This is a genomic window from Mesorhizobium sp. WSM4306 (assembly GCF_007003975.1).
Lineage (GTDB): Bacteria > Pseudomonadota > Alphaproteobacteria > Rhizobiales > Rhizobiaceae > Mesorhizobium.
The window spans coordinates 1-45,306 of sequence record NZ_VFTC01000040.1 but is presented as its reverse complement, the minus strand read 5'-3'; the positions used below and the strand labels follow the sequence as shown (position 1 = coordinate 45,306).

At 59.5% G+C, this 45,306-nt stretch carries 37 protein-coding genes and 2 pseudogenes; 22 read left to right on the top strand and 17 right to left on the bottom strand.

Features of this window, described 5'->3' with window-relative positions; genetic code table 11:
- Positions 1–73 precede the first annotated feature (73 nt).
- On the top strand, positions 74–217 hold the full coding sequence (locus FJV77_RS33425; RefSeq protein WP_348643846.1) for a DUF982 domain-containing protein: 144 nt from the start codon (positions 74–76) through the stop codon (positions 215–217).
- Positions 218–245: 28 nt separating this feature from the next.
- Positions 246–585 (top strand): annotated as a pseudogene (locus tag FJV77_RS29755) (SUMF1/EgtB/PvdO family nonheme iron enzyme); the annotation flags it as partial.
- On the opposite strand, the gene FJV77_RS29750 reads toward FJV77_RS29755, so the two are convergent.
- Positions 582–1,475: a LysR family transcriptional regulator gene (locus FJV77_RS29750; protein WP_142869941.1), complete on the bottom strand. Its 894-nt coding sequence runs from the start codon at positions 1,473–1,475 to the stop codon at positions 582–584. The pseudogene FJV77_RS29755 and the gene FJV77_RS29750 sit on opposite strands and share 4 nt — an antisense overlap.
- 143 nt (positions 1,476–1,618) lie before the next feature.
- On the opposite strand from FJV77_RS29750, the gene FJV77_RS29745 reads away from it, so the two are divergent.
- The 6 genes from FJV77_RS29745 to FJV77_RS29720 are packed head-to-tail and all read left to right on the top strand — an operon-like array spanning position 1,619 to position 5,629.
- Positions 1,619–2,809: an MFS transporter gene (locus FJV77_RS29745; protein ID WP_142869940.1), complete on the top strand. Its 1,191-nt coding sequence runs from the start codon at positions 1,619–1,621 to the stop codon at positions 2,807–2,809.
- Entirely contained in the window at positions 2,806–3,276 is a 471-nt protein-coding gene (locus FJV77_RS29740) for a cyclophilin-like fold protein (protein ID WP_142869939.1), read from the top strand. The genes FJV77_RS29745 and FJV77_RS29740 overlap by 4 nt, the downstream gene beginning before the upstream one ends.
- Positions 3,277–3,288: 12 nt before the next feature.
- The gene (locus FJV77_RS29735) at positions 3,289–3,684 is read left to right on the top strand and encodes a cupin domain-containing protein (protein WP_142869938.1); all 396 of its coding nucleotides are present in this window, start codon (positions 3,289–3,291) and stop codon (positions 3,682–3,684) included.
- A gap of 26 nt (positions 3,685–3,710) precedes the next feature.
- Positions 3,711–4,727, top strand: a complete 1,017-nt coding sequence (locus tag FJV77_RS29730; RefSeq protein WP_142869937.1) for a zinc-dependent alcohol dehydrogenase family protein — start codon at positions 3,711–3,713, stop codon at positions 4,725–4,727.
- Positions 4,728–4,786: 59 nt separating this feature from the next.
- Positions 4,787–5,221, top strand: a complete 435-nt coding sequence (locus FJV77_RS29725) for a lipocalin-like domain-containing protein (protein WP_246691421.1) — start codon at positions 4,787–4,789, stop codon at positions 5,219–5,221.
- A gap of 39 nt (positions 5,222–5,260) precedes the next feature.
- A complete protein-coding gene (locus FJV77_RS29720; RefSeq protein WP_142869936.1) occupies positions 5,261–5,629 on the top strand; it encodes a hypothetical protein in 369 nt (122 codons plus the stop codon).
- Between the two features lie 72 nt (positions 5,630–5,701).
- Here the strand turns inward: FJV77_RS29720 and FJV77_RS29715 are convergent, their stop codons facing one another.
- The 3 genes from FJV77_RS29715 to FJV77_RS32570 form a co-directional block, all read right to left on the bottom strand.
- Positions 5,702–7,048, bottom strand: coding sequence for an HlyD family type I secretion periplasmic adaptor subunit (locus FJV77_RS29715; protein WP_142869935.1), 1,347 nt, complete (start codon positions 7,046–7,048; stop codon positions 5,702–5,704).
- A complete protein-coding gene (locus FJV77_RS29710; RefSeq protein ID WP_185970472.1) occupies positions 7,045–8,805 on the bottom strand; it encodes a type I secretion system permease/ATPase in 1,761 nt (586 codons plus the stop codon). Before FJV77_RS29710 ends, FJV77_RS29715 begins: the two co-directional genes overlap by 4 nt.
- Positions 8,806–9,327: 522 nt before the next feature.
- On the bottom strand, positions 9,328–9,762 hold the full coding sequence (locus FJV77_RS32570) for a hypothetical protein (protein WP_185970471.1): 435 nt from the start codon (positions 9,760–9,762) through the stop codon (positions 9,328–9,330).
- A 342-nt stretch (positions 9,763–10,104) separates the two neighbouring features.
- Between FJV77_RS32570 and FJV77_RS29700 the strand changes: the two genes are divergently transcribed.
- Positions 10,105–11,571, top strand: a complete 1,467-nt coding sequence (locus FJV77_RS29700) for a hypothetical protein (protein WP_142869932.1) — start codon at positions 10,105–10,107, stop codon at positions 11,569–11,571.
- A 309-nt stretch (positions 11,572–11,880) separates the two neighbouring features.
- On the opposite strand, the gene FJV77_RS29695 is transcribed toward FJV77_RS29700, so the two are convergent.
- The 3 genes from FJV77_RS29695 to FJV77_RS29685 form a co-directional block, all read right to left on the bottom strand.
- Positions 11,881–12,156 carry a hypothetical protein gene (locus FJV77_RS29695; protein ID WP_142869931.1) on the bottom strand — a complete coding sequence of 92 codons (276 nt, stop codon included), beginning with the start codon at positions 12,154–12,156 and terminating at the stop codon, positions 11,881–11,883.
- Positions 12,157–12,236: 80 nt separating this feature from the next.
- Positions 12,237–13,172 carry a Crp/Fnr family transcriptional regulator gene (locus FJV77_RS29690; RefSeq protein WP_142869930.1) on the bottom strand — a complete coding sequence of 312 codons (936 nt, stop codon included), beginning with the start codon at positions 13,170–13,172 and terminating at the stop codon, positions 12,237–12,239.
- 206 nt (positions 13,173–13,378) lie between these two features.
- Positions 13,379–13,957, bottom strand: coding sequence for a hypothetical protein (locus FJV77_RS29685; protein WP_142869929.1), 579 nt, complete (start codon positions 13,955–13,957; stop codon positions 13,379–13,381).
- Positions 13,958–14,310: 353 nt separating this feature from the next.
- On the opposite strand from FJV77_RS29685, the gene FJV77_RS29680 reads away from it, so the two are divergent.
- The 10 genes and pseudogenes from FJV77_RS29680 to FJV77_RS29635 all read left to right on the top strand — a co-directional run.
- Positions 14,311–16,470 (top strand): polysaccharide biosynthesis tyrosine autokinase, encoded by a 2,160-nt coding sequence (locus tag FJV77_RS29680; RefSeq protein ID WP_246691420.1) that lies wholly within the window; start codon positions 14,311–14,313, stop codon positions 16,468–16,470.
- 15 nt (positions 16,471–16,485) lie between these two features.
- Positions 16,486–17,049: a transcription termination/antitermination NusG family protein gene (locus FJV77_RS29675; RefSeq protein ID WP_142869928.1), complete on the top strand. Its 564-nt coding sequence runs from the start codon at positions 16,486–16,488 to the stop codon at positions 17,047–17,049.
- Positions 17,050–17,428: 379 nt separating this feature from the next.
- Entirely contained in the window at positions 17,429–19,063 is a 1,635-nt protein-coding gene (locus FJV77_RS29670) for a hypothetical protein (protein WP_142869927.1), read from the top strand.
- 251 nt (positions 19,064–19,314) lie between these two features.
- Entirely contained in the window at positions 19,315–19,758 is a 444-nt protein-coding gene (locus FJV77_RS29665) for a GFA family protein (RefSeq protein ID WP_142869926.1), read from the top strand.
- Positions 19,759–19,828: 70 nt separating this feature from the next.
- Positions 19,829–21,049 (top strand): glycosyltransferase, encoded by a 1,221-nt coding sequence (locus tag FJV77_RS29660; RefSeq protein WP_142869925.1) that lies wholly within the window; start codon positions 19,829–19,831, stop codon positions 21,047–21,049.
- Positions 21,050–21,181: 132 nt separating this feature from the next.
- The gene (locus FJV77_RS29655) at positions 21,182–22,555 is read left to right on the top strand and encodes a polysaccharide biosynthesis/export family protein (protein ID WP_246691419.1); all 1,374 of its coding nucleotides are present in this window, start codon (positions 21,182–21,184) and stop codon (positions 22,553–22,555) included.
- Between the two features lie 377 nt (positions 22,556–22,932).
- Complete coding sequence (locus FJV77_RS29650; RefSeq protein WP_142869924.1) at positions 22,933–23,811, top strand: sulfotransferase; 879 nt, start codon at positions 22,933–22,935, stop codon at positions 23,809–23,811.
- Positions 23,812–23,970: 159 nt separating this feature from the next.
- Positions 23,971–25,476: a lipopolysaccharide biosynthesis protein gene (locus FJV77_RS29645; RefSeq protein WP_246691418.1), complete on the top strand. Its 1,506-nt coding sequence runs from the start codon at positions 23,971–23,973 to the stop codon at positions 25,474–25,476.
- Positions 25,477–25,614: 138 nt separating this feature from the next.
- Entirely contained in the window at positions 25,615–28,143 is a 2,529-nt protein-coding gene (locus FJV77_RS29640) for an RTX toxin (protein ID WP_246691417.1), read from the top strand.
- Positions 28,144–28,323: 180 nt separating this feature from the next.
- Positions 28,324–28,646: pseudogene (locus tag FJV77_RS29635) on the top strand (IS1 family transposase); the annotation flags it as partial.
- 967 nt (positions 28,647–29,613) lie between these two features.
- On the opposite strand, the gene FJV77_RS29625 reads toward FJV77_RS29635, so the two are convergent.
- The 5 genes from FJV77_RS29625 to FJV77_RS29605 all read right to left on the bottom strand — a co-directional run bounded on the left by FJV77_RS29625 (position 29,614) and on the right by FJV77_RS29605 (position 35,033).
- Complete coding sequence (locus tag FJV77_RS29625; RefSeq protein WP_142869922.1) at positions 29,614–30,609, bottom strand: nucleotidyltransferase family protein; 996 nt, start codon at positions 30,607–30,609, stop codon at positions 29,614–29,616.
- Complete coding sequence (locus FJV77_RS29620; protein ID WP_142869921.1) at positions 30,606–31,766, bottom strand: PqqD family peptide modification chaperone; 1,161 nt, start codon at positions 31,764–31,766, stop codon at positions 30,606–30,608. Before FJV77_RS29620 ends, FJV77_RS29625 begins: the two co-directional genes overlap by 4 nt.
- A 96-nt stretch (positions 31,767–31,862) precedes the next feature.
- Positions 31,863–32,879: a hypothetical protein gene (locus FJV77_RS29615; RefSeq protein WP_246691416.1), complete on the bottom strand. Its 1,017-nt coding sequence runs from the start codon at positions 32,877–32,879 to the stop codon at positions 31,863–31,865.
- A complete protein-coding gene (locus tag FJV77_RS29610; protein ID WP_142869920.1) occupies positions 32,876–33,544 on the bottom strand; it encodes a hypothetical protein in 669 nt (222 codons plus the stop codon). Before FJV77_RS29610 ends, FJV77_RS29615 begins: the two co-directional genes overlap by 4 nt.
- 208 nt (positions 33,545–33,752) lie before the next feature.
- Positions 33,753–35,033: an O-antigen ligase family protein gene (locus tag FJV77_RS29605; protein ID WP_185970470.1), complete on the bottom strand. Its 1,281-nt coding sequence runs from the start codon at positions 35,031–35,033 to the stop codon at positions 33,753–33,755.
- A gap of 411 nt (positions 35,034–35,444) precedes the next feature.
- On the opposite strand from FJV77_RS29605, the gene FJV77_RS29600 reads away from it, so the two are divergent.
- Positions 35,445–35,687 carry a hypothetical protein gene (locus tag FJV77_RS29600; RefSeq protein ID WP_142869918.1) on the top strand — a complete coding sequence of 81 codons (243 nt, stop codon included), beginning with the start codon at positions 35,445–35,447 and terminating at the stop codon, positions 35,685–35,687.
- Positions 35,688–35,807: 120 nt separating this feature from the next.
- Here the strand turns inward: FJV77_RS29600 and FJV77_RS29595 are convergent, their stop codons facing one another.
- Positions 35,808–36,398 carry a sugar transferase gene (locus FJV77_RS29595; RefSeq protein ID WP_142869942.1) on the bottom strand — a complete coding sequence of 197 codons (591 nt, stop codon included), beginning with the start codon at positions 36,396–36,398 and terminating at the stop codon, positions 35,808–35,810.
- Positions 36,399–36,951: 553 nt separating this feature from the next.
- Between FJV77_RS29595 and FJV77_RS29590 the strand changes: the two genes are divergently transcribed.
- A complete protein-coding gene (locus FJV77_RS29590; protein WP_142869917.1) occupies positions 36,952–38,034 on the top strand; it encodes a hypothetical protein in 1,083 nt (360 codons plus the stop codon).
- A gap of 152 nt (positions 38,035–38,186) precedes the next feature.
- Here FJV77_RS29590 and FJV77_RS29585 read toward each other — a convergent pair whose 3' ends face one another.
- Positions 38,187–38,816, bottom strand: a complete 630-nt coding sequence (locus FJV77_RS29585; RefSeq protein WP_348643845.1) for a response regulator transcription factor — start codon at positions 38,814–38,816, stop codon at positions 38,187–38,189.
- 1,463 nt (positions 38,817–40,279) lie between these two features.
- Here FJV77_RS29585 and cysN point away from each other — a divergent pair.
- Positions 40,280–42,205 (top strand): sulfate adenylyltransferase subunit CysN, encoded by a 1,926-nt coding sequence (cysN, locus tag FJV77_RS29580; protein WP_142869915.1) that lies wholly within the window; start codon positions 40,280–40,282, stop codon positions 42,203–42,205.
- A 156-nt stretch (positions 42,206–42,361) separates the two neighbouring features.
- On the opposite strand, the gene FJV77_RS29575 is transcribed toward cysN, so the two are convergent.
- From FJV77_RS29575 to FJV77_RS32710, 3 genes are all read right to left on the bottom strand, one after another.
- Positions 42,362–42,787 (bottom strand): hypothetical protein, encoded by a 426-nt coding sequence (locus FJV77_RS29575; RefSeq protein ID WP_142869914.1) that lies wholly within the window; start codon positions 42,785–42,787, stop codon positions 42,362–42,364.
- 415 nt (positions 42,788–43,202) lie between these two features.
- Entirely contained in the window at positions 43,203–44,552 is a 1,350-nt protein-coding gene (locus FJV77_RS29570) for a calcium-binding protein (protein WP_142869913.1), read from the bottom strand.
- A 574-nt stretch (positions 44,553–45,126) separates the two neighbouring features.
- On the bottom strand, positions 45,127–45,306 hold a 180-nt coding region (locus FJV77_RS32710), incomplete at its 5' end, for a hypothetical protein (protein ID WP_142869912.1).

Below are 45,306 nucleotides of genomic sequence, written 5' to 3'. Positions count from 1 at the left end.
GACTGCGCGTGAGACCCTCAAGGGAGCGGGTGGTTGCCAGCAGTTGGGAAGCACTTGAGTGCCTTCATGACCAATGGCCAGAATGGCGAGAGGACCAAGCTATCGAGCTGCCTGCCGCACTTGCCGCGACTCCCTGGACGGATGGCGGACTCCACAACAAGCAGGAAGGGCATTCTTGAAAGCGGCCCGTCGTGCAGGTTTGGTCCAGGCCTCATAGTATAGCCAAGTCATCGCGGAGGCGGGTCCCAGCAAACGGCTATGGGCTCTACGATATGGCCGGCAATGTCTGGCAGTGGACGACTGACTGGTACCACGAGCAGCGTCGGATCGAGAGCCCTTGTTGCACGATGGCCAACCCGCGCGGCGACAAACGCGAGGCGAGCTACGATCTAATGACGCCCAACTTCAGGATCCCGCGCAAGATCACCACGGGCGGGTCCTTCCTGTTTGCTCCCAAGCCATTGTCAGCGTTACCGACCGGCTGCACGCATGGCGCAGCCGGTGGACACCAAGCGATCTTCAATCCTTGTGGGTCTGCCCATCGCAAACGACGATTGGTCGAGTAACGACGAAGCCCTATGCTAGCCCCTATAGCGAAGTGCCTCGGCGATCACTGCCATCGCCGGAGAGACCTGCCTCCTGCTCGGGTAGTACAGGTGGTAGCCTGCAAAAGGTGGGCTCCAGTCGTCAAGCACTAGAGCCAGCCGCCCCTCCGACAGATGATGGCTTACGAGATTCTCCGGTACGTAGGCGATCCCGTAGCCGCTGATCGCTGCGTCGATCATGGCAATGGATGTATTGAAAGTTAGCTGACCTTCCACCCGGACCCGTAGGTCACGGCCATCCTTCGCGAATTCCCAGGCGTAAAGCCCACCGAACGTGGTCTGGCGCATGTTGATGCAGTCATGCCCGACCAGATCCTGGGGTGTGACCGGAACCGGGTGGCGGGAGAAATAGTCCGGCGAAGCCACGGCAACGAGCCGCCAGTCCGGGCCGATCCGCACCGCGATCATGTCTCTGTCGATGCTCTCCCCCAGACGCACGCCTGCGTCGAAGCGCTCTTCGACGATGTTCCTCATGCCGTTGTCGCTATAGAGCTCGACGCGCACGTCGGGATAGTCGCTGAGCACGGGCTGCAGCTTCGGCCAGACGGTCGTCTGCAGCGCATGGTCGGAGAGCGTGAGGCGGACCGTTCCGGAGGGCTTATCACGAAAGGCCACCAGGCTTGCAAGATCGGATTCGATCTCCTCGAAGCGAGGCACGAGAGACTGGAACAGCCGCTCGCCGGCCTCGGTCGGCGCGACGCTCCGCGTCGTGCGGGTCAGCAGCCGAACGCCCAGACGGGCTTCCAGCTCCTTGATCGTCGAGCTTAGGGTCGACTGCGAGGTTCCAAGCTTCGCCGCCGCCTTGGTGAAGCTGCGCTCCCGGGCGACAGCCAGGAACCACAGTAGATCCTTCATGTGGTCGCGCTGCATAGGCAATCTCCTGAACGATCATTTATATCACAAATCGATAAGTTCATGCGGATTATTCGATCTAATCGAAGGCGCTGCCTTGCCATATCTTGTCGGCATGGCTTGGCGGTCGCGGCCAGCCTGCTGCCTCAAGGATACCCGCTATGGATACAACCTACGACACTAGGCTTGTCGAAGACCGCGCCGCATGGAGCGCAGTGCTGTCGATGGCGCTATGCGTTTCCGTCCTCATCGCGTCGGAATTCATGCCAGTTAGCCTGCTGTCGCCGATCGCGGCCGATCTCGGCATCACCGAGGGCCGCACGGGACAGGCGATCTCGATTTCGGGCGCTTTCGCCGTCGTGACCAGCCTGCTGGTCGCCGGCCTCACGCGCCGGATCGACCGCAGGCTGGTCGTGGCCGGCTTTACCGTGCTCCTAATCGTTTCCGGGCTTGCTGTCACCTTCGCGCCGAACTACGCGTTCCTCATGGTTGGCCGGGCGCTGCTCGGCATCGCGATCGGCGGCTTCTGGTCGATGTCGACCGCGATCGTCATGCGCCTCGTGCCGGAAGACATGGTTCCGAGGGGCCTCGCCGTGCTGAACGCGGGCAATGCCATTGCGGCCACCATCGCAGCGCCGCTGGGCAGTTTTCTCGGCGCCTATGTCGGCTGGCGTGGCGCTTTCTTCCTCGTCGTGCCGCTCGGGCTCCTGGCTCTGGTCTGGCAGTGGACCAGCCTGCCGGCGCTGCCCCCGCGCCGGAGGAAGCGTCCGGGCAATCCGCTGGCGCTGCTCGGCCGTCTTCCTGTCGCCATCGCCATGGCGTCGATCATGATGCTGTTCATGGGCCAGTTCGCGCTCTTCACCTATCTGCGCCCCTTCCTCGAGAGCGTGACCCGGCTCGATATCGCCGCGCTTTCGGCAATCCTGCTGGCGATGGGGCTGGCGGGCGTGGCCGGCACATGGTGCATCGGCCGGCTTTTGCGCACGCGCCTGTTCAGCATCCTCATCGTCATCCCGCTGGTCATGGCCGCGCTGGCCGTTGCGCTCATCGCCTTCGGCGCGTTGCCGGTTCCGACAGCGCTACTGCTCGTTGCCTGGGGCTTCTTCGGCACGGCCGCGCCCGTCGGCTGGGGCACGTGGCTCAGCCGCGCGCTGCCGGACGACGCGGAGACCGGCGGCGGGCTGCAGGTGGCCGTCATCCAGCTCGCCATCACCGGTGGCGCCGCGATCGGCGGCATGCTTTTCGATACATTCGGCTGGTGGGGAGCGTTCACTTTCGGCGCGGTGCTGCTCTGCGGATCGGCGCTCGCCGCCTTTGCCGCATCGCATATGGCCCGGAGGTCCCTGCCATGACCATCGTGCGTGCGATGCTCAGCCGCCGGACATTGCTCGGCGCCGCGCTCGCGGTGGCGGCCCTGCCGCGCGCGGCCGCCAGCCAAGAGAGCAGGGACCCAGCCAGCCAGGAACCCACCGACATGAAGATCAGGATGATTTTCAACGGCCGCACCATGACCGCCACGCTCTACGACAATTCGTCGGCGCGCGACTTCTTCTCCATGCTGCCGCTCGACCTCAAGATCGAGGACTACGCGCACAACGAGAAGATCGCCTACCTGCCGCGCAAGCTGACCGAGGAGGGCAGCGGTCCGTTCGCCAACGAGAAGCCCTACGACCTCTGCTATTTCATGCCCTGGGGCAATCTGGCCATGTTCTACGCAGACTATCACCATCCCGGGCTGATCAGGCTGGGCCGATTCGACGAAGGCTCCGAGGCCCTTCATGTTCGCGGCGAGTTCCCGCTTCGCATCGAACCCATCTGACAGGAGATCATCATGGACATTCTTCGCGCAGGCACGAGGCCTTCCGGCAAGGGTCCCGCTGACTGGTTCACCGGCACGGTGCGGATCGATCCGCTCTTCAATCCCTTCGACGCCGCGCGGGTGCAGGGCGCGCAGGTGACCTTCGAGCCGGGCGCCCGCACCGCTTGGCACACGCATCCGCTCGGCCAGACGCTGATTGTCATCTCCGGAAGCGGCCGCGTCCAGCGCGAAGGCAGCCCGGTCGAGGAAATCCGGCCGGGCGACGTCGTCTGGTTCGCGCCCGGCGAAAAGCACTGGCACGGCGCGTCGCCTCAGACCGCCATGACCCATATCGCTCTCCAGGAGGTCAAGGAAGGCAAGGTCGTGGACTGGCTGGAACATGTCACCGACGCCGATTATGGCGCCTGACATCGATTGAACGAAAGGAAAGCAAAATGCTCGCAACCGTTCTTCACAAGCCCGGCGACATCCGCTGCGAGGAAATAGCCGACCCGAAAATCCTGCGGCCGACGGACGCCATCATCAAACTCTCGGCAAGCTGCATCTGCGGCTCAGATCTGTGGCCCTATCGCGGGCTGCAGCCGGTCGACGGCCCGATGAATATGGGCCACGAATATTGCGGCATCGTCGTCGAGGTCGGCGCTGAGGTGCGCACGGTCCGCCCCGGCCAGTTCGTCGTCGGCTCGTTCTGCCTCTCCGACAACACCTGCCCGCATTGCCGCTTCGGCTTCCAATCCTCCTGCGAGCAGCGCGAGTTCATGTCGGGCGCGCAGGCGCCTTATGCCCGCGTGGCGCTGGCCGACGGCACGCTGGTCGCAAGCGCCGAGGTGCCGCCGGCCGAACTCATCCCTGACCTGCTGGCCGTGTCCGATGTGCTCGGCACCGGCTGGTACGCCGCCGATGCGGCCGAGGTACGCGAAGGATCGACGGTGGTGGTGGTCGGCGACGGCGCGGTCGGCCTGATGGGCGTGCTCGCGGCCAAGGAGATGGGCGCGGAGCGCATCATCGCCATGAGCCGCCACGCGAGCCGCCAAAAGCTCGCCCGCGAGTTCGGCGCCACCGACATCGTGGCCGAGCGCGGCGAGGAAGGCATCGCGCGCATCAAGGACCTCACCAGGGGTGTCGGCGCGGACTCGGTGCTGGAATGCGTCGGCACGGGAGAATCCTTCGACCAGGCGCTGGCCTGCTCCCGGCCCGGCGGCACGATCGGCTATGTCGGCGTGCCGCACGGCGTGAGCTTCGACGGCCAAAGACTGTTCTTCGGCCAGAAGCGCATGCTGGGCGGCCCCGCGCCGGTGCGCCGCTTCCTGCCGGACCTGATGGACCGGGTGCTGCAAGGGCGGATCAAGCCCGGCAAGGTCTTCGACCTCAAGCTGCCGCTGGCCGAGGTCGCCGAAGGCTACCGCGCCATGGACGAACGCCGCGCCATCAAGGTCATGCTTTCGGTGTGAGGAAAGATTGGAGGCGGACAGTTCGTCCGCTCTGACAAAGCAGAAGAGGAACAAGACATATGACGATGACATTGAAGATCGCCGCCCTTGCGCTTGCGCTTTCGGCCGCCACGCCGGCCTTTTCCCATGAGTCCCCGATCGTCGGTGCGTGGCGCATGACGTCGCTCGAGGTCGGCGCCGACGGAAACCTCAACCCCGTGCCGTATTCCGGCCAGGTCATTTTCACCGAGGCCGGCACACTCTCGGTGCAGGCGCAGAACCCCGACGCCAAGGCGCCGGATACACCTTACACCACGAATGGTTATGAAGCCTACTACGGGCCTGTCGCCATCAACGACCAGGACAAGACCTTCGTCATTACCGTCGAGTCTTCCCTGGTACGCAACCTTGTCGGGCAGAGCATGAAGCGCAAATTCGAGGTCTCGGACAACAAACTGGTCCTCAGGCCGGACAATCCGGCCGAAGGCTGGCGCGTAACCTACGAGCGCTACTGATCTGAGCGGCCCAGCTGCGAAGGTTTTGCGGTGGCCACAATGCTGGCGCTGGACGACGCCAGCAAGCGCAAGAACACTCGGCTAATTCATTGGTGCAGGCTTGCCGGCGACGGCGATGCCATCATCGGAAGCATGTCGCAGCTTGAGTTTCACGCCGCCTCTTCCGCCGACCTCATCTTCGGGACAGACGCTGCCGGAACATTGCGGTTGGACGATTCATTCGATTTCAGTGGAAGCATCGCCGGCATCACCAATGATGACAAGGTAGACCTCGAGATATTTGGTTCAGCACCGGACATCGGCGCTTACGATGCGGACAGCTTCACAGTTGCCGACGACGGCACTGGCCGGAATCCAGCGGATGACTTCCACTTCACTGACGGAGAAGGCAACAGAGCTCCAACGTGAAGCGTGCGCCGGATTGATCCGGCGTCCGCTTCACATCTGAAACTTGCGATATCCAGGAGAAAGCAGCCCGGCCTACCTCTCCCGGAAGGCGCGCTGGAACGAATCCACCAGCGGCTTAGTCAGATAAGCCAGAAACGTTCGCTCGCCGGTTGAGATGAATGTTTCAACCGGCATGCCTGGATAGATCTGCTCGGGCTTGATCTGCGGCGGCAACTTGTCGGCCATTTTAAGCCGTACGGAGAAGTAAGGCAGTCCCGTGCTGGGTGTGATCAGCCGGTCGGCCGAAATGTAGAACACCTTTCCGGGCACTTTCGGCGTCGTACGCGCGTTGAGCGCCGTGAACATCATATTTGCGTCCTGCCCCACCCGGATTGAGTCGATATCTTCAGGCTTTACCCTGGCCTCGACAATGAACTCGTTCGTGGTCGGCAGAAGCTCCATTACCACCTCCCCAGCACGGATGACGCTGCCTTGGGAATTGTAGAGCGATCTAACGATGATGCCGTCCACCGGCGCCCGGATGGTCATCCGGTCCAGAACCGATCGACCAGCGTTGATTTGTTCCTCAAGATCCGCGACCTGCGCCCGTGCTTTGTTCAATTCCGTAACGGCATCCTCGACCCGGCCGGTTGTAAGTCGTTCAATCTGCTGGCGCGCTTCCACAGTCTGCGTCGCCGAGCTGGAAATCTGAGCTTCCAGAGACCCTGCCTGGCCTACCAACTCGGCGGTGCTGCGCAGAAGATCGGTGTATTCTGAACGATTTGTGAGTCCTTTTTTCAGCAGGTCTTTTTTTCGCTCCGTCTCCCCGCTGACGATCGCAAGTTGATTTTCCGCTGCCTTCTTTTGAGCCCTTAGCCCGACAATCGCGTCCTGGAGGGCCGTTACCCTTTGCTTCAGAATCCCCTGTTCTGCGGCATAGCGCGCCAACCGAGCCTGAAATTCCTTATTTTGCTCTCCAAAGACATCACTGTATTCGGAAGCGCCGGAATAGGCTCCGAGGTCACTGGACAAGACGATTTTCGCGAGGCCGTCTCGCTCTGCCTCAAGCCGCGAAATTTCAGCTTTTTGTGCAACCCACTGCTTGAGAACGCGGTTGAGTTGGGACTGCGCCACGGTCGGATCGAGCACGATAAGGGCCTGGCCCCTTGAGACCCTGTCTCCCTCTCGGACCTTGATGCTGCTGACCACGCCCCCTTCGAGGTGCTGGATCATGACATTTTGTCCTGCTGCTGCTACCACCCCTGGCGCGATCGTTGCTCCTGCAATTGGTGCAGTGGCTGCCCAGAATCCGAAGCCGAGCAAAAAAACGGCCACGCTTCCATACCCCGCCAGCGTGATCCGATCGGTGCGTGTATCGACGTCACGTTGCCAGCGATACGTATTGGCGCCCGTCTGGATGGTTTGGCTACGAATCGTCATTGGCGACCTTTATCTACACGCGTGTAGGTGACGGGGAATGGCACCACTCCTTCGTTGTCACGTGACTGGGAAGCTGCGGGCGATGTGGCTTGCCCCTGTCGGTCGGCAAGTTTGTCGAGCACGGCCTTGGTCGAACCATAGATCTCGACCTGGCCATTGCGCAGCAAAAGTATGCGATCGCATCTGGCTGCGAGGGAGGGCCGGTGGGTGATGACAAGGACGGTGGTTTTTCGAGAGCGCGCCTGGATGATCGCGCGCACGAGCGCAGCTTCGCCATAAGAATCAAGATTTGCATTGGGCTCGTCGAGCATCAGGATCTTGGGATCGCCGTAAAAGGCGCGCGCAAGGCCAATACGTTGACGCTCACCGCCTGAGAGGCGAACGCCAGCGGGGCCGATCACAGTTGAATATCCGTTCCTCTGCCCCAGGATGAGCTCATGCACCTGCGCCTGTTGGGCCGCCCGGACTAACTTTTCGTCAGCTGCATCGGGCTCAAAGCGCGAAATGTTCTGGGCGATTGTTCCTGGGAAGAGCTCGACATCCTGCGGAAGGTAGCCAATGTGATGGCCGAGTTTCTCCGGATCCCAATTTCGAATGTCGCCCCCATCGATGCGGATCGCGCCAGAAAGGGGTTGAATGGCACCGACGATAAGCCGCGCCAGCGTCGATTTTCCGGCCTGGCTTGGGCCGACGATAGCGACGGTTTCTCCAGCGGGGACCTCGAAAGTCACTCGCTTTATGAGCGGCAGCGCGCCGTCGGCCGATCCAGGAAGCTGATAGACTATCTGATCCGCGCTCAACGCTCCTTCAGGGGCGGGCAATGCTATGTTTTCCTGCTTGTCCGGTCCGGATCGGGAAGCCGCAAGCCTCTTCCATGCAAGATTGGCGTCGGTGATCTGCCGCCAGCTTCCAACGATTTGATCGAGAGGTTGCAAAGCGCGCGCGGAAATCATCGAGGACGCAAATATCATCCCGGCGGTCATCTCGTTGTGCAGAACCAGATAGGCGCCGACGCCTAGTATCGCGATTTGCAGTACCGATCGCGTGGTGCGAGACACACCGCCATAAAATGCGTTGATGCGAGCGAGCCCATCCGAGGCCTGCAGCGAGCCGGAAAAACGGGCACCCCAGAACTCTATTGCGTTGGACACCATGCCGAGTGCACGGACCGTTTCGAAGTTTCGCGCGAAGGCCTGCGCCGAATTCATTGAGGCGCTGAGATTCTCCGCCGCCTCCTTGCCGGGCCGCGAACTGGCGACCTGGTTCAGCACGGCGATGGAAACCATGAGAGCCGCGCCGATGACCGTTACCAGGAAGAGCAGCGGATGGATGAAATAAAGCAGGCCCACGAAGATCGGTCCAAAAGGGAGGTCGAAGAGAAAGAAGATAGTTCGCGAAGCGATAAACCCACGCAGGGTGGCCAAGTCGCGTAAGGCCTGGACGTCGCCGAGCCCAGCGCGTGGGCCGCTCATTGCTGAGAGAAAAGACGATGCACCAAGCGCAACATCGAGCCGCGCGGCGAGCCGGCTCGCATATATCCCCCGAACGACTTCGAGCACCCCGAAGAGCAAGAGTGACGAGAGCGCGAGTAAGGTCAGGTAGGTGAGAGTGTCCAGATTGGCTGCAGGCAAAACCCGATCATATACCTGCAGCATGTAGAGGGGCAGGATTAACACCAGGGTGTTCATCACCGCGGAGAAGAGGCCCATTTCGACCACGCTTCTCGATAGCACCGTTCTGTTCGAATAACTGGGCATCCCGAACTTGCCCCTCGGACAAGCGATCATATTAGACAAGTTTTATATATCATGCGGAGTTGTCATGCTATCGTTTGCGCATCTTTGATAGCCATGGTGAAGACAGCCAGCGCAGCTGAGGCCTCACATCATGGTGAAGCCCTTGCGACTCAGCTGAAGATCACAAAGCATGAGCATCACGTCGCGATAGCACCCGTAGAGGAGCTGCGATCACGTCGGTGCCACGGAGACAATGACGCCAGGGTCTTGAGGGTCCCAACCCTCCTCCCTGGCGCTGCTCCCGCACTCGCCCGCGACACCTTTGCCTCCCTTGCCGGGCGCTACTTCTGGGGCCTATTGCTCCAAGCGGGCGTTCGGATATTCGAATTTCAGCCCACCATGTACCATCCCAAGCTCCTATCGTGGACAATGTCTGGGCGAGCTTTGGTTCAACCACAGGCGCGCCACCTACCGGGCAGCGACATGCGCCTTCACGCTGGATGCGCAAGTCGGCTTAAGAGCCATGCGCACTCGCTGTACAGCTTACTGCCCGCGCCCAACCAGCCAAACAGATGCTAGCCGGGTGAGTGGGCCAGCGATCACGCCAGCCCAGGTGGTGGCGCGCTGTCGGCGGTCTTTGCATTCTTGGCGGATCATATTTTGGACTTTAGAGTAACCAAGCGGCGTCAGGATCCAGCTGTTAAGCTGGGACGATCTCCTCCACATTGGGCTGTTGTCGCCCGAGTAGCCAATCGGGATATTGAGGTGGTCCGCCTTCCGGACTAGTCGCCGCGTTTTAATCTCCGCAATCTGTTCATAGTATAGCAGCGTTTCCCAATAATGTCGGTATTCAGCCTTTTCCCGCTCTACCAGCGTGCAAGCATTTGCCATGTCGACGTCATAGGCGTGGTCGATTGCCCTGATGGTTCGCCGGTATACCGCAACTTCCAACAGCTCTTTGATTTGTAACGGTATCATACGGCTCCCCAGCTTGCGCAAAAAGGAACGCTAGGACCTCATATGGGGCACAGTCCATTCCACCACTTGGATGAGCTCACAACGCAAAAGAACTAGGATGAAGTAAGATTTTTTTGCATTTGAGCGGTGGCCTCCACACCTGTTGATTAACTCATGGACTTGCGTCGGCTTGATACATGTTCCGATGTGCGAAATGCCTAAGCCCCACTGCCGGAGATTCGGTCCAGATTACGAGGATAAAGATCCTGCCAACGGGGGCTTCCCCTGCGCAATCCGCGGATGTAAGGGTATATTAGCAATTCGTTAAGTTCCTGTTGGAGTTTGCGTAAGGGGAGTTCGGTCATGAACTTCAGAGGCCTGATTAAGCGTGCTGAAGACGTAGACAAAGCAATTCAGGACCTGCAGACCGATTTGGCGGACGCGCTGGATGCAAGTCTCGACGCCGAAGAGCTGGTGCCGCCCGAGAGCGACGATGTCCCGGAATCCGCGGCGAGATCTGGTGACGGGCCACCCCAAGCCGATGCGGCAAATGGCGATAGTGCGAAGAACGCGGACAGTGCGGGCGATGCAAACAGTTCCGAAACGGCGCCACGCCTGACCGCCCATACCCAGACCCGACTGGCGGCATTGAGTGCCTTTGAAGGGCTCTTCGATGACGCCAGGAACTATCTGGAGGAGATCAACGACAAGCTGTCGGAGATCGGCACCTCACACCATTTGACGCGCGAATTTCTCAACATCCTCCACAACGACATTCTTCGCGCCAACGAGCTGGAGGTTGCAAATGCCGGTCTGGCCGCCGAACAAAGGACGCTGTCAGAAAAGCTGCACGACGCGGTGAGAAAGCTGCGCGAGCGTGAAGGCGCATTCGAAGCGCTGCAACAGCGCGAGACAAGCCTGGTTCAGGACCGGGAGGCGCTTCGTGCAGCACTTGCCGCGACAAGGCTGGAACTTGTGGAGACAGCCAATGCGAGCGCAAAACGCGAGGCGGAGTTCGGCGACATCGCCAAGCGGCTGACCGCCAGGACGGTCGAGGCCAACAGGCGCCTGCGCGAGAGCAAGATGCTGCGGGAAAAGCATGTCAGCCTGTCGATCGAGCTCGACAAGGCGCTGAAGCGGGAATCCCAGGCGCGCCACAGGCTCGATGAGCTCTCGACGATCCATGCCAGCGAAGCGGCGCGGCTTTCGGAGCTGCTGGCCGCCCTCGGGAAGAGCGAGAAAGAAGAGATGCGGCTCCAGAAGGCGTTTGAGGCCGCACAGGCGAAGCTGACGGAAACAACCGAAGCGGCCCGCATGATGGAAGGCGACAAGGAAGCCGAGCTGGCTCGCAGTCAGGCGGAAATGCGCGGGTTGGGATCGGAGATCCAGAATCTGCAATCGCGATTGGAGCAAACGTCGAACGACAACAGCGAGGCCGCCAACGAGATCGCCAGGCTCAAGAGCGAATTGAACGACACCCTGGCCGAAAAGAAAATCGCCGATGAAAGATTGTCCGCGCTCACCCAGGACAACGAAAACGACAAGATGAGTCTTTCGAAGGTGAACGCCAATCTTTCACAGCTTTCGCTGCAACAGGCATCCGAACAGATACAGTTCGACGTCCAGAGGCAGGAGTGCGAGGACCTCAAAGCCGAAATCGTGTCACTCAATGCCCGGATCAAGGAACTGCTACCCTACGAGCGGCTCCATAAGGCCACCAGCGGTAGACCGCGCGAGGAAGGGGTGGTCGAGATAGCCGGCGTGATGGCGAAGAAAGCACGGACAACGGGCAGGCGGCGCATCCGCAGGAATGTCAGCGCCGCTTCGTAGCTCGCTTTCTCGTTCCAGCGTGTCCGTGACGTCGCTTCGCACGCGCTCCAGAGGTCGCAAGGACGACAGCGCCACGATGGGAGGCCGGCACCTCACCCGGAGAGTAAACCAATGGGGCGCCGGCCAGGCGAATCGACAGGTCCGCCGCGCAGCCAAGGTAGCGTGCGTCAGCACCGCAGGGCATTGGTGCGATCACGGAAGGTGCAAGCGACAATCCCCTGGTCTTCTCATTCGAACCCTTGCGGGAACCTTCAGCCGACAGGCTGCAGACGCGTCCAGGACGCAATCGCGGGCCGGCCCGGATCCTTCTCAGTCGAACGGTTCGTGCTGGTAAAGCTCGTCTATGCTGAGCGATACCAGGGCGCCGAAAGGTGCCTGCTTTTTCATCCGGCCGCCGCTCAGGATCACCACGTCGTCACAAAACGAGATCCTGGCGATCGCCTCATTCACAGCGTCGAAATCGGCAGTGAACAGGGATAGGATTCGACGAGCCGTAAGGCTCCAGTAGCGTGACGGCATCAGCAGCGGAATGTGACCGATGATCCGCGCCCAGCCATGACAGTCGCCGAACGATGGACCTGCCATGATACTGCGATCTCGACGCATGCTCGCGGAGCGGCGAACTTTCACAGTAGCGACGGGCGAGTTCCCCACGGCGCTTGGCGTCAGCTGGAGATGTACGACCGATCAAATCCGGCCGTTTTGATAAGTCCCGCATGGTCATGCAGCTCGACCACGCCGCCGCGGAATGAAGCCAGGCCGCTTTCCCGCAATTCCTTCAACACACGACTTACATGCACAGCCGAAAGCCCCAGCGCGTCGGCCATCTCGGCCTGGGTCAGCGGGCATTCAAAGCGGTCCGGATAACTGGTTGCCGATCGATGTGAGCGGCAGGCCAGTTCGAGAAGAAAATGAGCCGTGCGCTCTACAGGTCCCCTTCTGCTGACTCCTGCCAGATGTTCCGTAACCCTGGAGTACCGCCTTGCCTGAGCCAGCAGGATAGTCTCGCAAATGGCCTGCGGATAGCGCGATAAACAAGTACGGACAGTACCGATTAGCTCGATCGCAGTCACATCGGAAAGAGCCGTTACCGTCTCGCCCCCTTCTCCGTTGAACTCAATCAAGGCAATTTCGCGAGGAAGCGCAAAATCGACGATAAGACGCGAGCCGTTCGGCAATGCCTTGACGAATGCGGCCCATCCCGCAGTCACCACCAGGATAAGGGATCTGGCCTGATGCGCGCGTGCAATCGTCGTGTTCGCTGGATAACGTCGGCGCACAGCTCCCGGCAGTACAGAGAATCCCTCTTCCCAACTCGCGTCAGCAAGCCCAGGTCCCCTCGCCAATCCAAAAACCTGCTTTGATAAGTTCATTTTGTCCCAATAGCCCCACCCATGATCGTCCCTTCGATCAATATGGAGCTGCAAACCATCAACTGGACAAAAAGTTCCCTCTACCCTTTCAGCCGAATGGCGTCGCAGCCTACCACTGTCGGGTACAGCCTTACCACTTTTGGGCAGATCCGTCGTGGCGCCCTGGCACAAAACGACTTCCAGGGGATCGCGCACTTTCGTCCCGCTCGCAGCGAGCATGTGAACCATTGGATGAAAGTCGACCGGCGCTGGTCATCTCGATCGAAGCCGGCTCCTATGATCTGGCTACCGGAAGGGCCTCAGCTACTTGCCCTGGACTTCCCGTGGCCACGGATCGCCCGCTTTCGAACATCTTTTCTAGGGCTGCGCCCAGCGAACGTCACCGCTACTTGCGGTCGCTTCAGCCGGTTAACGCGCTCGCGAAAAAGACCCGCTCAACTTGATATCAGCCCTGCTTGACGCTTTTCTGGAAGTCCGTCGGGTACCGCAGGTTGAGCTGAAGCCGGAATAGCCAATCCCACTCGCGGATCGGGAGCCTGCAATTCTCGCCAAGGCGGGCCGGCGATCACCTGGGTATCTCTTTCGAGACTCTGGGATGCGCCAGTCGAAACGATTTGCGCCATTGGCTTGGCTGCCGACTTCCGGCGTCGCAGGGCACGTTTGGCGTTGTAGGTCTGCCATCTTTCTTCGGCCACCTCCAGGTCGTCGAGTGCCGATATGACCGATTCAAGGCGGCTTTCGATCCGGGCAAGTCGCTTCCGGGTGGAAAGCAAGGCAACTGAAACCAGCAAACTGTAGGCCAAAACGACAACGGCTGCTCCTGCGGGACTTTCGATGCCAAATACAATCAAGGCCCCGGCTCCAATAAAAATGGCAAGGGCCCCGTAGACCAGCAACCGGCCCTTATCCAGAAGAAGCATCAACGGCCAGGTTGCAGACAGCATCAGAATGGACAACGGCCGGATGACCGCCCAATCTACAAGCCTCGGAACAACGTCACTGTAATTATCCATATCAACCTCAGGCTGGACGAGGCCGGCCGCTTGCTCGGCGCCTGGGAGCGTAGGTTCTCCTGCGCGCCTGATGGCCGGTGGTGGTGTTCTAGACCTCCCGGAAGAGCGACAGATTTCCCGGCGCATGTCCTAAGGTCTGAAAGGCTTGTCGGGTAGACCAGATCGACCTTTAGCCGATTTACTACTCAATAATGGTAATGGCTACGATGTCCGCGAAGCTGTTATGTTTCGGACTGGCTGGCGATGCTGCCGGTCGTCGGGCGGGAGCGATTTGGACATACCGAATGGCGGGGAGCTACCCTGTTGGGTGTTTTCATTGCGCTTAAACAGGCGGTTGCCCGAAATATTTTGATGTGAAGCAAATTCAGCCGACGCTGGAGGGGCGGATTTGTGCTGCTGATCGCAAGGATTCGGAGATGGCAAGTCCAACTGATAATCCGATCATAACCCGAGAGTTGCTACCGCTGGACGTCAGGGAAATTCTTGATTTCTTCCTCCGCCGGTGGAAACTCGTGTGCAGTATTGCAGCGGTCACCTTTTGCCTATTTGTGGTTGCCGCCTATGTGCTTCCGCCATCGTATACAGGGGCTGCACAAATCTTACTCGATTCCCCGATCGACTATATGACTCCGCAGGATTATTCCAATTCTGATTTTGCCGACAATTCGACATTCATCGAAAGCCAGATTGCGGTTCTGAGATCCGCATCGCTCCTTCAGAAGGTCGTCGACAGCGAAAAGCTGACGGAGGATCCCAAGATCGGGTTGGGGGCATTAGGATGGCTGCAAGGCGCGCTCGGAGTCTCGCGTGTCGGGATGGCGGATGTAATTGAGATTTCAGTGACCGCTTACGACCCGGGAAAAGCAGCCTCCCTGGCGAACGCAATATCCCAAGCCTATCTCGCTGATCGCGTAAGGTCTCGCTACGAAGGGGCCAGGAAAGCGTCCACATGGCTCAGTGAGCGGGCCGCATCTCTGCGAGCGGAACTGAGCGTTTCGGAACAAGCCGTCCAGAAGTTTCGGATCGATCACAATTTGTTGGCGACGCCAGCAGGCAGTTTGACTGACCAGCAGCTGTCCGAATTGAATATCGCGTTGATTAACGCGCGCGCCGAACTGTCGGAGAAACGGGCACAATTTCAACAAGTTGACAAATTGCAGACTAGCGGAGGTGACATCCAGTCGATACCGGACGTACTGCAATCCGTGGTGATCAGCGCACTTCGGGCTCAGCTCTCTGGAGTGACACGACGGGAAGCCGACCTCAAATTGAAATATGGCGATCGGCATCCGGAGGTCATGACGGCTCAGGCGGAGCGCCGCGACATCGAGGGACAGATCACCGCCGAAGTACAGCGTCTCATTGGCAATCTGAAGAATGAAGTCGATGCCGCAGAGGCCCGGGAAGCTTCTCTGGCTCGAGCCTTGGATTCAGTATCCAACCGGTCCGAAATCGAAGGTCAGGTCGGCGTCCAGCTGCGCGATCTGGAGAGGATTGCTGCCGCGAACAAGGAACTCTTTGAGACATTCCTGTCACGCGCCAAGCTCACCGAGGAGAAGTCCACCCTCCTCAACAGCGGCGTGCGTGTGATCACTGATGCGGGTGTTCCGGATTCGCCGAGCTTCCCGAACAGGCCTCTTTTTGCGGCCCTGGGACTTGTCCTCGGCCTCTTCGTCGGGGGCGCCGGCGCCGTTCTTCGTGAACTTTTCGCTTCCGGCTTCATGGCAAAGAAGCAGATAGAGGACGAGTTGGCAGTTCCGGTTCTTGCGTCCATGCCAAGGATGTCGGGCTGGTCGAGAGACGGCCAGTCGCAAGCCCAGCCTGTGGCCTATCTCGAACGCAGACCACTATCCAGGTATAGCGAAGCCGTCCGGCGGCTTCGTCTGGGCATCGAGGCGACACCGGAACTGATCCGTTCGCCGCGCCTCATGCTGGTGACATCGGCGATGCCCGGCGAAGGAAAGACAACCCTGGTACTGAGCCTGGCTTGCTCGGCCGCGGCCGACGGCGAACGGGTTCTGGTCGTCGATGCGGACTTGCGGCTTTCTGCTGCCACGGCTTTCTTCGGCATGGCGGATAAGGTCGGGTTGGTCGATGTTCTGACTTTGCCGATGAGGGCTGCAAACGCAATTCATCGGGACGAACGCTCGGGGATTTCCCTGCTCCCTGCCGGTACAAGGACCCGGAACCCGCCTGCCCTTCTTGCTTCCGCGCGAATGCGCCAGGTCCTCAACGAGCTTCGCGGGAGGTTCGACACGGTGATCATTGACGCACCACCTGTTGGACCTGCGGCCGATGCCTCGATCCTAGCGAGGTATGTGGACAAAGTCCTCTTTGTCGTGAAGTGGCGTGAAACCTCGCGCGAGGCCGTTGCCGAAGGAATTCGCCATCTTGGCGGCCGGTCCAAGATTGCCGGCATCGCCCTGACTATGGTGGAGGAACCAAAGCTGCCGAAATATGGCCGTTACACGTCTTTGGAAAGCAGCGTTTCTGACAGTTACTATCTCAACTAGAGAAAATATTTCGCCATGCTGCACGCTGACTTATCTCATAGCCGCTCTCTTGAGCCGGTCGGAAAAATTCACGACGGGGACGCCGCGCGCTGGTTCGTGGTCCAGACGCACCAACATTCGGAGAGCTTGGCGGAGCGGCACCTCTTGGCGCAACACTTCCAAACCTATCTGCCCAAGCGAAGACGAACCGTTCGCCATGCTCGCATTGTCAGAACCATCTCCTGTGCCTATTTCGACTGCTATCTGTTCGTCTCGCTGGCTGTTCGTCAGCAGAGTTGGTACCCGATCAACTCGACCGTCGGCGTCCGAAAACTCGTGATGAGCAAAGGAATGCCGATACCGGCGCCATATGGTGTGATTGAGTCTTTGATCTCAGCAACCGATGACGACGGTATTTTGCACCCGGACATTCTATTGAGGCCAGGTCAAAGAGTTAGAATAATAGACGGACCGTTTTCGGACCAGCTTGGTGTTCTTGATCATGTCGGAAGTGCTGGAGCAGTCAGAATTCTCCTAAATATTATGAGCCGGTCGATTCCAATTACGATCGATCGGGATAAACTTTCAGCAATTTCTTGAATTCTATGCGTTAATTTTCATCTACCAAATTTTTGCGCGGAAGACGCCGAGACCATCGGGCAAGGAGGGACGAATTGGCACCCAATTCACCCTCGATGCGGCAGCTTGCAAAAGCCGACATTCCAGCCTCCAGGCCGGCATTGAGAACATTGGATGCTACGTCCCACCAGTCAGCCGCCGACGGATGGATATGGCGCCAATTCGACTACTTGCCGGCGACGATGAGCGATTGAATCTCGAGACGATCAACTGAGGAAACCCCTTGCAACTTTCACGGAAATCCAAACCCGGAAGCCACCGTCCCGCGGACCCTGGAGCGCCTGGGAATGGCCTGCAGCCGCAACAGTATCGTCGCTGGGCTCCAGAGGCCAAGGCAAGCATGCGGGCCGAAGCGTTGACGCCGGGGGCGAGTGTTTCAGCGCCAGCCAGGGTGGTTGGCGCAAGCCCGTCGGGCAGCAGAGCAGATGAAGGTCTTACACAAACCAACGGAAGCGCCCCCTTCCTGCCACTCAAGACGGTGCCGTCCCTGCCGATCGCCACAGAATTGTTTCGAGCACTCAATGAGGGCGGTCTGAAGTATGGAATAATTCAGGATCTCGCATCCCTGCAATATGGACTTGCGGGGCGGGACGATCTGGATGTCCTTCTAGACAAACACGACTACCCAGCCTTCTGCTCGATCGTGAGCAAGCTGCACGGCTGTCGCAGCGTGAGCCTGTCCTGCTACGACAATGTCTGCGCCGGCCGAGAGGACTGGTTCCTGCCCGACTTTTCGCATGGCCGCTATCTCCATCTCGATATGCATATCGGGGTCCGGGTCGGCTGGGAATTTCGCAAGCGCTATCCCGTATTCGACTATGCGGCGATTACGCGATGGGAGTCGATTTGTGTCGACGGCGTAGCGATCCCGGTCGTCTCTCCCGAAGACGAGATTCGGATAGCAATTGCTCGCTTCGCCTTTCGGGCCTGGGCACTGCCTTGGAGACAATGGATCACCATCGGGAATGGTTGGAAGGACCAATTTGCACGCCTGCCATGTCCGTCAGGCGACCAAGGCTTGCATGTCGTGGAATACACGCTTGGCGGCGGGAGAATCGCGAGCTGCAGGTTTCTGCAAAACGCCAGCGGCGGCCTCGTCGCCCACCGCGGAGATCTTGCCCGACTGCGGCGTTCAATCCGGGAAATGTGCGGCTTCACGGGACGCTTCGGAGTAGCCGACGCCGGCGTTCATCTGGCCCGCAAGACCTCGTATGTCGCATTGAGATCCCTTCAGCGATTGATGCCCGGCAGATTTCCACCAAAGCGACGGCCTGCGGCTGGTGGCTTTGTAGTGGCGCTCATAGGGCCTGACGGCATGGGAAAAAGCACCCAGGTTGATCGGCTGACACAGATATTTCGATGGAAATTCGGGTGTGCGCAAGCATATGTCGGGACCGGAGATGGCAATGGGTGGTGGCTTCGCAAGGCGTTGCAGACTCTGGTTTTTCCCCATAGACGCCGCCTTAAGTCCTTGGCCCAGCAAGGTGGCAACGATTCCACTGGCCGAAATTGGTCGAAGGGAAGAGTTGCTGCCGCCGCGTTGGCATTGTGGGCAGTTTTGATCGCGTTTGAGCGATACGCTGTCGTGAAACGTGCACATCGATGGGCGACGCGCGGCCTGATCGTCATTTGCGACAGGTGGCCGCAAGCGCTCGGCAGGGGATATCTGGACGGACCAACCATCCCACCGCACCTGTTCTCCGTCCCTGGCTTGTCAGCTCTCGCCCGGCTCGAGCAGGGGCTCTATCAGAAGATGGCGGAATGCCGGCCACACCTCACTTTGCACCTCGTTTCCGATTTTGCCGTCTCCGAGCAGCGAAAGCCGGGAGAAATCAGGAAGGAAGCCTTCGATGCGCGGCTGTCGCTGATGGCGGAGCTGCGAGCCAAGGACAAGACCATCCGAACCATTGACGCAAGCGCTGGCATTGAGGCGGTCGGCCGCGAACTGTTCAGGCATATCTGGCTGTCTTTGTGAGGCGGGCGGGCGGCTCGTCGGCCAGCCCCCAACAACCCCTGACGCATGGCCTTACGCCATCGCGAATCGACAGGTGTTCGCTGCCAGGCGGGGAAAGACCCCGAACGCTCGCGCTCGATGGCGGCGTTGCTAGAGCCTGTTTCATCCCGGGATCAGCACGGGGCTCCGACTCGAACTAGCCGATATGGCTCTGTTTCGGACGAGCACTTGTCCCACCCGGCCCGCAGATCCACGCAATGACGGAGGTTGCCATGTTCGACACCATACGCAGGACCGGCAGTTGCCTGTGCGGCGGCGTGCAGTTCTCGGTCCGCGGTCCGCCGCTCCGCATCGGTCTTTGCCATTGCAAGGATTGCCGCAAGGCCGGCGGCTCGGCCTATTCGGCTTTTGCCATCTGGCCGCGGGAGGCCTTCGAGGCGACGGGCCTCGTCAGTTCCTATGGCATGCGCAGCTTTTGCCCGACCTGCGGCAGCCGCGTCGCCTTCGTCGACGACAACGAGGCCGCGGTGGCGATCGGCAGCCTCGACGTCGCGCCGACCGATCTCGTACCCGAATATGAATTGTGGACCTCAAGACGCGAAACCTGGCTGCACGCCTTGCCCCGCACCGAACAGTTCGAGCGCGACCGGCCAGCGGCGAACAGCGCAGAAGTGCCGGGGCCGAGGTCGCTGTCGGACGTCGATGCGGCCGCATGAAATTTGATTTTGCGTTCGCCCTTTCACCGGATGCGCGCCCCGGATTTCATATCCCCTGAGGTATAAGCAAATGAAGATCGTTCATGTGCTCACCAGACTGCTTCGGGCAGGTTCCGAAGAGAACACATTGGCCTGCTGTCTAGCTCAGGCGCGGCACGGCCACGACGTGCTTTTGGTTCACGGCGAGGAGTATGATCCGAGGTTGCGGGCATCCGTTGCCGGAGCCGTCAGAGTGGTGACCCTGGAAAAACTCATCAATTCGATTTCACCATCCCGTGACATTTCTGCATTCGGGCAACTCACTCGTCTTATGCGCGATTGGCGGCCTGACATCGTGCACACACATCAAAGCAAAGCCGGAATCGTCGGCCGGCTTGCTGCCAGGGAAGCCAATATCCCTTGCATCATCCATGGCGTGCACATTTTGCCTTTCGTCCATGTGGGCTGCGCGCGGAGGCTGATATTTCTGGGTGCCGAACGCCTGGCCGCGAAGTTCACGCGCGCTTTCATCGATGTCAGCCAGGCTATGCGCGACATTTGCATCGCCAATCATCTGGGCAGCGCCGATCAGCACCATGTCGTTCACTCCGGCTTCGATCTGGCGCGCTTCGCGAACGCGCAATGGCCGCAAGACCCCCATCTGCTCCTGGGGACGGCTGTCGGAGAGCCAAAGCCACCGGTGATCCTGATGCTGGCCGCACTGGAGCCGCGAAAACGCCATGTCGAGTTCATTGAATCGTTCGGGCAAGTCGTCGACCGAATTCCGAACGTGCGACTCATCCTGGCCGGTGAAGGACCGGCGCGGGCCACTATTGAATCGGCGATTGAACGATCCCCATTCGCAAACAACATTCGCATGATCGGATACCATAGCGAGCCTGAGCGGCTGATCAGTCTAGCAGACGTGTGTGTGCTGACGTCGATGCGAGAAGGACTACCTCGCGTCATGATGCAGTATCTGGCGGGCGGTCGAGCCAGCGTGGTCTCGCATCTGCCGGGAGTGGAGGAGGTTGTGAAGCACGGCGTGAATGGAATTGTGACGCCCGGAGAAGACGTTGGCGCCGCAGCAGCTGCGATCGCCGACCTTCTCCAAAATGAGCACTGGCGCGCTCGACTGGCTGATGGCGCGAAACTCACCGACCTTTCATCCTGGGGGCTGGACGCCATGTGCGATAGGGTCGAGTTGATTTATCAATCCGTTCTTGAAACAGCCCTTTCATCCGCAAGGCCAACCGAGACGCGAATTCGCGATGGCCTCGCCAAGCAACCCTTAGGACTGCACGGATTTTGATCCCTTTGCTCCTTCGAAGGAGCACGGATTTCCAAGGCTTGCTGCTCGAACTTTAACAAACACCTGCTGTCACGCTCCGGTCGACGAATATCGATTGGTCCTGACGGCAGGCAACACAACCGGAGTACGACGATGCGTTTGCGTGCTGACCAGCATTTTCCTTCCAAGCCTTTGCGAATGAAGGATTGGGGCCGACGGCTTTTTCCCGGATTTGAACCTGTCGCCGGCCGCATGCTGGCAATGATTTGTGGTCTCGCCATTGCCTTTGTTCTGCTCACCGCAGATGCATCCCGTGCGGATGGATATACATTCGACACCGGCGACGTCCTGCGCGTATCCGTGATTGGCGAGGAATCCTATCCGCTGGACGTCGTGGTTGATGATCGGGGCTCGATATCACTTCCCATGTTGGGTGATGTTCAGGCGCGCGGCCTCACCAGCGTTGCCCTTTCGCAGGCCATTCAGCGTGCATTTCAGCAGCAGAAGCTCATTCTCGAGCCGTTCGTGAAAGTGGAGATCGGTCAGTACCGGCCATTCTTTATTTCCGGAACGGTGGCTCATCCCGGATCGTACCCGTTTCAACCCGGAATTACCGTTCGCCATGCGCTCACCATAGCCGGCGGCTTTCGGGCCACCGTCGCGGGAAACACGGAGCCGGCCCTGCAAATAGCTGATCTGCGCAGCGCACGCGCAGGTCTGGCGATCGAAGAATATCGTCTGAAGGTTCGGCTCGCCCGGCTTCAGGCGGAAAGCCGGGCGGACAAATCCTTCGTTGCTCCGGCGGATCCGCCGGTTGAGTTTGGCGGACACTTGATTGCCGACATCATTGCGTCCGAACAAGCGCAACTGGACGCCCGCCTTACCGCATATCGGGACGACATTTCTTATCTGGATGTCTCGTTGGATCGGGCCCGGAAGGAAGTAGCTATGGTCGCTGCCGCGCGAAAAGAAAGGGAAAAGACCGCAAACATTCAACTTGAAGAACTGCAGTCTGCCCGGTCGCTGCGGGAAAAAGGTCTGATAACCAACTCGAATGTCATGACGGCGGAAAGAGCCCATACGAGCTATCGCGCCGAACTTGCGCAGACCGAACTGCAGCAGGAGCAGGCGCAGCAGGCGATGCTGAACTCGGAGAGTGAGCTGAGAAAAAAGAAGCAGAGTTATGAAATGGACCTGATCTCGCAAACGCAGGATACGCAGGTCGAGCTGGGAAAAATTCAAAGTCAGATAAGGTATGTTGCCGATAAGCTTCTCTTCATCTTCACATATGGCGAACAGAGGACCTTCGACGACCTGCAAGACTCTGTGAAGATTTCGATTTTCAGGCGCGACCAGAAAGTCGCCCACGACATCGTCGCCGATGAAAATACGGAAGTCAGAGCCGGCGACGTCATCGAGGTTTCGGTTGTGGCCAACAAGGGGTTCTACGCACCGGACACGTCTGGAACAACGGCGGCACCCAATGCCGAAGGACCGGCACTTCAGCCAAGCATTGTCGGCCAATAGCACCAACGGGTGTCCGCTCCATCGAACACGGGCTTGCTGCAGGCCTACCGTCGTCGCTCCGCAACATTGTTGCTTCGTGCCTTGATCGGCCGACCTGATCCGGCCCCGGCTTATCCGGGGTAAGAATCTCATCTCCAGAACCTTGACATGATCTTTGAGACAGCACTGGCAGTCGTCGGAACCGCCTCCGGCGGCCGAATTCCCATGTCGAAACGGAGCAGAGCGGACACCTCCTCAGTGCGGCGGCGCTCCGCAAGACGTTACGTCGCGCCCGGCGCCGCCTTCCTATCGTCCGGTCGTGCATCGCGGGTGCAATCCGCAGCTTGTCGTGCGGATCGGCGTAATCCTGGCTCACCCTTTAGCGACGGAGACTTGTGATGACAGAAAAAGAGCTGAAACCTCCGATTTTTCTGATCGGCAACTATCGGTCGGGGACGACAATTGCACAAAAATTGATCGGGCTGCACCCCGACATCGTTACCTGGTACGAGCCAAAGACATTGTGGCTATACGCCGATCCGGCGCGGCGTCATGACGAATTCGTCGAAACCGATGCCACCGATAGGGTCGCTCGTTACATTCGCGGCCGGTTCCTCGACTATCAGTCACGGCACGGTGACCGGCAAATCATGGAAAACACGCCTGCCAACGTCTTGCGCGTGCCGTTTGTGCACCGGATTTTTCCGGAGGCTATATTCCTCTATATTACGAGGAACCCATTTTCGTACATAAGCTCGATGGAGCTTAAGTGGCAGCGAGCAAAGTCTATCAAGGGACTAATACGCCTCTTGAAAATCACCCCTGTCACACAAATCCATTATTACGCAAAAGATGTTGTAAAACAGATGGTCACGAAAAGACTGCTTGGGAGGAAATACACATCGATCTATGGGCCACGTTACAATGGAATAGATCGGGATCTGAAGGAGCATGAAAAGTTGACGGTGATCGCGCGCCAGTGGGCGCGTGGCAATCGAAGGGCTCGAGAAGATCTCGCCAGGCTGGGCAACGGCCGCGTGCTGTCCTTTCGCTATGAGGATTTGATACAGGATCCGGAGTTGGTCTTGCGCCGCATCTATGAACATTGCGGGCTGAATTGCACCGACGATATCGCTCGCAAGGCCAAGGAGATGATCGACCCTGGCCGCCAGCAGAAGTGGCTCCGCCTCGAAAAGAAAGACCTGACGGCGATCATACCCGAGGTCCGGGATGAGATGGAATTCTATCGCTACGAAATTCCGTCGCTTCTTCAATAGGTGAGGCGCGTAAGGCGCGGGCGGTCGGCACGGCGGCCGAGCCCCCATCATGACTAATGCGATCGGGACATTGCGGGCATGTCGCCGAGCATCAGCCGTCGCTCGGCGGATCCAGGGTCGACGCAACCTGTTTCGGTCGGCCGAGGAGTGGAGACAGACGTGAGCAACAACAGGCGCGGGCTGGCAAAACAAAGTGTCGTGGGCATGTTCTGGACGTCCTTGTCCATGGGTGCCCTCGCACTCGCGGAGCTTGTCGCTCTTCTCATCCTGGCCCGGCTGCTATCGCCCAATGAGTTCGGTCTTTACTCGGCAGCGCTGATCGTCATCAAGTTTTCGGCGATCTTCCAGGGACTTGGCATTACCCCCGCGATCGTCCAACGACCTGTACTGGAAGAGCGGCATATTCGGGTCGGATTCACTTTGTCGTGCCTCCTCGGCCTATCTGTGTCCGCGTTGGTCTGGGCGATGGCACCGGCAATTGCCGGCCTCCTTCGGCTCGCCGATCTGGCTCCCGTCGTTCGCGTCATCTGCTTGGTGTTCCTTTTCCAAGGGGCTTCCATGGTCGCATTGGCCGCGGCCCAGCGCGCGCTGCGATTTCGCTGGCTGGCGCTCGTCGATGCCTGCGCCTTCGCGATGGGCTACGTCATTGCCGGTCCGCTCCTGGCTTGGCTCGGCTTCGGCATCTGGGCCCTTGTCGGCGCGCTCCTGATCCAGCAATTCATCCGCATGGTCGTGCTGCTCGCGGGTCAGCCGCATCCGATGCGGCCTTTGCTTGAGCGGGGCACCATCATCGAACTGCTCTATTTCGGAAGCGGTTTCACCATTGCCCGGGTATGCAATTACCTGGCCACCCAAGCGGACAGGCTTGTCGTGGGCCGCTGGCTCGGCGCCGATGCACTTGGACTGTACGGCCTGTCGTCACAACTGATGACGACGCCCGCGGTCATCGTCGGTCAGGTTCTCGATCGGGTGCTGTTCCCGACCATGGCGCTGGTCCAGGAGCAGCCCGCGCGGCTTGCTCGTGCCTATCGCAGCGCAGTCGCGGGTTGCGCTCTGCTTGTCCTGCCGGCCAGTGTGGTCGTGGCGATCGTCGCCCCGGAACTGGTTGCGGTCATTCTCGGGCGAGGATGGGTAGGGGTAGTCGCCCCGCTCCAGATTCTAGCGTTCAGCATGCTGTTCCGCACGAGCTACAAGCTTAGCGATTCCGTCTCGCGCGCAACAGGAACGGTCTACGCTCGCGCCTGGCGCCAGGCGGCTTTTACCATCGGCGTCTTCGCCGGCTCCCTCATAGGGCAATTCTGGGGCATAGAGGGCGTGGCGTTCGGCGTCGGCGCGGCCTTCGGGATCAACTTCTTGCTCATGGCACAGTTGAGCCTCCGCGTGACCGGGATGACATGGGGGGACTTCCTTGTGGCACACCTGCCCGGGCTCGCGCTCGCGGGCGTTGTCGGAACCGGCGTCTGGGCACTGGTGGAACGGCTGCGCGAGTTCCATCTATCTCCTCTTCCCCTGCTCATCGATACGGCATTGCTGGCATCTGCCGGGGGCTTGCTGCTGTGCTGGATCCTGCCCTCGCTGTTTCTTGGGCGAGACGGGCAATCACTGCTGCGCTTGCTCGCTGCGGTAGCGCCCGCCTGGCCCAGGATGAAGAAGGCAATTGACTAGTCAACGACAGAACATTTGGGCCGCGGCTTTCGTGCGCTGCGTTACCGCCATGCTCGATCTGGGTATCGGAACTGACGCTCTGTCGGGCACGTCGCAATTCCGGATTTAATCGAGAGAAATGCGAAAAGGAAATCCAACATGGCTAAACTGCCTGAGCTTCCCTGGGGTGACGCGAAACTCTTGATGACGGAGTTCGGCATCGACGCCTGGATCAAAGGCGACGGGCTGAACATAGACAATTGGGCCCAGCCCAGCGGATCAGCGAGCGGCAGCGAGACTCCGCGCGTACTCTCCGAGCTTGGCGATGGGCTCGCTGCCGAAACCGGCAAGGGCAATCAAACCACCAGCTTTGATCCCGCCACAAACCCGCTCGATCTCGTCTCCGAGCATCAGATCACGCCGGCATGGGGGAACGAGGGCGGATTGAAACCGACTGGCCTCACCGAGGCGGCAGCCAGACTTGGCATTCATCTGGACAGCACGCTTCTCGACAGGCTTGCGGCGAAGGCCTCTGGGTTGTGGCACAATGTGGAAAAGGGTCACGCCGACAGCTTTCTGACCTCTACCACCACTATCCCTGAGGCAGTTGCTGACGTCGGCACGGTCTCGACGCGCGCCGCGGTCACCACCAGCAGCCTCCTTGCTGCCAGCTCTAGTGCGATCGACCCGATCTTCGAGACTAGGGTGGCGACCGCCGGCGACGATGTCGAGGAGAAGGGCTCGGGCTCGATCTCGACCAACATCAACGACCTTGAGCTGGGCTATGACAGCAGCACCCGCCAGACGGTAGGCATCCGCTTCACCGGGATCGACATACCGCAAGGTGCCATCATCACCAGCGCCTATATCCAGTTCCAGGCCAATGAGGTGAAGACCGGCGCGACCTCGCTGCTGATCAAGGGCGAAGACACCGACGACGCGAGCGCCTTCACCAGCGTCAGCTTCAACGTGTCCTCGCGCGCGGCGACGGACGCGTCCGCCGCCTGGACGCCGGACCCGTGGACCACCGTGGGCGCCCACGGCTTGGCCGAGCGCTCGCCGGACCTGTCGGCGATCGTGCAGGAGATTGTCAACCGCTCGGGTTGGGCGGCGCTCAACGACATGGCATTTATGGTCACCGGCACCGGCACGCGCACGGCCGATTCATACGAATACAATCCGGCCAGCGCACCGCTGCTGCACATAGAATATCTGCTGCCTGGATCCGGCAATCCGGTGGCCTTCAACACCCCGGCCGACGCCAACGCCGCCGCCAACCAGATCGCCGAGCTTGCCGCGGCAGGTGCCCCCACCGGGATCACCGCCTCGGCAACGGATCCCGATGCCGGATCGACCGTCACCTACAGCATCAATGACTCGCGCTTTGCAATCAATTCCAGCAGCGGCGTCATCACGCGCTCAGCCACCGGCACGCTCGACTTCGAGACCCAGCCGTCGATCAATCTGACAGTGACGGCAACCTCCTCCGACGGAAGCACCGCCAACCAGGCCTTCAGCCTTGCCGTCCTCAACAGCCCTGAGCCGGTCGCTTTCAACTCCTCGCCGGATGCCAACCCCGCCGCCAACCAGATTGGCCAGAACGCCGCCGCCGGCACGGCGATCGGCATCACCGCCTCGGCAAAGGATCCCGATGCCGGATCGACGGTCACCTACACGATCGATGACACCCGCTTCGCCATCAATGCCAGCACCGGTGTCATCACGCGCTCGAGTACCGGCACGCTCAACGCGGCGTCGGAGCCGTCGATCGCCCTCACCGTCACGGCCACCTCGTCCGATGGCAGCACCGATACCCACGCCTTCAACGTCAACGTCATGGCCAACCAGCTGCCGACGTCGTTGACCCTGGCACATACTATCCCGACTTCGCTGTGGTCGCCGCCGAGCCCCGACCCCACTGATATCGTCTATATCTCTCACTTGGGCACGCTGCTTGTTGCCGACAGTGAAGTGGACGAGATGTCCATTTTTACCGGCAAGAATCTCTACCAAACGACTCTGAGCGGCAATCTTGTGGGAACACTCACGACCGTCAGTTTCTCCGACGAGCCCGCCGGGATCGCTTATAATCCTGCTAACCACCATCTCTTCTTCGCGGACGATACCGGCACCAAGAGCGTGTACGAACTGAACCCCGGCAAGGACGGACTTTACAATACGTCCGACGACATCGTGACCTCGTTCAGGACGTCGGCATTTGGCAGCACGGACCCGGAAAGCATTGCCTATGATACCAAACGTGGCGTCCTGTATGTCGCGGATGGCTCAACACAGACGATCTACACCGTCGCACCAGGTCAGAATGGCAAATTCGACGGCGTCGCGAGTACGGGCGGCGATGACATCGTAACGAGTTTTTCTGCGCGCGCGCTGGGAACCCCCTCTGACGAAAGCATCGCGTATGACCCGGTCAACGACCTCCTTTACATCATTCAGTCGCGCAACTCAGTGGCAATGGTTACAACGACAGGGGAGCTTTTGGGCACGCTCGATATCTCCTCAGCCAACTTGAAAAAACCGGCCGGATTGGCGCTGGCGCCCAGCAGCGACGATCCGAGCCATCATATGAGCCTCTATATCGTCGATCGGGGCGTGGACAATGACTCGAATCCAACCGAGAACGACGGCAATATCTACGAATTCCATTTCAATGATTGGCTCGTCTGAACCGGCACGACGCGATGGCTCAATCCCTTGGCGCGCACGTCACGCCGGCCGAAAGCCGGGTAGTGGGTCAGTTTGAAATCTGACCGCCAACGAATATGCCCGTTAGCATCTCGCTCGCCTAGAAAAAGGCGAATGGGCATGCCATGTTTAAGCCATGACCAAGACCCCGCTGAATGCACTGGTGCCCGCAAAGAGACCATCGAAGGCAATCCCGATCCCAAGCACGTCAGCACGTCATTTGCAGAGCGCCAGAACCTAACCATGCGGATGCACATGCGCCGCTTCACTCGCCTGACCAACGGCTTCTCAAAGAAGGTGGAAGCTCACGCCAATGCGGTCGCGCTTCACTTCATGTATTACAATTTCGTGCGCATCCACCAGCAATGGCCGCCGGCGTCACTGACAAGCTTTGGGAGATTGCGGACATCGTTGCGCTGATCGAGGCGAAGGAAGCTGAAAAGCCGATGGTTCGCGGTCCTTACAAAAAGCAAGCCGCTGTGTAAGGCCTGCGGCGCTCGGAATGGGGTAAAAAATGGGGCGCGTTCCCAATTGCGCCCCGTAAGCGGAGTTCTGCGCTCTTACTTGTTGCCCGGCCCACTAGTCGTGGTTGTCGTCGAGCAATTGTTACAGTCGGTCTTGCCATTATCCACCTGACCGCTTGGTCCGGTCGTTGTGGTGGTCGTGGTCGTCCCGTTATCATTGTTTGGTGGATTTCCGCTATGTCCTTGTTCAGTGGTGGTTGACGTAGTGCTGCCTTTAGGGTCCGCAAACGCGGGAGCCGAGGCTGCGAATGCAAGTGCCGTCGTGACGATAAGAAGCGTTCTCATTTGTATTCCTCCCCAAGACGCTTCACACGCCGCATCTTTGGAGGCATGGCCTCTGTGCCTAATATAAGCATACTCTAATAAAATTTGAAGACAATCTAAATCGCGTTATGGGTGCTGGAAAACCTCGACGTGAGCAATTTCAAACTGACCCACTACTGAAAGCCGCGTTGATTGTAGTTCGGAATGATGTCAATGCAATGTAGCCCGGACCGCTCGCGGCACTTGGCGTGCCGCGAGCGGTCCGGGCTTCCAAATGAAAAGGCTGGAGCCCTATGTCCTCAAGACGCTGTTTTCAGCGACCAGGATGCACCAGGAGCTTACGCCTGGCCGGGAGGACCGGAGTGAATGTGGTTCTTGTCTCCCCAACCGTTGCCCGGGCGTGAGCCGCCCGATTTGGCAATCGCCCTGGAGTTCAAGCTTGTGCCGAGCAAGAGCGTCACAGCCGGCGGCGTAACCGCCGCAAAACGCCCCGCCTTCTTGAGAAATTCACGGCGCGCTTGAGCCTCCGAGACCAGGGTTTCCGGCGTCGGTCCCGAGCGTTTTGTGCTTTCAGTTGACATGTCAGACCCCTTCACAAACTTTCGCAAATTCACAGCTTTCACATTAAGCTTGCTGATACGGCGGTACTAGTTCTCCAAAAGGCTTAGATTTTCGTACGAGGGTTGAAGAGCGTGCGAGCGATGCGACGCAAGAGGTAGGACGGTCGACGTCGCCCCAAACCGTAGGCACGTGAAAACCGCCATGTGCCCCACATCAAATTGCCGGCCAGGCGCAACGGGGCGCCGATGATGGGGTGGGTCGCCGTGAAGATGCGCCTCCAATGCTGGAAACGGACCATTGGGCGTTGTGCACATTTTGCCGGGATTCTGGTCCCAAAGAAATAGTGCAGGGCCAACAGCTGAGTGTCGAGCGCATTGCGGGCGCTTCGATCCGACATGGATGCCTGCAGTACCGTCCAGTCCACGTCGTCGCTTTCCGCCAATCGGGCCAGATCATGAAGGTGTCTGAGATCTATCCTTCCGCGCCAATAATCTCCCTCCTTGAGAAGGTCGTGCACCATCCAGTGCAGGGCGCGAGACTGAGCAGACGGAATCTTCACCCGAAGACCGTCTCGCTGAACGAGCTTGGGGGGGTCAAAGCCGTTCGCCCGGCTCGTCCGGAGTTCCAGCATGCCGGCGTCCTGCTGGCGGGCCATGCCTCGAGCGCCCGCCACATCGACGTAGCCAAGCTTTTCGAGACAGGCTCGGGCGATCGTCTCTTCGGGCGGTTCCACGGCTAGATCGAGGTCACTCGTCATCCTGCTGGGAACCCGGCCGGCCGGCGAAAGGAACAGGGGAACGGCCCCCTTGAGCAGAAACGGAACGACGTCGCGGCTGTTGAGGGCCGCAACGGCTTCATGCAGTTGGATACGCAAGCGCAGGTTCCGTTCCCGATTGCAGTCGTGAACGAACTCAAGGTACTCGCGCACGTCCTGCGGAAGATGGTGGGTCTGTCCGGCGCGCGCGAGCGACGAGAATAAATCGGGTGTGAGCAGGGTGTGATTGGCCAGAGCAATCACGGCCCGCCAATCGGTCCGGTCGGTCGGACTGCCGCGCAGCCCGGCGACCAACCCCTGCAGCGCGACGCCCCTGCTGATCATCGGCACGCTTTCGTGATCAGTTGTACCGCATCATCAAGCCTCGAATAGGCCAGGCAATAAGTTCGCGCCGATCCGATGAGTTGGACCAGGACGTCAAACGCGGTGCCGCTCAGCTCTCCGCCGGGTGCAAGCGCGCCGTTAAGAAGACCGCGCAATGCGTTAGCTGGATCGACCGGCTCCAGGCTAGCTTTCGAGTCGCGACGCCGACGGAGCAGGACCACACAGCCGATAGGTAGGGGAGCGGGAGGCAATGGCACGAACGCCTTGGGTACGGCAAACCGTACACGCTTGCGATCTGGGCGGCGACAGACTGGAACGGCACCGAGGTCGGGGCAGTATTCGGCCAGCAGCGGCCATGCTCCCGCCTTGACTGCTGGGGCAAACGGAAGGCCAATGCCATGCCCTCTAGAGTCCAGCAGCGTCACATCATCTGCGGCAAAGCCAAATCCCGCATGGACCAATGCCAAGGTCAGCGTTGTCTTGCCGGCGCCCGGATTGCCACAAAGAAGAACGATGCGTTCATTTCTGAAAAGCGCTGCCGCATGGAGAGCAAGTTCATAGGCGCCGTGATCCAGAACCTCGGTCAGCAATTGCCCCTTCAGCATGACGGGTAGTTCGTCGCACGAGCAGGAGGAAATCCACTCGCCATCCCGCAGCAGGTGGACCCGCCCCCCATGTCCGACCACCTCGAGCAGAACGTCGGCAGTCTCTCTTTTGACCTCAAGGTGCTGAAACACGGTGATTGCGGGAAAGGCGCAGGCTGCCGGATAGACGATGCGTATGTTGAGGCCCGCAACGGACACCACCTGGCTCACGGCCTTTTGACCTGACGAAGCAGACAAAGGCGCGAAGGGCCGTATCAGGTTCAGCCGCTGCCAATCCTCGAGCGCAGCCTGGACATGCCTGTCTGCCTCAAGCCTATGAACGCCACCGCGCGTCATCTCGGCCGAAATGGCTTGCGGTGACATGCCTTCTTCCAGAGCGCGCCAGATGTCGGCAGCAGTATCGTTGACGGCGAAAATGGCCTTCCGGGATGGGCTGAACAGGATGTTTTGTCCCCTGACACGTGCCAACCGCCCCTGAATCACAAACGTCCCAGGACTGTGATCGGCGGGGCCCGACACCACACTTCTGTCAATCGCCTCGTGCTGGTTCATGGCGGTGATGGTCCAAGCTGTTGTTGCAAGGCAGGTTGCATGCGAGCGCCACAAGACTTCGCAGTTCGGATGATCATTGCCGACGGCCGCAACTTCTCACAGCACTTCGTCGGAGAACCGAACCACGTCCTGGTGGGTCGCGATCCACTGGAGATGCGCCTTGTTCCAATATTCGCGGGCGTTGGCGCCCGTCAGAAATCTGAAACCAGACGGCGGCAGCGGCAATGCGGAGGGGACTGGCTCATCGGGCAGCCACAGCAACACGTTGTCGCGACTTTCAATCGTCAGCCGCCATGTTCTTTCCAGGCGACGCAATCCACGCATGTTAGCGGCAGCCAATGCAAAAACCGATTCCGTGATCCTCAACCTGGGTGACTGATCGACAGCCTTGATCGGCGCCTGGTGTGTGATTTCGCCCTTGGAGAGAAAGGCGTGCATACGGATTAGGGATCCATCGATCCGTACGGTTTCTCCTGTTCCGTCCCGTTCGTTTGACGCAGGATCCAGGCTGATCCCGGAGAAACATCCGTCGAACAGGCAGTCTTCAATGATGCCGCTGAGGAGATAGTCGTTCTCCACCGCATCATCCCTGATTTCGCTGAGCCAGCATCCTTTTAGACGAAAGCCGTCGGCGTGCTCGGCAAAACGAATGCCGTCCCAGCAGCGGCGCGCACGAACACCCTCTATTGTCGCGTCGGTGGTTCCGTCCCTGACAAGCAGAGCCGCGCTATTGCAGTAGGTGTCCCGCCAATCGGACGTTAGCGGCACCTGGCCGTCGAAGCGGCCGCCGACAAAGCGAACGCCGGGGCAGTTGCGGATGACGACAGGATACCGATTGACCGGCAACGGCCCCTCGTCGCAGCCCATCATTGCGCTGGGATCGATGTTTCTGCTGTTGGCAACTGTGAAGGCAGCATTGCGAGCGTTGATAGTTGCTCCCGGCTGGAGATTCCGGATCAATTGCTGTTCGAAGCCATACTCACCTGCCAGAACGAACTCGTTGCCTTCCGGCGTCTGTCCATCTTGGGCTTGGCACAAGCCGGGCAACAGGACGATTACAGGATAGACGCCGGCGACGCTCATGAATAAACGGCGATCCATGCGCGTGCTCATTGACCTACCGAATCGCACAGCCGATGCCGTTTGAGGCAGGCCAGGAGCACAGCATCGAGAACCCTTTCGGCGACGTCTTCGGGTGAAGCAAACCTTTCCACGACGACCGCAGCCAGTACGCCGGCGTGATCTTCCGTCCCCATCCCCCCCTCAAGATCGGCCGCAATCTCGCGGCAAGCACGGTCCGCTGTCAACCAGAGATCAAAGTCGCGGTCAGGAGATGCCCTTTGCATCCGCGAGGACCGATCGCCCCTTTTCTGAAGTCGATCTCGTGCCACGCCGAGCTCGCCGCGCAGATGGACAAAAGCTATGTCGTGCACTCCAATGGCGAACAGAATATCAAGCCACTTCTCGGATGTCGCCCGATGCCGACTCTTGAGCAAAATGGACAAGAACCCCTGCAACAGACCCTGATCCATGATAGCAATGGTATTCTTTTCTGCTCTCTCGCTTTGGACATAGGCAACCAGAAACGAAAGATTCCAGATGACTCTGGCTGCATCGACAATTGATGATTGCCCGCTTTCGATGACAAAGCGCGCAATTCGCGCGAACAGGGAGCGAAACTCACGATCCTTAAATCTTGGTGCAATAATACCGATCCTATAGATTTGGCGGCCGATGAAATTTCTGGCCTCCCACGCTACTCGCACATCGGCTACCAACGGGCCGCACCGCCGTAGGCCGTTCGCTAACAGGGTGGATGCGGTTGTCTTTCCAATTCCGGGGAGACCAAAGAATTCCACAAATCGGATGTCTGTTTGAAGCGCGCATGGTTCGACGCTTGGCGGCAAGCCAGCCCTTTGGTCACGAGCTGTGTGCGTAATCACTGGATTCAGGTGGAAGCTGATTTTCGGAAGGTTGAAGAACAGCTCAATGTTGAAATAGTTGGGACCCGGTCCCCGCGTACAACTTTGGACGCTCAAGACCGGTCTGCAATGATCGTTGCATGCCGCGGTAGAAGATGAGCAAAGCCAACGGCAGCCAGAAGAAGGCCGCAGTTGATGGACCGAAGGAATCGCTCATCTGGTTTGCGACGATGTAGTTCCACAGGGAAACCGACGCTCCGAGCACCATCACATTCACTTCCGCCGCCTGGTCGCTCCCCCTGTCATTGCCGAGCAATGTGCACAGGACGGCGCTAACCAGATATGCCAAGACAACGAGAACCATGATCGACACCAACGCGAGTCCAGGCACTCCCAGTGTTCTGAAGAAGTCGATGAACAAATTGTGGCTATGGGGAGCGATATGGCCCACCGGCTGCCCTGCCCCCACTCCCATGAACGGATGCGACAGGCCGAGATCTATCGATATGGACCACAGGCGCTGTCGCGATACCACCGAATGCGCCTCGCCTCCGGAAAGTTGAAGAGCCAGAAGGTTGTAAGCCCGTGGGTTCAGGGACTGCAATGCCATCAGGCTCACTTGGAGCAATATCGGAGCGACAACGGTTCCGACTATTATTTTTACGGGACTCTTCTTTCTTCTGATCAGATATATACTGTATAATCCGAAGAATGCACCGAGCCCCGCCACACCGAGAACGAAGTTTGTCTTTGAACCCGATTTCACCAGACCCAAGAGCACCGCAACGAGGCAGCCCAAGAGAAGAACTCGATGCTTGCGAGATGAGACCATCTTCGCGGCGATAAGGGGCAGACCGGCCGACAAGGCGATCCCGAGCTGGTTAGAGTGCTTGAAATAGCCTTCGGCCCGATCCGCGAATCTGGCATCGCCCAGTCCGATTGCGACAAGACAGGATGTTACAACGCTCATGATGACTATCGCCATCACAACCCTGTCGACTGCCACGAGACCCTTGGGTCTCGTGGAGATCGCTGCGACTGCTGGAATAATCCCGAAACCAAACACTTGTGCGAAAACCGCGCGCATCGTCCTGAGCGGATTGTCTGCGTAGAGCATCGACAGCAGGGACAGAATGATGATGAAAGCAGATATCATCAGCACCGCAGTCGCCAAGGTCGCTTCGACCCGATGGAGTCGTCTTGCCGTTTCGGCATAGGCACCGATGCTTAAGAGGGCGCAGAACAGAGCCAGCAAGAAGGAAAGCGAGCCATCCGTTCCGGCAATCCGCGTTGCGCCAGGGAACCAGATGGACACGATCAGCAAAAGAACGGATGCCTGCAGCATAGATGAGTTGTCACACCGAAAGCATTGTGCGGGAACTTCGCGCCGACACAGCCCTGCCCCAACGCGCAACGTCCAGCGCCTTGTTGTCCTGAGTAGCAGCACCGATAAACACAGGCTCAGCATTCCCTGCGCGGATTGTATTTCATTGCATGCTGCCGCATGGCGGGTGAATCTCCGCATACCTATTTACAAGCAGCGTAGGCTCGGCAGGTGGACAAGGAAATGAGCGAAAAGGGGGCATTTGGACAGGGTGCTCTACGCCTTTTGTGCTAAGCGGCGGAGTTGCAGCGATTTCCGCCACTTGATTGAGCTTCGGCGAGACTGTGCAGCCGGATTGAGTGTTGGTGCCGATTCGCAGATATGGGAGACTTGGGTATGGCACACTGAGTCTTCCACCCATAGGAGATCGCCGTGCTTTGGGGCCTTGTCGCCGTAGGTGTAATCGGCATTTTGCTGGGATTGCGTTTTCGAGCAGCTGCGCTCATCATCATGACCGCGGCGACTGTCGTGGGCGGCGCCGTTGCAGGTGGAATCGGCAGTGATTGGCACCGCCTGCTTTCAATCCTGCTTCTCGTTGTCGTTCTGCAGTGCACCTATTTGCTCGGCCTCTTCCTTGGCGTCGTGTGGCGCCGAGGCATGTCACGTGAGCAGTGACGGTCTGCGGCTGCCGTTTCGCCGCGCCCGGTGCCGCACCTGTTCGCCATTGCGGTCGCGAAAGCACGCTGCGGTTTTGGGACGACGACAGCATGAGGCAGGAAATTTGCGATGCGCTCATCAAGATGCACGGTCGAATTTCATCACGGCGAAAACAGTCCGCACGAGAATAACGACATCGGCCCATAGGGACCATTCCCGCACATACCGGCTGTCGATGGCGACACGGCTGGGATAATCCATTGCGTCTCTGCCTGTCACCTGCCACAGGCCGGTTAGCCCCGGCCGGGTTTTTAAATAGTCGATCGCAAAGGAGTCGTAACGTTTCAATTCGTCCGGAACGACCGGACGAGGGCCGACGCAACTCATCTCGCCGCGCAGCACGTTAATGAGTTGCGGCAGCTCATCCAGGCTCGACTTCCTGAGAATATGCCCCAGGAATGTGATGCGCGGGTCGTTCTTGAATTTCCAATTCTGCTCCCACTCCTTGGCGGCTTCGGGATTGCTCGCGAGATAGTCGGCTAGAACCCGCTCCGAGTTGGCCACCATGGTCCTGAACTTGTAGCAGGCGAAGCGCTTGCCGTTGAATCCTACCCGGGTGTGTGAGAATACCGCCGGTCCCCCGTCGGTCACCAATATCAAAAGGGCAACCGCCAGCATCACCGGTGCAGCGAGAACAAGCGCGATCAATGCGACAGTCACGTCCACCATCCTCTTGGGCCGGCCTCCAAGCGGATGGACGTTTTGTCGGATGCGGATGCCGGGTCTGCGGCGCTTTATGTCGAATGCGCTGATTGTCACGGGTTTTTACCAAGAAATGCTGCTGATGTTGGCCCACTTCACTGCGGCTTGTCATTGTCGGCAAGAGAAGCAAAGGAGGTAGCGCCATACCCTGCGCTCGTTACCCCTTTGCCTGATAGGCGCGTCGGCGGCGTACGTCGGTAAGCCTTCTGATCAAACGGCGTATCACCTGCATCCGTTTGCTGCAGTAGCGGATCGGCAGGTTCGGCAGTATTGCAGAGCTGCATTCCAATTCGTTCGGCGACCATAACCATAAGGTCAAAGCGCCAACCAAGTTCAGGCCGTCACGCTCTGGCAAGGATAGGATATAAAGGAACCACGTTTGCTAAATGCGCAGCGCCGCTCAGGCGTCCGTCAATGCAATGCAGGAAGTGCACATGCATCGCACTTGAGGCGAGACCCGGCAGGCAGTTGATCGCTCAAAGGATATCGCCGGCCTATCTGATATTGGGGAGCGCCCAACGTGGTGCCCAGCTTGATGCCTTCGTCACGTGATTTACCCGCAAAGTCGTTTGCTGTTGATGTTTCGGAAATCGACATTGCCGGAGTACTTGCTATCGTGCGCAAGCAAATAGCCTCGCTTGATCTCGATCTCTCTGGCCTCACCGTGGTCGTTGGCGCTACGACAGGATACCAAGCGGTGACCGCCACGGTGGCGGCGCTCGCCAATGCCAGCCGTGTCGTTGCGCTCACCCGCATCTCCTCTCGACATCCGAGCTTCGCGGCAACTGCAGACGCGACGTTGGCATTTGCCAAGCACGCCAAGGTCGCCGAACGCGTTGAAGTCACGAACCGCATCGACAGCCGCAAATGGCAGGATGTCGACATCGTTACCTACTGTCCCCAGGTCGGGCCGATTTCGAGATCGCTTATCGAACTCTTGCCCTCGCATGCGGTTGTTTCGCTGATGGCTGAACCATGGGAGCTTCGGCCGGGCGTCGTGGACTTCGACGCCTGCGACGAGGCCGGCATCAAGGTTGCCGCTCCCAATCTCAGCCACCCAGCTATAGACCTGCTGCCGGAATTCGCGCGGCTATGCTGCATCCTGCTCGGCGATGCCGGTGTCGATCAACGCGCCGCGAGGATCGCCATCGTCTGCGACACGCCCTGTGCACCATTCTTTGAGCATACACTACGCGAGGGGGGGGCCAGTGTAAGCGTTTTTTCGCACCCCGAGCTCCTGACCGGCGATGCATGGGATGTGATCGTGGTCGCGATGAGGCCCTCCGACAAACCACCAATGGACATCAACAGCCTAGGCCGTATTGCCCGGAACTCGCGCCAAGCGCTGCTGGTGCAGTTCAGTGGCGGGATCGATCGCTCGGCCGCCAGTTATTTCGGCCTCAGGATCTGGCCACCGAAGCGGCCCACCATTGGTCAGCTAGGCCTTCCACTTGACGTACTCGGACCGGTTCCAATGATCCGCAGACTGACGGGTGGGCTGAAGGTCGCGGAAGCCGCATATCGGGGCGCGGAGCTCGGAGAGGACAGCATTGGATTTCTGGTGAAGGCAGGGTCCGCGACGGTTGGTCGGGAACGTGCCTGAACACCCGCCGAGAGTGCCTGTCTCGCGAAAAGGCTCGGACGAGACGATCGACCTTCGGTTTGATCAGAACGGCGAACCGCTAGCCCGCCATTTACGCATCCAGCAGTTGTATTGCTGGAGTCGTCCAGGCAAGGACCGATCGAAGGCAGCCTTCAAAGCAACATCTGTCTAAGTTTGTACGCTACCTCCGTGCGATTCGTAGCCTTCAGCTTTTTCATGATATTGCGGATGTGGACCTTGACGGTGCTCTCACAGAGGTTGAGTTCGTAGGCAATTATCTTGTTCGCTTTGCCCTTCTTGAGCGCCTCCACGACCGCCGCCTCGCGTATGGTGAACATACCGGCGAGCGGACGGGCACCGTTTGCCGACGAGTTGATGACCTCTCGGAGCGCCAGCACGCAGCTGGCGGGTACAAAGATTCCTCCCGCGCGAGCGAGACCAATGGCCTCGGCAGCGACCTTCACCGTCACGCTTGTGGGAATGTAGCCACGGGCGCCGCATTCGAGTGCGGCGAGAACCTCCGCCGGCTCGTCGGAATCCACCACGACGATTACGGGTACGGCGCCAATCTCGGCAATGAAGTGCGCAAGTTCCGCCCGATTAGTCTGGTCGGAGACCTTTCTGGAACCAAGGATGACGAGGATCGCAGACGGCTCCGCTTCCCCGGCAATGTGGTGGATTTCGTCGAGCGATCCTACCGCGCTAACGCGCAAAGTGGGGTTGTGTTCGACAAGGCCACGGGCAAGGCATTCACGCTCAAGTGCTCGCTTGTCGACAATCATGACAAGACCTTCGCCTCGATGTCCGTCTTCGAGAGCGGACGTGCTAAGGCCATTTGCGGCCGGCATCTGCCCGTTGTGTAGCGGCCTTGTCGCGTCATTCGAAAAATCGGAAGTTTGGGGGTGTGCCATCGACTTACCTGCTCCTCTCCGCCGCTGACTTTGCCTTTTCTCCTTTTGGTTTGGCTCCCTAGCAAAAGCTTGTCAGCGTGAACTGATACGCTCATTTTACGTGTGTCAGGCTGCTTAGGTCTTAGGAATGGATTTAAGGAGTAGGCATACGCCGCCCCAACGCACGGACGTACGGCTTCCCTGCCCTTTAGAGGTAACCCAACCTGGAAGGCATACTACGATGCTGTGGAAAAGACGCATTAATCCTGGTTAACAATTTGTAATTATATCTTAGCTAGCTAATATGTCAGCCCCTAACAGCATCGGATTGTCCAGGCTTGATGCCACACCAAAAAGTGTATGCGGAATGTCTCGACATGAGAGGTGCAAATTTGCGATTCGGAGGAATCGGGCCGCAATTTTAGGGAACCGCACTGACCGCTGCCGGTCCACACTCCCTTAGGCGCATCCCATGCTGCTCGAACCTAATTCGTCGTAGGTCAAAAGGAGATGTGCGCGCAGGACCAGAAAAAGCTCGTAATATGCTGGCAGGGAGACCGCCACTTCCCCGGCCTTCAGTGACCAGCGCACGTCCGTACCTCGTTCGTATGCTTTGCACATATCTGGCATGATCGCATATAGTCCCCCAGCCCCCGGCGCGGTTTCTCACAACTGCCCGTCGGTCAGGCCCGGTGTCCTAGCCCATCCCAACAAGGGGGTGCCGGGCCGCTCCATCCCAATCCTCGTTGACTAAAGGCCCGCCGCCCCATTTGCGGGACGACGGGCCCTCGCCCAGCCCACACCTATCAACGCAATTGCGGTGCCAGGCGTGCTGACCCATAATGGGTCGCATTTGGCCACGGCGGACGGGCTTCACATCAGAGCTGGCAGCAACGATAGTCTCAGCGTGATTGGCATGGGATGGCGCCCCACCACAGGGCCTTCGTGATCAGAAGCCTTGCAATCCGAGTTAGGCGGACCTGACCCATTGATTGGGCCATTCGACGGACGCGCTCCCGATCTTCTTGCCTGATCTCCCGGAAGCGCAGATCGTGACAGCGGCGAGCAGGAGGGTTATGAAGAGCCAGAGATAGGCTTGGAGATGACCATGCCCATCGGGGACGAGATCGGATCGCCTGGTATATTACAGGGGCGCCTTTCGGATTGCATCGCGTGGCGGACTGCCGTGGATGAGAGCCGCCGGACGCCGATCCTTAACCTGTCCTTGTTCCACCGCAGTAAGCGCTATTCACCGAGGTACGGCCGGTGGTGGAACGCGATGGCATGCTAATCCCCAGAGATGACGAGCGCATGAAATTGCGCCTCGACGAGAAGCGCGAGGGATCCTTTTAGCCGTGCGCCACGTGGCAAAGAGCTTTGCACCCGCCGACGGCGTCCGCGACTATCTGGCGGCACAGGAGAAGAAGTCGCTGCTGCGCTTCCTCACCTGCGGCTCGGTCGACGACGGCAAGTCGACGTTGATCGGCCGCCTTCTGTCCGACACCAAGCAGATCTTCGAGGATCAGCTTGCAGCACTCGAGCGCGATTCCCGCAAACATGGCACGACGGGAGACGACATCGACTTCGCGCTTCTGGTCGACGGCCTCGAGGCCGAGCGCGAGCAAGGCATCACCATCGACGTCGCCTACCGCTTCTTCGCCACGCCCAAGCGCAAGTTCATCGTCGCCGACACGCCCGGCCATGAACAATACACCCGCAACATGGCGACCGGCGCCTCGACCGCGGATCTCGCCATCGTGCTGATCGATGCGCGCCAGGGCGTGCTACGCCAGACCCGGCGCCACTCGATCATCGCCTCGCTGCTCGGCATCCGCCACATCGTGCTGGCCGTCAACAAGATCGATCTCGTCGATTTCGACCAGGCGGTGTTCGATCGCATCGTCGAGGATTACCGGCAGTTCTCGCATGAGCTCGGCTTCCAGACGATCGTGCCGATCCCGATGTCGGCCCGTTATGGTGACAATGTCAGCCGCCCATCGGAAAGCATGGAATGGTATTCCGGCCCGACGCTGATCGAGCATCTCGAGACCGTGTCGGTTGACGAAGCGATGGTCGAACTGCCGTTCCGGTTCCCGGTGCAGTATGTCAACCGGCCCAATCTCGACTTCCGCGGCTTTGCCGGCACGATTGCCTCCGGCTCGGTTGCGCCCGGCGACGAGGTTGTTGTCGCCAAGTCCGGCAAGTCCTCTCGCGTTAAGCGGATCGTCTCGTATGGCGGCGATCTCATCCAAGCGGCTGCCGGCCAGGCCGTAACACTCGTCCTTGACGACGAGGTCGAGATCTCGCGCGGCAACATGCTGGTTTCGCCGGCCGCACGGCCGCAGGTCGCCGACCAGTTCGCCGCCAACATCGTCTGGTTCGATGAGGCAGCGCTGCTGCCTGGCCGCTCCTACCTCCTGCGCACCGAGACCGACCAGACCAGCGCCACCGTCACCGATCTGAAATATCGGATCAATGTCAACAACTTTGCCCATGAAGCGGCCAAGTCGCTCGACATGAATGAAGTCGGCATCTGCAACATCTCGACGCGGACGCCGATCGCCTTCGACACCTTCGCCGACAACGGCACCACCGGCGCCTTCATCCTGATCGACCGCATCTCAAACGCCACGGTCGGCGCCGGCATGATCCTGCATACGCTGCGCCGCGCCGAAAACATCCATTGGCAGTCGCTCGATGTCGGCAAACGCGTGCGCGCCGACATGAAGAACCAGCGGCCCGCCATATTCTGGTTGACCGGACTGTCGGGCTCCGGCAAGTCGACCATCGCCAACCTGTTCGAAAAGAAGCTGTTCGCCACCGGCCGCCATACTTATATTCTGGACGGCGACAACGTCCGTCACGGCCTCAACCGCGACCTTGGTTTCACCGACGCCGACCGCGTCGAAAACATCCGCCGCGTCGCCGAAGTCGCCAAGCTGATGGCCGATGCCGGGCTGATCGTCATCGTCTCCTTCATCTCGCCCTTCAGCGCCGAGCGCCGCATGGCGCGCGAGTTGATGGCCGACGGCGAGTTCGTCGAGGTGTTTGTCGATACGCCGTTCGAGGAATGCACCCGGCGCGACCCGAAGGGCCTCTACGCGCGGGCGCTGAATGGCGAGATCAGGAATTTCACCGGCGTCGATTCTCCCTACGAAGCGCCGGAAAACCCGGAAATCCATCTCAAGACACTCGGCAAATCGGCCGAAGAGATGGTAGACGCCTTGGAACACTGGCTGAACGATCGCGACATTGCCGATGACAGCGGCGGCGGCCTCTGACGACAGGCTGATGCTCGAAATCTCCGAGCGGCTGGCGCTCGCGTGCCGGGCGCGAGGTGATGCGCGTATTCCACACCGGCTGTGCGGTGGACCGCGAGAGAAGCCGGATGTCATGGGCTCTTACTGATGCAATCGTTGTCGCTATTCTAGGCGACCTCAGTGCCACATTTTCTCCCTGAACCATTTGAGAAAACTGTTCTCAGCGATTACCCGGCGGACTCTGGCGGCAGCCCATTGCCCTCTTATCGTGGTCCCGACATGGCAACTGCAGACGATGTCGTGCAATTCCCAGTCAGACAGTTCGAAGAAGCGCTTTGCTTCCCCATAGGTGTCATCTTTCAGGCCGGCCACACGCAGTACCGGATCCTCGAAGGCCACTGTGATTGGCGAACCCTCACTGCGTGCTGCGTCGCGGGCTTGCCACTTCAGATGCTCAGTCTCAGTCAGCGCTCCCAAGCGTCGCTCGGGATGTTCGTCTAGCAACTTTGCCCAGCGCTCGATGCGCTGTTGCCGGGTCATGATCGTCGACAAGGGTTCCACTTCTGCGATTGTCTGCAGTTGGCTTCGGGTTTGGTGTTTCATGGTCGGCTCCTTTTGATCGAAGTCCCCTTCTCAACAAAAATTATCGCGCCACGACGCGCTGACAAGGCCGGGTAAGCGGTTTCTCGACGGACAATCGCGATTGGCAAATTTTGACTAATACTGCGCATTGCTCCGCCGCCGCCGACGCCCGAACAGACCCACGTCCCACAGCAAAAAGGCGAGTTCTTTTCAGCGCTGGCGTCATCATGAGCGCCTCCCCCGATACTCACGGCCCGAACTACTTATGTACCGTTGCGACTTGGGAACCGTTTGAGCGCAAGCAAGCCCACATCGCGAAACCCGCCACCGGCGACTAGATGGGCGCTATCCGCCGCCATTTCTGATTGCTGTCAGTCGCAACAGGAACACCGGCGACGCTCGCGCTTCGCTGTGCCATGTGCGATCGCATGAGCGATCAAACGACGAACACGTCGTGATAGGTCAGGGCCGCCCCGGGCTCTAGGTGGGCGATTTCCACCTGGGGGGTCGATTTCGAGCCGTCGGGATCATAGGACAGAACGCCCGTGGTCCGGTTGTAGAGCAGGTAATCGTTGCTGTGTTCGGCGTGTTCTCGCAACTCGAAATAAGACGAGTTCACGTGTGTCGGGCTGGACAAGGAACCGGAGCCGAGCTTGGTGAAGACGGCACTGTCGAGATAGAGCGCGTCATGTTCCGCGTCGAAGTCGGTGAGTGTGTCGACATTGCCGGGGCCATAGGCCGTGTCAAACACGAAGGTGTCCTCGCCCCTGCCACCGGTCAGCACGTCGTTGCCACCCAGGCCCCGCAGTGTGTCGTTGCCAGCCAGGGCATCAAAGGTATCGGCCGCGCTAGTGCCGACAAAAGTATCGTTCCCGGTCGTTCCGTGGGTCGGGTCGGTCGGCGGGATCGGAGGTGACGGTATCGGGTCGGTCCCGTCATGGGCTGCATGCCAGGCCGCCTTGGCGTTGGCCCAGTAATCGCGGGCCGCCTGGCCTTGAAGGACCGTCCAGCCGGCGGGCGGCATTGGATAATCCGCCGGCAGCGGCGTGTCAGAGAGGTTGAGATAGTAATTGCCGTGCGACTCGACCGTCTTGTCCCAGGCCCGCTGCACCCGCTCGAAGCCGTTGTGGTGAACGTCTGTGATCGCCACCACGCAGTCGATAAAGTGCAGGCTGGGTACGATATCGTCAGCGCCTGTGCCCTTGTCGAGTTTGAATGGCGAACCGTGGGTCATCTCGCCTTTGCGTAGGTACTCTCCCATGCCCAGAAGCATGCCATCCATGCTGACCGTGTTGTCAGACCCATCCACGTCACCGTCGCCAAGGCTCACTCCGGAAAACACGTGGTCGAACAGGGAATCCCGGATGGTGCCGCCGATGACGTCGTCGTCCTCGACCGCGTCGTCGCGTGAGTTGCCGACATAGCTATCCTCGATAAGGAAGGTGCCAGTGCCGCCGACACGGATGCCATCCCAGGGCTGGGTGATCGTCCAGTCGTCGATGACAAAGCTGTGGGCTGAATTTATACGCATTGCGGCGGAGTTGACGTAAATGTTCTCCCAGTCGCCGGTTTGGGAGACCGTGCCGTTGATCGTGCCGCCCAAAGCCAGGAGATTGTCGCCGGGGTTGACGACCGCGAAGGGATAGAGGTTGGTGGGGCTTCCCTGATTGGCGACGATCCACGAGGCGTTGGTGGCATCGATAAGGGTGTCGGCGGGCAGACCGGATGCTTTATATTGGCGGTAGCCATAGTCGCCGCTCAAGACAATGGTGTTCGTATAGGCCATGCTTGGCCACCTTTCACACCCGTCGCCCTCTTTCCCCACGTGCCTGAAGCCAGAAAGGCCTGCACACATCAGAGCCCCGTCGGCGATATCGCGCAAATCACAAAATATGACAAAATATCGGACACCCACGTCCAATTACAGCGCCCGCGGATAAGTACGTTGATCCCGCTAGAGAGCTACCACGACCAGTCGGCAAACCATCTCGTTGACGAGCGCAGGCGCCCGCGCAAAGTCGCGGTCCATGGGTGTTCCTTCCTGATGATGGGCTATCGTCGGCGCCAGGAGGAACCGAGCGGATGAAGAAGTACGACGAACCCAGAGGGGACGGGGTGAAGCATCCGAGGTCTTGGTCGGAATTGCGTCCCGGCTTGCGCGAGGAGATCGCGAAGAGGTGGCCGCTTTCATCGACAGCTCTCCCGGTTCGTAGCTTCGCCTAAATGCCCGTCGTTGCCGCCGATTACCGCATACACCGTCGAAAGTTCCGGGACAGCGAAACAGTCGAATCTTGCGGCCCCCATGTCTCTCTTGCCATGAGCGGATCTTCGGAACCGAAGACTAGTCAGGCCAAACGGCGCTAAAGGCGCCGAAGGCCCAGCATAAGGGCGGTCATCGTTGCGCTCGCGCAAGCCACCGCTAGCAGAGCGACAACGCCTGCCGAATCGGACTCTGCATGGGCGGTGCGCCGCGCGATCGAAGCGCCTGTGCGCCAGATCGCCGAGAACGCCGGCGCGGAAGGCTCGATCATCGTCGGCAA

Excerpts from the sequence above, each read along its gene's own strand:
- FJV77_RS33425 (WP_348643846.1), top strand. The coding sequence starts at position 74 with ATGGCCAGAATGGCGAGAGGACCAAGCTATCGAGCTGCCTGCCGCACT.
- FJV77_RS29750 (WP_142869941.1), bottom strand. The coding sequence starts at position 1,475 with ATGCAGCGCGACCACATGAAGGATCTACTGTGGTTCCTGGCTGTCGCC.
- FJV77_RS29745 (WP_142869940.1), top strand. The coding sequence starts at position 1,619 with ATGGATACAACCTACGACACTAGGCTTGTCGAAGACCGCGCCGCATGG.
- FJV77_RS29740 (WP_142869939.1), top strand. The coding sequence starts at position 2,806 with ATGACCATCGTGCGTGCGATGCTCAGCCGCCGGACATTGCTCGGCGCC.
- FJV77_RS29735 (WP_142869938.1), top strand. The coding sequence starts at position 3,289 with ATGGACATTCTTCGCGCAGGCACGAGGCCTTCCGGCAAGGGTCCCGCT.
- FJV77_RS29730 (WP_142869937.1), top strand. The coding sequence starts at position 3,711 with ATGCTCGCAACCGTTCTTCACAAGCCCGGCGACATCCGCTGCGAGGAA.
- FJV77_RS29725 (WP_246691421.1), top strand. The coding sequence starts at position 4,787 with ATGACGATGACATTGAAGATCGCCGCCCTTGCGCTTGCGCTTTCGGCC.
- FJV77_RS29720 (WP_142869936.1), top strand. The coding sequence starts at position 5,261 with ATGCTGGCGCTGGACGACGCCAGCAAGCGCAAGAACACTCGGCTAATT.
- FJV77_RS29715 (WP_142869935.1), bottom strand. The coding sequence starts at position 7,048 with ATGACGATTCGTAGCCAAACCATCCAGACGGGCGCCAATACGTATCGC.
- FJV77_RS29710 (WP_185970472.1), bottom strand. The coding sequence starts at position 8,805 with ATGCCCAGTTATTCGAACAGAACGGTGCTATCGAGAAGCGTGGTCGAA.
- FJV77_RS32570 (WP_185970471.1), bottom strand. The coding sequence starts at position 9,762 with ATGATACCGTTACAAATCAAAGAGCTGTTGGAAGTTGCGGTATACCGG.
- FJV77_RS29700 (WP_142869932.1), top strand. The coding sequence starts at position 10,105 with ATGAACTTCAGAGGCCTGATTAAGCGTGCTGAAGACGTAGACAAAGCA.
- FJV77_RS29695 (WP_142869931.1), bottom strand. The coding sequence starts at position 12,156 with ATGGCAGGTCCATCGTTCGGCGACTGTCATGGCTGGGCGCGGATCATC.
- FJV77_RS29690 (WP_142869930.1), bottom strand. The coding sequence starts at position 13,172 with ATGGTTCACATGCTCGCTGCGAGCGGGACGAAAGTGCGCGATCCCCTG.
- FJV77_RS29685 (WP_142869929.1), bottom strand. The coding sequence starts at position 13,957 with ATGGATAATTACAGTGACGTTGTTCCGAGGCTTGTAGATTGGGCGGTC.
- FJV77_RS29675 (WP_142869928.1), top strand. The coding sequence starts at position 16,486 with ATGCTGCACGCTGACTTATCTCATAGCCGCTCTCTTGAGCCGGTCGGA.
- FJV77_RS29670 (WP_142869927.1), top strand. The coding sequence starts at position 17,429 with ATGCGGGCCGAAGCGTTGACGCCGGGGGCGAGTGTTTCAGCGCCAGCC.
- FJV77_RS29665 (WP_142869926.1), top strand. The coding sequence starts at position 19,315 with ATGTTCGACACCATACGCAGGACCGGCAGTTGCCTGTGCGGCGGCGTG.
- FJV77_RS29660 (WP_142869925.1), top strand. The coding sequence starts at position 19,829 with ATGAAGATCGTTCATGTGCTCACCAGACTGCTTCGGGCAGGTTCCGAA.
- FJV77_RS29655 (WP_246691419.1), top strand. The coding sequence starts at position 21,182 with ATGCGTTTGCGTGCTGACCAGCATTTTCCTTCCAAGCCTTTGCGAATG.
- FJV77_RS29650 (WP_142869924.1), top strand. The coding sequence starts at position 22,933 with ATGACAGAAAAAGAGCTGAAACCTCCGATTTTTCTGATCGGCAACTAT.
- FJV77_RS29640 (WP_246691417.1), top strand. The coding sequence starts at position 25,615 with ATGGCTAAACTGCCTGAGCTTCCCTGGGGTGACGCGAAACTCTTGATG.
- FJV77_RS29625 (WP_142869922.1), bottom strand. The coding sequence starts at position 30,609 with ATGATCAGCAGGGGCGTCGCGCTGCAGGGGTTGGTCGCCGGGCTGCGC.
- FJV77_RS29620 (WP_142869921.1), bottom strand. The coding sequence starts at position 31,766 with ATGAACCAGCACGAGGCGATTGACAGAAGTGTGGTGTCGGGCCCCGCC.
- FJV77_RS29615 (WP_246691416.1), bottom strand. The coding sequence starts at position 32,879 with ATGAGCACGCGCATGGATCGCCGTTTATTCATGAGCGTCGCCGGCGTC.
- FJV77_RS29605 (WP_185970470.1), bottom strand. The coding sequence starts at position 35,033 with ATGCTGCAGGCATCCGTTCTTTTGCTGATCGTGTCCATCTGGTTCCCT.
- FJV77_RS29595 (WP_142869942.1), bottom strand. The coding sequence starts at position 36,398 with ATGGTGGACGTGACTGTCGCATTGATCGCGCTTGTTCTCGCTGCACCG.
- FJV77_RS29585 (WP_348643845.1), bottom strand. The coding sequence starts at position 38,816 with ATGATTGTCGACAAGCGAGCACTTGAGCGTGAATGCCTTGCCCGTGGC.
- FJV77_RS29575 (WP_142869914.1), bottom strand. The coding sequence starts at position 42,787 with ATGAAACACCAAACCCGAAGCCAACTGCAGACAATCGCAGAAGTGGAA.
- FJV77_RS29570 (WP_142869913.1), bottom strand. The coding sequence starts at position 44,552 with ATGGCCTATACGAACACCATTGTCTTGAGCGGCGACTATGGCTACCGC.